We start from the raw sequence: 57,671 nt of genomic DNA, 5'->3' as shown, positions 1-57,671 counted from the left end.
GGCTGCTGGTCGTCGCCGGGCTTTCGGTGAACATGGCGGTCGGAATCGGTCTCGTGGCGCTTTTGGCGCTCGACTGGTATTTCGATTTCTCCGCGGTGATGGCGCTGATGGCTCCCGTGATCCTGATCGGCGGCATGACGCTCGGATGGTTCACGCCGACCGAAGCCGCGGTCGCCGCGGTGATCTGGTCGCTGTTCCTCGGCCTCGTGCGTTACCGCTCGATGACGCTGCAGACCGTTGCCAAGGCGACCTTCGACACCATCGAGACCACGGCATCGGTGCTGTTCATCGTGACCGCGGCCTCGATCTTTGCATGGCTCTTGACGGTGTCGCAGGCAGCGCAGACGCTGACGGATGCGATGCTCGGGATCACCCAGAACAAATGGGTGTTCCTGCTGCTGGCGAATATCCTGATCTTGTTCGTCGGCTGCTTCATCGACACCATCGCTGCGATCACTATCCTGGTGCCCATCCTGCTGCCGATCGTGCTCAAGCTCGGCATTGACCCGATCCATTTCGGCCTGATCATGACACTGAACCTGATGATCGGTCTCCTGCATCCGCCGCTCGGCATGGTGCTTTTCGTGCTGGCGCGGGTAGCAAAGCTGTCCGTCGAGCGCACGACCATGGCGATCCTGCCCTGGCTGGTGCCGCTTCTGTTGGCGCTCGTCGCCATCACCTACATCCCGGAGCTAACGCTCTGGCTGCCTAAATACATGGGACTCTCAAAATGACATCGATGGCTCTGGCTGCAACGCTGTTTGGCCCGGAAGATCTGCGCATGGTCGAGCGGCCGCTCGATCCGCTGGTCTCAGGCATGGTGCGCATTCGCTTCGGCGCCGGCGGCATTTGCGGATCCGACATGCATTATTATCGCCATGCCCGCACCGGCGATTTCGTCGTGACCTCGCCGCTGGTGCTCGGCCATGAGATTGCGGGTGAGGTGGTCGAGATCGCAGGTTCCGCGCCCGGCGTAAAAGTCGGCGATCGCGTCGCCGTCAATCCGTCGCGCTGGTGCGGCCACTGCAAGCCGTGCCGCGAGAACCGGCTCAATCTCTGCGAGAACATCTTCTTCATGGGTTCCGCCTCGAAGACACCGCATATGCAGGGCGGATTTGCGTCTTACTTCGACGCCATCCCGGCGCAATGCGTGAAGATTCCGGACCACGTGACCTATCAGGCGGCGGCGTTGGCCGAGCCGCTCGCAGTCTGCCTGCACGCGGTCGCCCGCGCGGGGGACGTCACCGGCAAGCGCGCGGTGCTGTTCGGTGCCGGCCCGATTGGTCTATTGACCATGCTGGCGGCGCAGCGCGCAGGAATCGCGGAGACGACCGTCGTCGATATCGCAGCGGCGCCGCTGGCGTTTGCCACGAGGCTCGGCGCCAACCATGTCGTCGATATCTCCGGCGGCGAACAGGCGCTGAAGGCCGAGGCTGCAGCGCGTCCGTTCGACGTTGCGTTCGAAGTATCTGGAACGGCCGCTGGCCTTGCCAGCGCCATCGGCGTCGTCAGGCGCGGCGGTATCGTAGTTCAGGTCGGCAACCTGCCGGGCGGGCAGATCCCGGTGCCGGCGAATGCGGTGATGGCCAAGGAGATTGACCTCCGTGGCTCGTTCCGCTTCGGGGCGGAATTCTTCACCGCGGTCGAACTGATCGCCGATGGCAGTGTCGACGTGCTGTCGCTGGTGACGGCGCAACGGCCGCTCGCGGTCGCGCCCGACGCGGTGCGGCTGGCGCTTGACCGTTCGCAGAGCGTCAAGGTCGTGCTGACGGCTTGATTGCCGTGCTCATTTGAGGAGGTCTCGCATGATGCTGCAGGGATGGCGGTGGTACGGGCCGAATGATCCCGTATCGCTCGACGATATCCGTCAGGCTGGCGCGACCGACGTGGTGACGGCGCTGCATCAGGTGCCGATCGGCGAAGCCTGGACCCGTGCGGCTGTCGAAGAGCGCAAGAACCTGATCGAGAACAGCCAGCCCGGCCGCTCGCCGCTGACCTGGTCGGTGGTGGAATCGATTCCGATCCCCGACGACGTCAAGCGGCTCGGGGGTGGCGCGACGCGCTCGATCGAAGCGTGGATCGCGAGCCTCGAGGCGGTGGCTGCCGCCGGCATCAAGATCATCTGCTACAATTTCATGCCGGTTGTGGACTGGTGCCGCACCAATCTGGAATGGGAGCTGCCGAACGGCGCGAAGGCGATGCGCTTCGACCAGGAACGGTTCGCGGCATTTGATCTGCATGTCCTGCAGCGGCCGGAAGCGCCGGCTGAATATTCCGAGGCCGCGCAGCGCCGCGCCAAAGAGGTCTATTCGAGAATGACGCAGGCCGATATCGATGTCCTCGTCACCAATATTGCCAGCGCGCTGCCGGGCTCCACGACTGATCCGCTGACGATCCCGCAGTTCCGCGACCGCTTGCAGCAATATCGCGGCATCGATTCCGCGGTGCTGCGCCAGCACCTCAGCGAATTCCTCGCGCGAGTGACACCGGTCGCCGAGCAACTCGGCGTGACGCTGACGCTGCACCCGGACGACCCGCCGCGCCCGCTGTTCGGCCTGCCGCGCATCGCCTCATCGGCGGAGGATTATCAGGCGCTGTTCGATGCGGTTCCATCGAAGGCCAACGGCATCTGTTTCTGCACGGGATCGCTCGGCGTGCGCGCGGAGAACGATCTGCCGGCGATGGCAAAACGCTTCGCGCCGCGGATCGGTTTTGCGCACTTACGCGCCACCAAGCGCGAAGCCGACGGCCTGTCGTTCTTCGAATCCGATCATCTCGACGGCGACGTCGACATGATCGCAGTGCTCAAGGCGTTGCTTGCCGAGAACCGCAAGCGTTCGTCGAGCGACAGAATCGTGTTCCGGCCCGATCATGGCCATCGCATGCTCGATGATCTCGCGGAAACCAAGCGCACCAATCCCGGCTACACCGCGATCGGCCGGCTGCGCGGGCTCGCCGAACTGCGCGGCGCCATCCGCGCCATCGAACACATCGGGTAGGGCGGGAAGTGCTGCGCGCAGGGCCCCATTCTACTTTGCATGGGGTTGTTTTCGCAATTTTGTGCCTGGGCCTTCCCAACCCGCTCCGGCTCAGCCCGGCACTCGCGCCTGCTTGGCGGCCTCAAAGGCCGCCAGCCGCTCCGCGAATTTGCCGTTGGCGAGGCCGGCCCGCGCGATGATGGTGGGGATGGGCAGCGATTCAAAAAAATGACAGGCCACGCGGTGGCCGGGTGCAGCCTCGCGCAGCGCCGGCTCCTCGGCCGAGCAGCGTGGCTGCGCATGTGGGCAGCGGGTGTGGAAGCGGCAGCCGGTCGGTGGCCTGAACGGGCTCGGCACGTCGCCCTGCAGCATGACGCGTTTGGTGCGCAAGGCAGGATCAGGTTTTGGGATCGCCGCCAGCAGCGCCTGGGTATACGGGTGCAACGGCCGGTCGTAGAGCGTTTTCTTGTCCGCGATCTCGACCAGCTTGCCCAAATACATCACCGCGACGCGATCGCTGATGTGCTTCACCACGGCAAGATCATGGGCAATGAACAAATAGGAGAGGCCGAAGCGCTGCTGTAGATTCTGCAAGAGGTTGACGATTTGCGCCTGGATCGAGACGTCCAGCGCCGACACCGGCTCGTCGCAGACGATCAGGTCGGGATTGGCGGCGAGCGCACGCGCAATGCCGATGCGCTGCCGTTGCCCGCCCGAGAACTGGTGCGGATAGCGCCTCGCATGTTCGGGCAGTAGGCCGACGATTTCCAGGAGCTCGCGGCCGCGCGCCTCGCGCGATGCGTCGTCGCCGATCTCGTGGACCCGCAGCGGCTCGGCCAGGATCTCGCCGACCGTCATGCGCGGATTGAGGGAGGCGTAGGGATCCTGGAAGATGATCTGCATGTGCCGGCGCATCCGGCGCAGCGAATTCTTGTCGAGATTCGCGATCTCCTGGCCCTTGAAACGCACCGAGCCAGACGTCGGGTCCATCAAACGCAATATCAGACGTCCGGTGGTCGACTTGCCGCAGCCTGATTCACCCACCAGCGCCAGCGTCTCGCCGCGGGCGATCTCGAAAGTCACATCTTCGACGGCGCGCACGAGCCCGATCACCTTGCGGCGGATGAGCCCGCGCGTGACCGCGAAATGCTTGACCAGGCGGTCGACCTGAAGAACCGGGGCATCGCTCATGACGTCACCTCGACCGGCGCCTTCCAGCACGCCACCTGGTGGCCCGGCGCAATATCGCGCAACGGCGGCGGATCAAGCCTGCAGCGCTGGTCCGCGAACGGACAGCGCGGCGCGAAGCGACAGCCCGCCGGCTGGTTGTTCGGACTGGGCACCGTGCCTTCGATGGTGGCGAGACGCTTGCGGTCGACGTCGATGCGCGGGATCGAACCGAGCAGGCCGATCGTATAGGGATGCTGCGGGTCGGCGAACAGGTCCTTGACGTCGGCGCTCTCGACGATGCGGCCGGCATACATCACCAGCACCTGGTCGGCGACCTCGGCGATGACGCCAAGATCATGGGTGATGATCAGGATGGCCATGCCGAGCCGCTGCTGCAGGTCGCTCAGGAGGTCGAGGATCTGGGCCTGAATGGTGACGTCGAGCGCCGTCGTCGGTTCGTCGGCGATCAACAGCGCCGGCTCGCAACTCAGCGCCATCGCAATCATGACGCGCTGGCGCATGCCGCCCGACATGTTGTGCGGATAATCATCGATGCGCTGCGCTGGCGAGGGGATCCGCACCAGCTCGAGCATTTCGATCGCGCGCGCCTTGGCGGCGCGCGGCGACATCGTGGTGTGGGCCAGGATCGCCTCGATGATCTGCTGGCCCACGGTGTGGACCGGGTTGAGCGAGGTCATCGGCTCCTGGAAGATCATCGACATCTTGCCGCCGCGCAGCCTGCGGCGCTCATCGGCCGAAAGCCGCAGCACGTCGCGGTTGCCGAACAGCACCGCCTCGGCCTCGACCTTGCCCGGCGGGCTCGGCACCAGGCCCATCACCGACAGCGACGTCACGCTCTTGCCACAGCCGGACTCGCCGACCAGGCCGATCGTGCGTCCCCGGGGAACGCTGAAGCTGATGCCGTCAACGGCGCGGAACAGTCCGCGATCCGTCGCGAAGTGGGTCTTCAGGCCGCGAACCTCGAGAAGATTGTCCATTAGAACGAGTAATCCAAGCCCTTGTAGAAGGTGTTTTGATAGAGCATATGCGGCCGCACATCCTTCAGCTTCTTCGAACTCGTCGTGTACATGGCGACGTTCATCACCGGCATCCACAGATGCTCGTTCATCACCTTCTCCTGCACGCGGGCGTAGTTGAGCGCACGCTCGGCATCCGTCAACGCGGCGCGGCCGGCGCGCAGCCATTCATCGGTCTCGTCGTCCTTCCAGTTCATGCGGTTGGGGGTGGGAACGTTCTTCGAGTTGAAATAGATGTTCATCAACTCGCCTGCCGACAGGTAAGGCACCGTCACGGTCCACAACTCGTAGTCCTGCTTGCCCATCTCGGCAGGCGCAATCGTGGAGTCGAAGCCCACGATCTTCCAGTCGACGCCGATCTTGCGCATGTAGCCTTGAATGGCCTCAGAAACGCGCGGGAAGTAGGTGACCTGCGTGAACAGGACACGCGGTGCCAGCTTGACGCCGTCCTTCTCACGGATGCCGTCGGCCCCGACCTTCCAGCCGGCTTCGTCCAAGAGCTTTTTGGCGCGTTCGACGTCTTCCTTGATGACGCCCTTGGTTTTCTCGGCGAAGTCGAGCGCCTTGGGATCGACGAAGGTGAGCGCCGGCTCGGCGTTGCCCAGCATGACGCCCTTCACGATGTCAGCGCGGTTGATGGCGATGTTCATCGCCTCGCGCACGCGCTTGTCTGATACCATCGGACGCGTGATCTTGTAGCCGTAATACATGAGCTGGAAGTTCGGCTTGGCTTCCTGGACGGTCAGGTTGGGCGCAGCTTTGACCTGCTGGATGAACTGCAGCGGAACCTGGTGGGTGAGGTCGAACTGACCGCCCATGATGGCGGCGACGCGGCTGGCGTCCTCCGGCACGATCTTGATGCTGAGCTTCTCGAATTTCACCGGGCCCTTGTTCTTGTACATCGAGGGGCCCCATTTGTAGGCGTCGTGGCGCTTCAGCACGATTTCCGTGCGCGGCTGCCAGCTCTCGAAGCACCATGGCCCGGTGCCGTCGATTCCCTTGATGCCGTAATCCTTGCCCAGCGTCTCCACGCTCTCCTTGTTGTGGATCGCGTTGGTATACATGGTGAGCTGCAGCAGCAGTTCGGAGTAGGGCTCGTTGAGCTCGTACTCGACGGTATACGGATCGGGCGCACGCAGCTCCTTGATGTCGCCGGCGCGCCAGGCATAGGGCGCCTTGGTTTCGGGATCCTTCAGCCGCTTGAAGCTGTAGATGACGTCGGCGGCGGTGAACTTCTTGCCGCTGCAGAACGTGACGTCGTCGCGCAGCTTGAAGGTATAGGTTCTGCCGTCCTCGCTGATCGTCCACGACTTGGCGAGGTAGGGGATCGCCGTCTTGCCGTCCCAGTCGAGCGCCACCAGCGTATCCTGGAACATGTTGACGATGTCAGACGTCGGCGACCAGGTCGTGCGCTGGCCGTCGTAATGCGGCGCGTCCAGCGACTTCATCACCCGTAAGGTCTGCGCCTCGGCGGCCGTCCCTATTCCGACCGCTCCGAGCAGCGCTGCAATGCCCGTCAAAATGCTGCGCATTATGTTCCTCCTTTTGTTATTTCTGGCGCGACACGTCCAGGCCTTTGTAGAAGGTGTTCTGGTAGATCATGTGCGGCCTGGCATCGGTGATCTTCTTGTTGGCCACCTGGTTCATGTTGATGTTGAGCACGGGCATCCAGAGGTGTTCGCGCATCACCTTTTGCTGCACCATCGCGTAATATTTGGCGCGCTCGGCCTCGGTCAGCGCCGAGCGGCCTTGCTTGAGCCACTCGTCGGTCTCGGCGTCCTTCCAGTTCATCCGGTTGGGGGTCGGGATGTTGCGCGAGTCGAAGTAAATGTTCATGAGGTCGCCGGCCGACAGATATGGCACCGTCACCGACCAGATTTCGTAGTCCTGCTCGGCCATCTTCGCTGAGGCAATCGTGGAGTCCCAGGGCTGGAGCTGCCACTGCACGCCGATGCGGCGCAGATAACCCTGGATCGCTTCGGCGACGCGTGGCGTGTTGCCGGCCTGGGTGTAGTAGACCTTGGGCTGCAGCTTGATGCCGTCCTTCTCACGGACGCCGTCGCTGCCCATCTTCCAGCCGGCTTCATCGAGCAGCGACTTGGCACGTTCGATGTCCTCCTTCACGATTCCCTTGGTGTTGGCGTCGAAATCGAGCGCGTCGGAATCGACGATGGTGAAAGCCGGATCGGCATTGCCGAGCAGGACGCCCTTGGCGATCTCCGCGCGGTTGATGGCGATGCTCATCGCCTCGCGCACGCGCCGGTCCGCCACCATCGGCCGCGTCGTCTTGAAGCCGAAATAGAGCAACTGAAAATTCGGCTTCGCTTCGGTGACATGCAGCATCGGCGCAGTCTTGGCCTGGGCGATGAACTGCGGCGGGAACTGATGGGTGATATCGAACTGCCCGGCCATCATCGCCGCGACGCGGCTGGACTCTTCGGGCATGATCTTGACGCTGAGCTTTTCGAATTTTACCGGGCCCTTGTTCTTGTACATCGAGGGGCCCCATCGGTAGGCGTCGTGGCGCTTGAGCACGATTTCGGTGCGCGGCTGCCAGCTCTCGAAACACCAGGGTCCGGTGCCGTCGGCGCCCTTGATGCCGTAATCCTTGCCAAGCGCTTCGACGCTCTCCTTGTTGTGGATGACGTTGGTGAACATGGTGAGCTGCAGCAGCAGTTCGGAGTAGGGCTCGTCGAGCTCATATTCGACGGTGTAGGGATCAGTCGCGCGCAGCTCCTTGATGTTGCCGGCGCGCCAGGCATAGGGCGCCTTGATCGCGGGATCCTTGAGCCGCTTGAAGCTGTAGACGACGTCATCGGCGGTGAATTTCTTGCCGCTGCAGAACGACACGTCGTCGCGCAGCTTGAACGTATAGGTCCTGCCGTCCTCGCTGATCGTCCATGACTTGGCGAGATAGGGAACCGGCGTGCGGCCGTCCCAGTCGAGCGCCACCAGCGTGTCCTGGAACATGTTGACGATATCGGAGGTCGGCCCCCAGGTCGTGCGTTGCGCATCGTAATGCGGCGCGTCGATTCCCTTCATCAGGTTGAGCGTCTGGGCCGATGCCGGACCCGCGATGCCCAATGCCAATGACACTCCCAATGCGATCCTGATCATGTCTGTAACCTCGGATCGAGGACGTCGCGGAATGCGTCGCCCAGAAGGTTGGCGGCCAGCACGATTACGAAGATGGCACAGCTCGGGATCGTCGCGATGTGCGGCGCCATGAACAGGAAGTCGCGCCCCTGTGCCGCCATCATGCCGAGCTCGGCAGTAGGCGGCTGCGCGCCCATGCCGAGGAAGCCGAGCGCGGCGCCGATCAGGATGATCTGGCCGAAGCGCAGCGTCAGGAACACGAAGATCGTCGAAATGCAGTTGAGCGTCAGGTAGCGCCAGATCAGTTCGCCGTCGGATACGCCGACAGCGCGGCCGGCCTCCATGAACTCCTGGCCCATCACGCCGATCGCTGCGCCCCGCGCGACCCGCGCGACGTCGGGCACGGTGGCGACGACGAGCGCAATCACCACGGCCGTCAGCCCGGCGCCGAAGATCGCAGCGACCGCCAGCCCGATCAGGATCGCGGGAAAGGCGAGCATCACGTCGACCAGCCGCATGATCCAGCCGTCCAGCCGCCGGTAGTAGGCAGCGAGGATGCCGAGAACGCCGCCGATGAAACCGCCGACGATCACGCCGACCAGCCCGAGCATGAGCGTGTTGCGCGTGCCGTAGATAACGCGGGTTAAGATGTCGCGGCCTGTGTTGTCGGTGCCGAACCAGTGCTCGGCGTCGGGTGGCTGCATCACCTTGGTAAGGTCGGTGAAGTAGGGATCGTACGGCGTGATCCACGGCGCAAACAGCGCTGCGAACACGATCACCGTGAGCACCAGCCCGGCCGTGGCCGCCACGCGGTCGCGCGCCAGGCGGCGCAGCACCCCGGCGCGGGCAAACGCGGCGATTTCGCGCTCCTGTGCAAATCCTTGCTCGAGAGCCTCGACGGTCATCTGCGCTGCACCCTCGGATCGAGATAGACGTAGAGCACATCGACCAGCAGGTTGATCGACAGAAAGGCGACGGCGAGGATCATGATGGCGCCCTGCGCGGTCGGAAAATCGCTGGAGACGATGGCGCCGACCGCGAGCCGGCCGACGCCGGGCCACGAGAACATGGTTTCAGTGACCACAGCGCCGCCAAGCAGGAACGCCGCCTGCAGCCCGATCAGGGTGACGACGGGGATCATGGCGTTACGCAGCGCGTGGTGGATGATCACGACCGACTCACGCAATCCCTTGGCGCGCGCCGTGCGCACGAAATCGGCGCCGAGCACCTCAAGAACGGCGGTGCGCGTCAACCGCGCGATCGGGCCGATCAGTACTGCGCCCAAGGTCAGTGCCGGCAGGATCAGGCTTGGTAATCCGCCGTCCCATACCGGGCCGGTGCGGCCGGTGAACGGCAGCAGCGCCCACTTGAACCCGACATACTGGATCAGGATCAGGCCGATGAAGAACACCGGCATTGATACGCCCGCGACCGAGCAGGCCATGATGACGCGATCGGCGAGGCGACCGCGATTGACTGCCGCCAGCGTGCCCAGCGCGAGCCCGCTCGGCACTGCGATCAGCATCGCGCCCAGCATCAACTCGATCGTAGGCCCGATGGTCATCGCCAGTTCCTCGCTCACCATCCGATTGGAAATGATGGAGCGGCCGAGATCACCACGCAGCACGCGCAGGATGTATTCGAAGAACTGGATCGGAATGGATCTGTCGAGGCCGAGTTCCTGGCGGATCGCGGCGATGGTCTCGGCCTTGGCATCAGGTCCCGCGATGATCATCGCCGGATCAGCGGGCACGACCTGCAACAGACAAAAGCAGAGGAAGAGAACCCCGAGCAAGGCGGGGAACGAAATCAGCAGACGATGGACGATCTGTTGTCCCATGCGACGCCAACGGACGGGTTGGCCAAAAGGAACTCACGCGCCGATGTTGACGCTTTTATTTCCCCCTCGGCAGCCGCGCTTCGTCCGACGTGCGCGGCTTTTGACTATGCTTGGATACTGACACCTGCGAGAGGCGGCGTCACGTCCAATCTGCCAGTTCGCTTCGACTGCGTCCCTTTGCGCGATGACATTTCGCAATGCGAGAATTTCGTCTCACGAAAACAAGCGCTCGTGGCTTTGCGCTGATGGCGCGTGCGAAGGATGCCGATCATCGCTGGCTGCAGATCACCGCCAACGCAACAAGCCGCTGTCGGCCTATCGCCGTCGGGCGCGTTGCTGGATGACGCGATAGAGATTCATCACAACCTCAGGTACGCTTGAGCCTGCCGATGCCCCGCTATTTTACGGGGTGCACGCTTCCGCGCCATCGCGGCCTATGGAGGGTTTTTCTGGTCCCGCGTTTGGCCCTTGGCTATAATCTGCGAATCCTTGATTGGTTAACCCGCAATGCCTGACGGCTCCGCCACCGCTCATCATTACCGCCCAAAGCTCGTTACCGTCCTGACCGAGGGCTACGGCCTCGCCAGCTTTCGAAAGGATATGCTGGCGGCCCTGACGGTTGCGATTGTCGCTCTCCCGCTCTCGATGGCGATCGCCGTCGCCTCGGGCGTATCGCCCGAGCGGGGATTATACGCCGCCGTCATCGGCGGCTTTTTAGTGTCGGCGCTCGGCGGCAGCCGCTATCAGATCGGCGGTCCCGCCGGCGCGTTCATCGTTCTCGTATCGGCGACGGTGGCGAGGTTTGGCCTCGAAGGGCTGTTGCTGACGGTTTTCATCTCCGGCTTCATGCTGACGCTGATCGGCCTTTTGAGGCTCGGCACGTTGATCCGTTACATTCCCCATGCGGTGACCATAGGCTTCACTTGCGGCATCGCGGTCACGATCTTTGCCAGCCAGCTCAGGGATCTCGGCGGCCTGAAGCTCGCCGCTGCCGAACCGGGACGGTTGCTGCCAAAGCTCGCCGCACTCGGCCATGCATTGCCGACGCTCAATCCTGATGCGCTCGGCGTTGGCGTCGGCTCGGCCGCCTTGATCTTTCTGCTGCGACGTCTGGCGCCGAACTGGCCGGGAATGCTGATCGCGGTCATCCTGGCCTCGGTCGCCGCGTGGCTGTTCCATCTGCCGGTGGAGACGATCGGTAGCCGTTTTGGCCAACTTCCGGACGGCCTGCCGGGGCCGCGTCTGCCTGATATCTCTTACGCAACCATTCTCGAAGTGTTGCCGGCGGCGCTTTCTTTTACGCTCCTCGGTGCGGTCGAAAGCCTGCTGTCCGCCAAGGTCGCCGACGGTATGACCGGGCGCAAGCATCGCTACAATATGGAGGTGGTGGCGCAAGGCATTGCCAACGTCGCGTCTGCCATCTTCGGCGGCATCAGCATAACCGGTACGATCGCGCGTACGGCAACCAATATTCGCGCGGGCGCATGCAGCCCGGTCTCCGGCATGGCGCACGCGTTGTTCGTGCTGGTGTTCATGGTGGTCGCCGCCCCGCTGGCAAGCTTTGTTCCGCTGCCGGCGCTGGCCGGCGTGCTCGTTGTGGTGTGCTGGAACATGGCCGAGAAGGAAGAATTTTCTCGCCTGCTTCATGACTGGCGCCCGGCTTGCGTGCTGATCGCGACCTTCGGCCTGACGCTGATCGAAGACCTGACAGTCGGTATCATCGCCGGATGCGCGCTCGCGGCGGCGTTTGCGATCTACGATCGCGTTCGCTCTCGCACCTAATCCTTTGCGACCGGCTTGGTCGCGAACTGCGGAAACATCGCAGCCACGACAGGCCCGTCGGTGCGCCAGGAATGGCAGCCGCCGATGAAGAACGGGCGCTTGCCGGAGTTCTGCTGGTTCTCCAGCGTGTCGCGGCCTTCCGGATTCTTGCCATAGGACATAGTCTGATACAGCGTGGTCACGGCGGGGCCGAGCAGTTCCGCCAGATGCGTGCAGGTTTCCAGCCGGCTGATCTTGCGCCGCACCGTTTCGCGCCAGCCGGGGCCGATGCGCTCGCCGATCAGGCGCTGCAAGATCGGCTCCACCTCGACACAGGTCGGATAGGGCGTGGCGCGCATCATCGCTTCCGCCTCACGGATGGTCATGTCCTCGTCGATCGCGAGCCGCAGGCCGATATCGTGCACGGGATCGCCCGGCTTCAGTTCGCCGCGGAAACGATCGGCGCGCTGGACGAAGGGCTTTGTGTCGCGCAGCCAGGCCTCGACTTCCCAGAGCCCGTCGTCGCGTAGAAAGCCTTCGCATGTAACCGACCGCGTATGCATCAGGCGGCGGCGTGTCGCGTTACCGTCATTTGCTGAAGGCATCAGTTTGTCCTGTTTCGACGCCGAGGCTGCCAACACCGCCTGAGTTCAATTGAATTTAACGATCATCTTGCCGAGCGCCGACCTGGACTGCATGGTCTTGAACGCCTCGCGGAAATTCTCGAACGGCACGATCTTGCCGACCACCGGCCGCAATTTGCCTGATGCGAGCCAATCGAACAATTGCGCGATCAGGCGGGCGTGGGTTTCCGGCTCGCGCTTCTGGATCTGGGCGAGATCGACGCCGAGCAGTGCGCCGCCCTTGAGCAGCGGCAGGTTGAACGCAAGCGCTGGAATAGTGCCCGAGGCGAATCCGACCACGAGGTGCCGCCCGCGCCATGCGATCGAGCGAAACGCCTGCAGGGCGACGTCGCCGCCGACAGGATCGAAGATCACGTCCGGCCCATGCCCGCCAGTCAATTCCCTAAGCGTGTCCCGCCAGTCCGCCTTGGTGTAGTCGATGGTCTGATCGGCGCCGAACCGCACCGCGAAGTCGCGCTTTTCTGCCGTCGATGCTGCGGCGATCACCCGCGCGCCCATCAGCTTGCCGATCTGAATGGCGGCGATACCGACGCCGCCTGCCGCGCCCAGCACCAGCAATATTTCGCCGGCCTGAAGTGAGGCGCGGGCATCGAGTGCGTAAAGCCCGGTGAGATAGTTGGCCTGAAACGATGCGCCGGCCTCGAAGGGAACCTGCGGCGGCAGGTGCTTGAGTGCCGCAGATGGCACCGAGATATATTCGGCCAGCGCGCCGGAACGGGCCATTCCAATCACTGAAATACCCGGCTTGAACGCGGTGACGTCGTCGGCAACGGCATCGACGATGCCGGCAAACTCCGTTCCCGGCACGAACGGCAGGGGATCCTTGGTCTGATAGAGCCCTTGCACTTTCAATCCGTCGACGAAGCCGACCGCCGCGGCGCCGACCTTGACGCGGACGTCGCCTTTGGAAATGCCGGGCGTTTCGATCTCCTTGATCGAGATGCCGTCGATTGAATCGTAGTTGTCGACAACAACGGCCTTCATGCAAATTCTCTCATGCGTTTTCTCATCCTGCGCCAAAGGCTTGCGCCGGCGTCTTGAGGTGCTTGCAAATTCTATTCGGCCGCTTCGGCCTGCCGGTCGATCGCAAGCGCGCCTTGCTTGATGAGCGGAATCAAGTCGCGGCCGATCGCCATGGTGTCATGCGGATTTTCGAAACCGCGCAGCAGGAAGGAATGAATGCCGAGCCGGTAATATTCCAGCACCGCCGCCGCGATCTGCTCGGGCGTTCCGACCAGGCATGACGTATTGCCGGGTGCGCCGGTGGCGCGCGCGATGCCCATCCACAGCCGCTCGTCGTGAACGTCGCCGCGTGCGGCGTATCCGAGCAGCCGTTCGGCGGAATGGTTGGTCGGCTGCGGCGCGGCGCCGGTCTTGCGCTCGACATCCGCCAGCAGGGCGTTCGCTTTGTCCCATGCCGCGCCTTCGCTGTCCGCCATGATAGGCCGCAGCGACATGTTGAAGCCGATATTGCGCCCGAAGGCCGCCGCGCGCCGGCGGAAATCCTGGACCCGCTCCCGTGTCTCCTTGAGCGGCTCGCCGAAGATCGCAAACACGTCGCAATGCTTCGCGCCCATCTCCAGCGCACCCTCGGATGAGCCGCCGAAGAAGAGGGAGGGGTAAGGCTGCTGATACGGCTTGATGTCGGAGAAACCACCCTCAACCCGGTAGAACTCGCCCCTGTGATCGATCGGGCTGTCGCTGGTCCAGAGCTTCCGCATCACCTCCAGATATTCGCCGGCGCGGCGATAGCGGTCATTCTTGGGCAGGAAATCGCCTTCGCTGGCCTGATCCTGGTCGCTGGTACCGGCGATGATATGCAGCGACATCCGCCCCTGCGTGAGCTGGTCGAAGGTCGCGACCTGCCGCGCCGCCAGCGCCGGCGCCACCGAGCCCGGCCGGTGCGCGATCAGGAACTTGATCAGCTCGGTATGGTTGGCGGCATAGAGCGCGATCGCAAAACCTTCGGCGGCGGACGCGTAATATCCCACGAGAACAGAATCATAGTTCCACTGCTCGTGCAGGCGGGTGAAGTCGATCACCCATTCACGGGATATCTGTCCCTTGATGAGATGAACCGCGACGCCTTCCTGCTGGGTGCCGATCATTCCAATGATTCTTGCGGGCATGGGTGTTTCCCCGGTCGTGGACGCTTGACCGGAATGAAACGCACAACATCAAGGGAAAGCAAGCGTTTAGGGCCGTCCCGTTACGCGTCGTGCTCACGGCTGGCATCCGCTGCCGCCATCGCTTCGCCATGCCGGCGTGACAGCGCCGAGGTGATATTGCGCTCGGTCAGGTCCATCAGGCGATGCATCGCGCGCCGCGCGCCATCGGGATTGCGCGCCCAGATCTCGTCGAGGATGGCACGGTGATAGGGCAGGCTCTTGCGCGGCGCACCCGGGTTCAGCGTCGAGAGATCGAACGACATCCGCAGCGCCGCTTCGACGGTGGCGCCGAAGGCGACCAGAAAATCATTGCCGGTCGCCGTCAGGATGCCGCGGTGGAAGCGCAGATCAGGCTCGGAATAAGCGCGGCTGTCCATGCCGGCGGCGTCCATCTCGCGATAGGCCCGTTCGATGCGGGCGAGGTCGGCATCGGAGCCGCGCTCGGCGCAGATCGCGCAGGCCTCCGGCTCGACGATGCGCCGCACCTGCGTGAGCTGCCGGGCGAACTCTTCCGTGGGACGTTCCGCCCATGTCCACTCCAGAAGCTCAGCATCCAGCATGTTCCAGTTGATCCGCTCGCGCACATGCGTGCCGGCCTTCTGCCGCGCCGCGATCAGGCCTTTCGCCTTGAGGACGGACAGCGATTCCCGGATCGAGGTGCGGCTGACTCCAAATTGCGAGGCCAGTTCGATCTCCCGCGGCAGCGTCCGACCTTCGTGCCATACGCCGGAGACGATGAGTTTTGCGATTTCGCGCGCAACGTGGGTGTTGGGTTGGCGGAGTTCGACGTCCCTGGGCAAATCGCGACCCTCAAGCCTTGAAATAATATTGTCTGCTTTATTGCGATGCGATGTCAATTGGTACCATAAAAATAGCCGATCTGAGAGAAGCCTCCTTTTGACAGTCTATTTTATGTCGGTCATATTGTCGAAAAGCTCGTCAGGGAGGGCGCCATGATCAAGAAGAATTCGAGCGATAAATCTGCAGCCGTCAGCCGCCGGAAGCTGCTTCAGGCAGGCGCCGCCACGCTCGGCGCGGCGGCCTTCCCGATGCCGGTCATCGCACAGACCAAACCCTTTGCCGGCGTCACGTTGCGCGGCGCGTCCTTCCAGCACCGCTTCTTCACCCTGCTGCAGAACTACATTCCGGAGTTCGAGGCGCAGACCGGCATGAAGGTCGATCTGCAGCTCTCGGCGTTTCCGGTCTACAACCAGCAGGCCAATCTCGAACTGTCGTCGGGCGGCTCGGCCTTCGACTTCGTCAACGTCACCTTCATTCTCGCCGCGCGCTGGGTCGCGGCCGGACTGCTCGCCAACCTCGATGAATTCACCGGCGATCCCAGCCTGACGCCGGCGCAATGGAATCCGAAGGATTTCGTCGAAGGCGCGCAAGTGCCTTACCGCGACGCCAAGGGCGCCACCTACGGCTATTCATGGGAAGGCGGCGCCATGGTGATGGGCCTGTCCCGCATGGATCTGATGGAGAAAAAAGGCCTCAAGATTCCGAAGACTTTTGCCGAACTGCAACAGGTCTGCGCCGAGATCAACGGCGTCGAGAACGTCACCGGCATCGTGAGCTTCCAGCTCCATCACTGGTGCCTGCCGCCTTACATCCAGGGTTTTGGCGGCAACATCTTCCGCAATCCGCCCACCGACATCATGCCGGCGCTGAATTCGCCGGAAGCGATCCAGGCGATCGAATTCTACGCGAACCTGTTGAAGAATTACGCGCCGAAGGGCGTGGTGACCTATACCGAGGATCAGGCGCGCCAGGCGCTGCTGACCGGCCGCTCCAACATCTTCATCCATTCCAGCGCGTGGATCACGCCGATCCTGATGTCCGGCGATAGCAAGGTGAAAAACACCTCGCGCGTCGTGCGGATGCCAGCCGGCCCGGTGCGTGATTTCCCGGCCGCCAACAGCCAGGGGCTCGGCATTCCCAAGAACGCCAAGAACAAGAAGGCGGCGTGGGAGTTTATCAAATGGGCGCTCAGCCCGGAAATCTCGATGCGGCTGGTCAAGGAGCACGGCCATTCCTCGGTCTGCCGCAAATCCGTTATCGAGAGCGAGGAATATCGCAAGCTCAACACGGTGAATGGCCAGGACCTCGGCGCGCTCTATCTCGAAGTGCTGGGGCTGCCGGCCAAGGGCGAGAACTACATGGCCTATCGCACCGTGAAGGAATTCCCGATCGTCGGCGATGTCCTCAACAAGGCGTTCGAACAGGTGGCGACCGGGCAACTCGCCGCGCCGGCGGCGATGAACGCCGCGCAGGAGCAGGCGATTGCCAATATGCGCCGGGCCGGGACTGCGCTTTGAGCGGAAAAGGACTGGTTGACGCCGAGCGCCGCCGCTTCAACGCTTTCGCGCTGGCGCCGAGCCTGATCGTGCTGTTCATGATCGCGGGTCTGCCCGCGATCTATCTGGTCATGACCAGCCTGACGCCGTTTCAGTTGGTCAATCCCGGCTCGTCGACCGATTTCAGCTCGCCCTTGCGCAACTATCGCCTGCTGCCGGGCGACCCGCGCTTTGTCAATTCGCTGTGGGTGCAGGCCAAGCTGTCGTTCTGGGGCGTGTTGTTTCAGGTTCTGCTCGGCATGCTGCTGGCGCTCCTGCTGCACACGCAGTCGCGCGTTGTCGAATTCGCCCGCACCTTTTTCCTGATCCCGATGGTGCTGCCGCCGATCGTCGTGGCGATCATCTGGAAGCTGATCTATACGCCCGACATCAGCCCGCTCTATTACGCCGCGGGCCTGCTCAACATCGCGATGCCGTCGTTGACCTCCAGCGTCGATTTTGCCCTGACTGCGATCATCATCGCCGACACCTGGGAATGGCTTCCCTTCACCTTCCTGATGGTGCTGGCCGCGCTGCAGACCATTCCGGACGAGTTTTCCGAAGCGGCGCTGGTCGACGGCGCCAACCGACTGCAGATCTTCTTCTACATCACGCTGCCTTTCATAACGCCGATCCTGGTGATCTCGGGCATGTTTCGCCTGATCGACAGCGTCAAGGCGTTTCCGCTGGTATTCCTCTTGACCGGCGGCGGGCCGGGCAGCGTCACCGAGGTGACGAACTATTATGCTTATTTGCTGGCCTTCGATTTCAACGAGATCGGCTATTCCAGTTCGGTCACCATCGTGATGCTGTTGCTCGTCGTCGCCGTCAGTCTCGGCGTGGTGTGGATGGGCCGCCGCCGGGAGGCCATGGCATGAGTGGCGGCATGAGCGGACCTATCCGCCGTTCGGCCAGCGTTCGCCGGCTTGTGGCGATCGGCGTGACGCTGATCGTGCTGCTGTCGCCGTTCCTCTGGCTCTTGCAGATGAGCTTCAAATCCAACGACCTGATCCTGCAGTTTCCGCCGCCTTTGATCTTCACGCCGACGCTGCAAAATTACGCCTCGCTCTGGCAGGGCGCGTTCCCGGCCTCCTTCGTCAACAGCCTGATGAGCGCCTCGTTCTCCACCGCGCTGGCGCTCATTCTAGGCGTACCCGCGGCCTACGCGCTGTCGCGATGGGCAGGCCGGGGCAAGCACGCGCTGAGCTTTGCGATCCTGGTGACGCGGATGGCGCCGCCGATCGCATTCACGATTCCATTCTTCCTGTTCTATCGCTGGATCGGACTGCTCGACACCGTCACCGGGCTGGTGCTGGTCTATACCAGCTTCAACCTGCCGCTCGTGATCTGGATGATGCAGCCGTTCTTCGAGACGGTGCCGCCATCGCTGGAAGAGGCGGCGCTGGTCGACGGCGCGTCGACACGGGTCGTCTTCCTCCAGATCGTGCTGCCGATGGTCACGCCCGGCGTCGCCGCCACCGCGATCCTGTGCTTCCTCTACGCCTGGAACGACTTTTTCTTTGCGCTGATCCTGACGCGGACCAATGCGCGCACCGCGCCGGTCGCCGTGGTCAACTTCATGAACTACGAGGGGTGGGAGTGGGGCAAGATCGCCGCGGGCGGCTCGCTGGTGATGGCGCCGGTCCTGATTTTCTCGCTCGCCGTGCGCCGCTATCTGGTGAGCGGGCTGACGGCGGGCGCCGTGAAGGGGTGAGGGTGATGCGGCTTCCGACCGGTGCTTCACGATTTGTATTCATCTTTGCCCATCCGGCCGGCCATGTCGGCGCGCCGCGCCACTATACGCCCTATTTCCAGGGCAACGGACTGGACTGGCACATGGTGCCGCTCGATATCGCGCCGGAGCATCTGGCAGAGACAATCCGCACGCTGGCGAAATCGCCGAGTGTCGCCGGCTTCAACCTCACCATGCCGCACAAGCCGGCGGCGTTCGAATTGTGCGACGCGGTCGGCCCTGCCGCTGAATTCGAAGGCGTGGTCAACACAATCCGGATTGAGGCCGGCGGACGGCTGGTCGGCGAGTCCTTCGATGGCGGCGGTTTTCTGAATGCAGCACGCGAGGAAAAGGTTTTCGATCCGGACCGTCGCTGCGTCGTGATCGGGGCGGGCGGAGCGGGCCGGGCGATCTGTCATGCGCTCGCTGCCTCTGGCCTAAAGCGGCTGCGGATCCTGAATGAAGCGGCCGGCCCGGTCGAAATCCTGGCCGCAAAACTCCGCAGCCGTTTCGCCGATCTCGAAATCAGCCTGGACGAAAGATTCGACGATGCCGGCCTCCTGGTCAACGCCACCTCGCTCGGGCTTCGCGAGACGGACGCCCTGCCGATGAATCCCGCGCGGTTGCCAGATGATTGCGCCGTGTTCGACATCATCGCCGCTCGCCGGACCGAGTTCATGCAAGCCTGCGCCGCGCGCGGCCTGAAGGTCGTGGATGGCGTCGCGATGATCAAACACCAGCTTCCCTTGCAGACTGCGTTCTGGCGTGGTGAAGCGTGAGTTGGGTCGAGCGGGAACCGAGTTCCTAATCAATCCGGGATGCATTCGGTGAATTGCTGCGCTGCATGAAATGAGGGACCCATGCGCTGAAGCCCCGCGTTAGCGGCGGATCGTGCGCTGCGCAGCGGGGATTTACATGGACGATCTTCAGTCGAGGTTGGAACAGATATTTGGCTGGGTGCCGCAATGGCTGGTGGGCCTTGGCCTTGTCGTCGGCGCCATTATCGTTGCGCTATTCATGCACGGTATTGCCGCACGGATCATCAAACGCGGGCTCGGCGCACGCTGGCCCGCTGTGCCCTTGCTCCTGCAAAGGATCGCCGGTCCAGCGCGGCTGGCGCTTTGTCTCGTGGCGGTGGCGCTGGTGCTGCCGCTGGCACCGCTGAACGATGTGCTTCGTGAACAGCTCCGGCACTTTTTCGTCGTGGCCGTCATCGCGCTGATCGGGTGGATCACGGTCCGCGCCGTGGACATGGGCGCCGTGCGCTACCTACAGCGCTTCCGCCTCGATACCGATGAGAATTTTCTTGCCCGCAAGCACGTCACCCAGGTTCGTGTCTTCAAGCGCGTGACCGATACCTTGATCGTCATCATTGCGGTTGCCACCGCCTTGATGACCTTTGAATCCGTCAAGCAATACGGTGTCAGCCTGTTCGCGTCGGCCGGCGCCGCCGGTCTGATCGTCGGCCTCGCCGCAAGGCCGTTGCTCAGCAACCTCATCGCCGGCGTTCAGATCGCGATCACCCAGCCGATCCGGATCGAGGATGCCGTCATCGTCGAGAACGAGTGGGGCTGGGTCGAGGACATCGCCTCGACCTATGTCGTGATCCGTCTCTGGGACTGGCGGCGGATGGTGGTTCCACTGTCCTACTTCATCGAGCGTCCGTTTCAGAACTGGACCCGTGATACCCAGTCGCTGATCGGCGCCATCGCCTTCCATGTCGATTACTGCACCGATGTCTCGCGGATCAGGCAGCGGCTTGAGGAGGCCGTGCGCGAGTCCAAATTGTGGGACGGCGCGGTGGTCAATCTCCAGGTGATCGAGGCCAGCCCGCGGGCGATCGAGCTTCGTGCGCTGGTCAGCGCGAGGTCCGCGCCGCAATCCTGGGACCTCCGCTGCGAGATCAGGGAGAAGCTGCTGGCTTTCATTCGCGAGGAGATGCCCGAAGCGTTCCCGCGCGAACGCGCCCTGATATCGCCGCCGCTCGGCGCGTTCGAGCATGGCAAAGCGCCGTCACAACAGATTCCTGCGAGAGCTCACAATTAAGGTAGGCGCAGGAGGTGGACCAACCCCCGCTGAAACCTCTCGCAAGGCCGGAATCGGCCTTGCTTCCGCTTGTTCCGGCTGTAATGGATACGGCTGAACCACGTCCTTGCCTACATCCAGAAGAAGAGATCGATGAGCCAACTGATTGTCCGTGCCGGTGAATTCACCTTCCAGGCCCGTTTCGAGGAGCAACTGGCGCCCAAAACGGTAGCAGCGTTTCGCAAGGCGATGCCGTTCGAGAGCCAGGCGATCCATGTCCGCTGGAGCGGCGAGGGTGTCTGGATGCCGCTCGGCGATCTCGATTTCGGCGTCTCCTACGAGAACCACACCAGTTATCCCGCGCCCGGCCAGATTATTCTCTATCCCGGCGGCATCAGCGAAACCGAAATCCTGCTCGCCTATGGCGGCGTGCATTTCGCGAGTAAGATGGGCCAGCTTGCCGGTAATCATTTCATCACCCTGACCTCGGGGCTGGAGAACCTGACTGCATTCGGCAAGGCCGTGCTGTGGAAGGGCGCGCAGAAGATCCGCTTCGAGGAAGTGTGAGCATGGCGGCGCCGGTCTACCCGCGCGACTTTCGTGGCTACGGGCGCAACCCGCCCGATCCCAAGTGGCCCGGCGACGCACGTGTTGCCGTCCAGTTCGTGGTGAATTTCGAGGAAGGCGGCGAGAACAATATTCTCGACGGCGACCGTGCCTCGGAAGCTTTTTTGTCCGACGTGCTGGGCGCGCAGCCCTGGCCCGGACAGCGCCACGCCAATATCGAGTCAATGTTCGAATATGGGTCGCGCGCCGGCTTCTGGCGGCTGTGGAGGGTCTTCACCGAACGCAATCTGCCGGCCACCGTGTTTGGCGTCGCGAAGGCGTTGAAGCGAAATCCCGATGTGGTCGCCGCCATGAAGGAGGCCGGCTGGGACATCGCCAGCCACAGCCTCCGATGGATCGAGCACAAGGATATGTCGGAGAACGAGGAGCGGACCGAGATCGCAGCGGCGATCCGCGTCCACACCGAGGCGACGGGGCAGCGTCCGCTCGGCTGGTACACCGGACGCTCCTCGATCAATACGTTGCGGCTGCTGATGGAAGCCGGCGGATTGCTTTATCTCTGCGACTCCTATGCCGACGACCTGCCGTACTGGATCAAGTCGCGCGGCTCAAAGCCGCATCTGGTCATTCCCTATACGCTCGATGCCAACGACATGCGTTTTGTCAACGCGCAGGGCTTTGGCGGCGGGGATGAATTCTTCACCTACCTCAAGGACAGCTTTGACGTCCTTTACAAGGAAGGCGAGACCGCGCCGAAGATGATGTCGGTCGGGCTGCATTGCCGGGTCGTGGGCCGGCCCGGTCGGGCGGCGGCGCTGATCCGCTTCCTCGACTATATCGGACAGCACGAGCGCGTCTGGGTGCCGACACGGCTGCAGATCGCGCAGCACTGGCACGCCAATCTGGCGCATCTCGCCGAAAACGCCTTCGATATCGGGTGAGGCGCGAAAGCGATGTTGAAGCTTTCCGACTTAAACGTTTGCAGCAAGGATGATTTCGTCGCCGCGCTGGCAAATGTGTTCGAGTATTCACCCTGGGTTGCCGGGCAAGCGGCCGCATTGCGACCGTTTGCGGGGGCCGGGCAGCTATTGGCGGCGATGACGGCGGCGGTCGAGCGCGCTCCCGACGAATTGCGGCTGGCGTTGATCAGGGCGCATCCCGATCTCGCCAGCAAGACCCAGCGCGCTGCAAGTCTCACCGCGGAATCTGGCGCCGAGCAAAACAGCGCCGGCCTCGATCGGCTGTCGGACGCCGAATACGAAGCGTTCGAGCGCGCCAACAGCGCCTACCGTTCCAAGTTCGGCTTTCCCTATATTGTCTGCGTTCGCCGCCACACCCGCGATTCCGTTCTGCGTGATTTCGAACGCCGTTTGCCGAACGATGCCAAGACCGAGGCGCAGGCGTCGATTGTAGAGATCTGCCGGATTGCTGCGTTGCGGCTCGATCAGCTCGTCGCCTCCGACGACAAGCTGCCCGTGCATGGCCGTCTGTCGACCCATGTACTCGACACCCATAGCGGCCGACCCGCCGCGGGAATATCGGTTGAACTAACCGAACTGTCCGATCTCGGCGAGCCCCGCGTGGTGGCGCGCGCGACGACGAACCAGGACGGCCGCACCGATCAGCCGCTGATCGGCGGCCGGCCGGTGCCGATCGGCCGCTACGAGCTGACGTTTAACGTCGGCGCCTATTTTGCCGATCGCGGCGTGCCGATGTCCGATCCGCCGTTTCTCGATCGAATTCCCCTGCGCTTTTCGGTAAGCGATCCCGAAGGCCATCTACATGTGCCGCTATTGGTCACGCCCTGGGGCTACGCGACCTACCGCGGGAGTTGATCGCCAAGCCGAGCCCGCCAAGGCTAGTGCGTCGCCGATGCCGCGGCCGTCGCTGCGCCGGCTTCGGCGGCGGCCTTGCTGCCGACACCGTTGAAGAAGGCGTTCAGCGCGACGGCAACGAGCGCGCTGAGCAGGATACCGGACTCGAGCAACGGGTGCAGGTCATGCGGCAGGTTCTTGAAGAAGTTCGGAGATACCAGCGGGATCATGCCGAAGCCGACGGATATCGCGACGATGAACAGATTGTAGCGGTTGTTCTTGAAGTCCACCGCGGTAAGGATCCGCGCGCCGGTGGCTGCCACCATGCCGAACATCACGAGGCCGGCGCCGCCGAGCACCACCAGCGGCACGGCCTCGACCAGTGCCGCCATCTTGGGCATGAGCCCGAGCAGCAACAGGATGCCGCCGCCGGCGATTGTGACCCAGCGTGATCGCACGCCGGTGACACCGACGAGGCCGACATTCTGCGAGAACGACGTATAGGGAAAGGTGTTGAACAGGCCGCCCAGAAACGTGCCGACACCGTCGGCCCGCAAGCCGCGGGTCAGCGCGTCGCGGCTGACGGTCTTGCCGGTGATCTCGCCCAGCGCGAGGAACATGCCAAGCGATTCGATCATCACCACGATCATCACGATGCACATGGTGAGGATCGGGATGAGTTGAAATTTCGGCAGCCCGAAATGCAGCGGCAGCACGATCGCAGCCCACGGCGCTGCGGCGACCTTCTCGAAATGCATGACACCAAGCGCGGCGGCCAGGACGGCGCCTGCGACGATGCCGAGCAGCACGGCGACATTGGCGACGAAGCCGGAGCCCCATTTGATCAGGCCAAGGATCACCAGCAGCACGAACAGCGCAAGCCCAAGGCCCTGCAACTGGCCGTAGCCGGGATTGGGAAAGGCGCCCGGTACGCCGTCGACGATCTTGGTCAAGGTCGGCAGGCCCCCGCCGGCCCAGTTGATGCCGACCCGCATCAAGGAAATGCCGATCACCAGGATAATGGTCCCAGTCACGACGGGAGGAAACAGCGGCAGTAATCGGCTCACGAAAGGTGCAGCCAGGATCGCAAATAAGCCCGCCGATATCACCGAGCCGTAGATGCCGAGCAGGCCGATGTCGGGCACTGCTGCCATCGACAGCATCGGGCCGACGGAGGCAAAGGTGACCCCCATCATCACCGGCAGCCTGATACCGACCCCGGGGAAACCGATACACTGCACCAGTGTGGCGATCCCGCACGCGAACAAATCCGCGCTGATCAGGAAGGCGACGTCCTCGGGCGGCAGCTTCAGCGCCCGGCCGATGATCAGGGGCACGGCAACCGCGCCGGCGTACATCACCAGCACATGCTGCAGACCGAGCGCCAGCAACCGCGGCGTCGGCAAAATCTGGTCGACCGGATGGATTTCGCTGCTCATATTCGGATTCCCCCTGCTGCAGGCCCCAAGCCTGTTTGAGCCGATACCTGTTTTGAACCGATACAAGGCTCGTGCCAGATGCTCATCCCCGCAAGCCTTGCCCTGTGGCACGAAGGTTGCTCAATATTGAACCATAGCGGGCGGTCGTAATCCCCGCAAATTGCAGGTTGAACGGGAGGCCTCGGATGCCGCTGATCAGGAACAGATATGGTAAGGGTCGCGTCCGGGTCATGCGGATTCACCGGGACGGCGAGCAACACGAAGTCAGCCAGCTCAGCGTCAAGGCGATGATCGAGGGCGACTTTGCCCGCGCCTATACCCATGCCGACAATTCCACCTCGGTGGCGACGGATACGATCAAGAACATCGTCAATGTCGTCGCCCGCGAAAACACCGCGCTGTGCGCCGAGGAATTCTGCCAGGTGCTGGCGAATAGATATCTCGACACCTATCCGCAAATCGCCTCGGTTGCGATATCAGCGCATGAGACCAAATGGCGCCGCCTGAATTTTGGCGGCAAGCCGCATCCCCATAGCTTCGTGCTCGACAGCAACGGCGAGCCGTTCGTCGACGTTGCCGCCACCCGCGGGGGACCGCCGGCATTGACGTCGGGCATCGATGGTTTTGCTTTCATGAAGTCGACGCAGTCCGGATGGGAGAATTATCCGAGGGATCGCTACACGACGCTGCCGCCGACCGCCGACCGGATGTGCGCAACCAGCATGGTGGCGTCCTGGAAATGGTCGGCGAAGCCGTCGAGCTATCCCGCGGCCAATGCGAGGATTCTCGACACCCTGCTCGAAGTGTTCGGTACGACCTACAGCAAGAGCGTGCAGGACAGCCTGTACCGGATGGGCGAGGCGGCCCTGGCGTCAGTGCCGGAGATTGCGGAAATCAGCATGGCCTGCCCAAACATGCACTTCATTCCGATTAATCTTTCGGCGTTCGGGCTGGATAACAATAATGACGTTTTCCTGCCGACCGACGAGCCCCACGGCCAGATTGAGTGCACCGTGGGAAGGGGCTAAAAGGCACCCCCACACGTCGAAGCGCCGATCGAAGTGCGCTTACTGGAACGGCATGAGCAGGACGGAGGCGGCCATCGGCGCGACGACACGATCACGGCTTGGCGACGAAATCGTAAGCCGGATCAATCAGCTCGGGGCGATTTCCGAGACTGGCGAGCATCTGGCTCGGATCTTCCTTTCACCCGAACATCGCATTGCCGCGGATCTCATTCTGTCGTGGATGCGCGACGCTGGCATGGCCGCGCATCTCGACGCCATCGGCAATGTCAGCGGCCGCTATGAGGGCGACCGTCCGGGGCTGCCGTGCCTGATGCTCGGCTCGCATTACGACACCGTGCGCGACGCCGGCAAATGGGACGGGCCGCTCGGTGTGATCACGGCGATTGCCTGCGTCGCCGATCTGAACCGGCGCGGCATGCGGCCGCCGTTTGCGATCGAAGTGATAGGCTTTGCCGACGAAGAGGGCGTGCGTTTTGCCTCCACGCTGCTCGGCAGCCGGGCCATCGCCGGAACTTTTGATGAAAGCGTGCTCAACGTACGCGATGCGAGCGGCCTCACCATGCGCGAGGCGATGGTGCAGTTCGGGCTCGATCCCGAACAAATCGGCGCAGCGGCGCGGGCGCGGCGCGAGCTGCATGCCTATGTCGAACTGCACATCGAGCAGGGGCCGGTGCTCGAGCAACAGAACCTTCCGGTCGGCGTGGTGACGGCAATATCAGGCGCCACGCGGCTGGCCGCAAACCTCTCCGGCATGGCCGGCCATGCGGGCACGGTGCCGATGGCGCTGCGCCGTGACGCGCTGGCGGGCGCTGCCGAATGCATCGTGGCGGTCGAGCAGTTCTGCAAGGCGGATAGCGCAGGCCTGGTCGGCACCGTCGGCGTCATCACGGCGATGCCCGGCGCGACCAATGTCATTCCGGGACGGGTATCGTTTACGCTCGACATTCGCGCGCCGGACGATCCGCACCGCAAACACGCCGTCGCGGAAATCGTGCAGCGGATCGAGGCGATCGCGAAACGGCGTGAGCTGTCGCTGCAGATCGACGTCACCCACGAGAACCGCACCGTGCCCTGCGCGCCATGGCTGAAAGCGCAGGTGGCGGAAGCTGTTGCGGCCGAAGGCTATGGCGTGTTCGAACTGCCGAGCGGGGCCGGGCATGACGGCATGGCGATGATCGACATTGCCGATGTCGCCATGCTGTTTGTGCGCTGCCGCGGCGGCGTCAGCCATAATCCAGCCGAGCATGTCGAAGCCGCCGACGCCGATGCCGGCGCGCGCGTGATGCTGCGGTTCATCGAGAATTTCCGGCCAAGGAGTTAAACAACGGAAGCGGGCGGGGCAGTGTAGCTGCTGGCTTGCAGCGGATCATGCTCAATGCCAAGATCGAACAAAATGACAATTCGATGACAGGTCACCGTGCTTTGGCGGAGAGACGAATCAATCGCGTTTCGCTACCAACGCGTGACCTCGAAGCCCTCGGACATCGATCATCCAAGCCTATGAATAGTGATATTTCATTTCCGTCACCTCGCGAATATCGATTTTATCAGGGACAGTTTGCGAGCCTCGTCGCTAACGGCATTCAGGCTGTCAATTTTCTCAGCGACCGGTTCCTGAGAAGAGCGCATCGCCTGTCGCTGGGAATCGATGAGCTGTACCGGCACGCGGTCGACAGCGCATTTTCGCCGCAGGAAGCCTTTCTCGTCACGGGGGCGCCGCACGCAACCGCCTATTATCCGCGGGACTTCGCCTGGTTTTATCCCGATGTTCTCGATCCCGAGACCATCATGGATTCCGACGATGCAATCCGCAGGGTTCGCTTGCTGGAAAAAAGCGTCCGGCTGATGTTGGAGGCCGTTCGTTCCAATGTCGTCACGACCACGATTATTCCGGCCGGCCGCGACCGCTACATCGGCATCAACTACTTTTCGCTGCCTTCGGATACGCTGTTGGGCATCCTCGCAGGCCTGGAGCAAATCATCCGGGCGGACCAAAGGTCATCTCCGTATCTGGCGATGTCGCAAGGCGCGCATGCCGGCCGTTTGCTGCTTGCCGAGTATCGCGAGGAACTGAAGAAGGCGATATGTCAACTTGCGGAAGCGTTGGAGCCGTTCGAAGACGGCGGCGTCGGCGCTTTGCTGTGTGACGTCACCGCACCGCGTTCCGCAGCAACCGATACCCGCGCCGAACGCCAGCGGTTTGTCACCAATGCATGCGTCTACGCAACTTTCATGCGCGGGATAGAACTCGGGGTGATCGACCGGATCGAATTGGAAGCCGTGCTCGGACGCGAACTCTCGAAATACAAGAAGGAGCTGCTCCGGTTGTTCGGAAAACCGGGCTACATCAGGCATGCTTTGCATTCCAGCAGCGAGCCGCCGGCGTCCTCCATTGCGCTCGATTTCGTCAACGTGCACCGGGGATTTTGGGATTTGAGCGACGCGGGTGAACGCGCGTTGTTCGCGGCAACGACGGATTTGATACTCGCAGAACCGCGGTTTCGAATACCGGGTACGTCTCACTTCCTGGTGTCCGCGGATAACCCGCTGAACAAGATGATCCACAAGATTGCAGCGCCCGCCTACCAGGGCCGTTCGTCCTGGCCGACGTTTAACGTCGAATTCGCCGATCGCATGCTGGAGTACGATGAACACTCAGGCGCCGACAGATACAGATCCTGCGCGCAGGACATTTTGCGTGACATTCGTACCGCGACCGAAACGCACGGCGGGTACCAGGAACTGCTGTCGGAAAAAGGTCTCAAATATCGCACGTGGGCCTATCAGGGCGCCGTCGCTCACTCCTGGTTTCCGCGTTTTCTGTCGGTATGGCGGCGGGCATTCGGGACTGCGCTGCTCAACGGGAATTAGACCGCCTTATCTCTTGCCGAGATTTGCGCCGCGGGCCAGCGCGGCTGCGGTCTCAAGCCCGACGTGGCGCACGAGCGGGTCGGCATGGCGGTGAACCAGCCACCACTGTCCGCCCTGCCTGCGATAGACTTGCGTCACACGAAGTGACCAATCCTGGTTCGGCAAACCGCCGACTTCGCCGTGTTGACGTTCAATCACCGCAAGAACGACCAGATCGTCCGACGCATAGCATTGGACGAGTTCGAGCTTGGCGTCGCCATTCCGAAAGTAGCTGGCGAGCCGCGCCAGCCGCTCGGCACTCATGTCGAAGCCCCGGCTGGCTTCACCGCCAAACGGCTGCATCAGCGTAAAGTCTTCTGCGATCCGCACCAGACCGGACCATCTGTCCATATCGCCACGCATGAAAGCTGAAGCCTGGGCCTCAGTCTTTCTGACGAGATCGGCAAGTTCCTGCTCCGAACGTGCCGTCGTTGGCTCTTGTGCGGCGCTGGCCGACAGCGGCATGGCGAGTGCCGCCTTCAGCGCCAAACGTCTCCAGATGTTCGGTTTGAACATTTTGCTGCCTTCCATTCGGGTTGGGCCGGCACTGGCCGGCGGCGCTACCCAAATCCCATTTCAGTCGTGCTGAATCCAGTGATATGATTTCAGCACTATGCTGAATCAAATTGACCTTTCCCGGATTGATCTCAACCTGCTCGTGCTGTTCGAGATCGTCTTTCAGGAGCGGCACGTCGGCCGGTCGGCGGAGCGGCTGCACCTTTCGCCGTCCGCCATCAGCCATGGACTTGGCCGCCTGCGCGCGCTGCTTGGCGACCCGTTGTTTCTGAAAACCCCGAAAGGCGTCGTTCCGACGGAGCGCGCCCTTCAGCTCGCGACATCAGTGGCTGAAATTCTCGTGCGTATCCGCGGGGTCGTTTCGACCGCTACTCCGTTTGATCCGCGAGATTCGAAGCGCCGTTTCGTCATTGGCGCGCCGGATGGCGTGTCGTCAGTCATCCTGCCTTCGCTGCTGGAGACGTTGCGTGGGGCGGCGCCGGGCGTCGATCTGGGCATCCGGCAGCTCTTGCCGGTGCAAGGCTTCACTGATCCTCATTTGGCGTGGAAGGATGCATTGAAGGAGCTCGAAGACCGGACGACGGACATCGCGATCATTCCCCTCGACGATGTTCCGGTCCGTTTCCATAAGCAGAAGCTTTACGAGGAAGCGTTCGTCATCGCGGTTAGAAAGGGGCATTCGTTCCAGCGTAACCCGACTCTGAAGCGCTACTGCGAGATGGAGCATCTCGTCGTTTCGCACACCGGTGATGTCCTGGGATTCGTGGATGTTGAACTCGCCAAGAAAAGCTTGACGCGGCGGGTAGCCCTGACCGTGCCAAACTTCATTTTTGCACTTTCTGTGCTGGCCGAAACCGAGATGGTCTCCGCGCTGCCGAGACGGTTCGTGGAGATCCATGGCGCCCGCTTCAATGTCGTTGCCGTCAAGGCGCCGCTGCCACTGCCACGCTTCTCGATCAATGTCGTCCTTCCGAAGGTGGCGATGATGGATGCCGGACTCGCCTGGCTCGTCCGGTTGTTGGGGCAGTTGCGGATCGGAAATGACAGAGCGTTCGATCTTCGATCGGGAAAGCGCAATCGCAGCATGCACAGCTAATGAGCAATTGCTCGCTTGTGATGCGCTCGATAAAGGCCCGCCGAGATCAGCATCGGCAAGTAACGGACTGACAATACGATTGATTTTCTCCAGGCCGACCGCCTGACACCATTGTACACAATGGCACGCGCCTTGCTTGACTTCGCCTTAAGAGTTCTCTCGTTCGGGGCGTACGTCATGGCGAACTCAGCAAAGCTCGCAGCGGAGCCGGGGCCGATCGAGCTCGACTGGGCGGCGACTGCGCTTCTCATCATCGACATGCAGCGCGATTTCATGGAGCCGGGCGGTTTTGGCGAGACGCTCGGCAATGACGTCAGCCAGCTTGCGCGGGCGGTGAAGCCGATATCAGCGGTGCTGGATGCGGCGCGTGCGGCCGGCATGCTGGTCATTCATACCCGCGAGGGTCATCTGCCCGATCTTTCCGACGCGCCGCCGGCCAAGGTCGAGCGCGGCGCGCCGTCCTTGCGCATCGGCGATCCCGGGCCGATGGGGCGCATCCTCATTCGCGGCGAGGCCGGCCACGACATCATTTCCGAACTCTATCCGCTCGACAGCGAGATCGTGATCGACAAGCCCGGCAAAGGCGCGTTCTACGCCACCGAGCTCGGCGACGTCTTGCAGCGCTACGGCATCGACAATTTGCTGGTCTGCGGCGTCACCACCGAGGTCTGCGTCAACACCACGGTGCGCGAGGCCAATGACCGCGGCTATCGCTGCGTGGTGCTGGCTGATGGCTGCGCATCCTATTTTCCAGAGTTTCACGAGATGGGCCTGAAGATGATCAAGGCTCAGGGCGGCATTTTCGGCTGGGTCTCCGACTCGGCCGCGGTGCTGGACGCACTTTTACCGGAGATTCCAACAACGGCAGTAGCGGGGGCATCACGATGAGCACGGGCGCGACGGGGACATCGGGCACTTCGGGATTCAAGCCGGTATTGTGGACGCCGGGCGACTGGAACGCCCTGTTCGGTTTCGGCACCAACATTCTCGTCAACATGCTGGTGCTGACCGGCCTGTTGCGCTTCGTGCTGGAGATGCCTGATTCGATCGTGTTCGGCCGCATCCTGCCCGCGCTCGGCCTGATGATGTGCCTCTCCACCTTGTACTACGCATACCTCGCCTACAGGCTGGCGCAGAAAACCGGCCGCAACGATGTCTGCGCGCTGCCGTCGGGCGTCAGCGTGCCGCACATGTTCATCGTCACCTTCGTGATCATGCTGCCGATCACGCTCAAGACCGGCGACCCCATCAAAGGCTGGTCGGCTGGCCTCGTCTGGGTGTTCTTTCAGAGCTTTATCCTGATGATCGGCGGCTTCATCGCGCCTTACATCCGGAAGATCACTCCTCGCGCCGCGCTGCTCGGCACGCTCGCCGGCGTCTCCGTCACCTTCATCTCGATGCGCCCAGCGCTGGAGATGTACATGACGCCGCAGATCGGGCTCATCTGCTTTGCCATCATCCTGGTGAGTTGGTTCGGCGGTGTGAAATATCCGAGAGGGATTCCCGCAGGCCTCGTCGCCATTGCGGCCGGCATGATCATCGCCTGGGGATCGAACCTGTTCGGTCTCGGGCTCGGCGGGTTGAGCCTGAAGGGCGTTGGCGATGCCTTTGCCAATTTCGGCTTCTCGGTGCCGTTACCTGCCATCGGTCATGTGTTCTCCGGCTTCGAATTCCTCGGCATCATCCTGGTGACCGCGATCCCGTTTGGCATCTACGATCTGGTCGAAGCCATGGATAATGTCGAGAGCGCGGAAGCCGCCGGCGACGAATTTCCGACCACGCGCGTGCTGACGGCAGACGGCGTCGTCAGCCTGATCGGCTGCCTGATGGGCAATCCCTTCATCAACGCGGTCTATATCGGCCATCCCGGCTGGAAGGCGATGGGCGGCCGGATCGGCTATTCGGCGGCAACCGGCATCATGGTGGTGCTGTTGTCGTGGTTCGGCATCATCTCGGTCTTGCTGGCGCTGGTGCCCGTGGTCGCGATCTCGCCGATCCTGCTCTATATCGGCATGCTGATCGGCGCGCAGGCGTTCCAGACCACGCCGGTCAAGCACGCGCCGGCCATCGTGCTGGCGTTGACACCGCATCTCGCGGCGTGGGCCAAGCTTCAGGTGGACACCATGCTGGGTGCGACGGTGACCGCCGCTCAGACCGTCGGCGGTCTCGCTGCCGACAAGGTCGACGCCGTCAAGACCGCGGCCATCGCCGCGCTGCCGCAGCAGGGCGTGCTCTATCGCGGACTGGAAGTGATGGGCGGCGGCTCGATCCTCGCCGGCCTCGTGCTCGGCGCCATCGGCGTGTTCGTGATCGAACGTGATTTCCTCAAGGCATCAGCCTTCGCATTGGCCGGCGCCGTCATGACCTATTTCGGCTTCATGCACGGTGAAGCCGTCGGCATCGGCGGCGGCCTCGGTGTCACGCCCGGCGTGGCGCTGGCCTATGCCGTTATGGCGGCCGGCCTGTTCGCGCTGGCGAAGACCAGTTCGGGCGTGGATTATAGTGCGCATGCGGAGGTGCCGGCGGCGGCACCAGCGGAGTGATCATGCCCCTCATGGTGAGGAGGCGCGCAGCGCCGTCTCGAACCATGAGGCCCCGCTAGTGGCCTCATCCTTCGAGACGCGCGTTCCGCGCTCCTCAGGATGAGGAGCAGGAGGGCTCCTACCCCTTCACAAACGCCAGCATCGTGCCGTTGCCTTCAGCCGGCGGCACGACAATGCCGCCCGCGCTTTTCACGCTGACAGAACCCAGCACCTTCTCTGCCGCCGTGACATCGGCCACGATCACGAGTCCCGCGCCGCCGCGCTCGGGTAGGCCGGCCAACGATACGCCCGGATAGCGCTTGCCGAGTTGGTCCTTGGTCAGGAACAGAAAATCGGCGCGATCCCCACCCGAGGGCACGGCGACCGCACCGTCCGCCTCATTGCGTACCTCGCGGTCGATCAGCTTGGACATATGCGCGGCTTCCTTCGCCGGTTCCGGCGCGACGATTATCACCTGCTTCAGGCGCTTCGCGCCATTGGCATGCTTCATCAGTTCGGGAATCCAGACCGTCTCGCGCGTCTTGTGCTGGCAGGCAAAGATGCGCACGCCGCCTGGCGCTTCCACCGTCGGCCATTGAAAGGTCCGGAACCTGGCAGAGGATTCCGTACCATCCGGCAGCATCACCGGCCGCTCGAAATCCGTCGGGCCAACAGGCGTATAACCGCGCGCGAGAATTTCTTCCGCGCCCTGCGCCGAATCCACGGCGGTGAAGGCGATACGCTCGATGCCTTCACCGCTCTTTTCGAGAAACGCCCGCGCTGGCTCATTATGTTCCGTCGGCCTGAGCACGCCGAGCAATTCCATATAATCAGGATCGAACATGATGGTGTAGTTGCCCGATCCCATATGCGCGCTGTGGGTGCCGCGCGGCGACACCGTGAAGCCAAGCCGCTTGTAGTTTTCGGCTGATTTGTCGAGGTCCTTCACCATGACCACGGCGTGATCGATTCCGATGACGTTTTTGAGTGCCACTTCTTGTTTCCTTGGGCTTCGCTAGCGGGCTAAACTAAGCAGAACGACTGGGCGCCCGCAAGGATAAGGCGTCCGCAAGAAAGGATACCGATGAATACGAGTAACGTCCGCTGGCCTAATTCGCTGTGGGCGGCCGTGACGCCATCAGGGCCTGGTTTGCCCGAACTGACCGGCACGCAGCAGGCTGACGTGATCGTGATCGGCGGCGGCTTCACCGGCCTTTCCACTGCGCTGCATCTGCGCGAGACCGGCGTCGATGTCGCGATCGTCGAGGCAGCAGAGCCGGGCTGGGGCGCGTCGGGGCGCAACAACGGCCAGGTGATCCCGACGCTGTCGCGGCCCGATCCGGAGGACATTGTTGCGAAACACGGTGAGGCGGGGGAACGTTTTGTCGGCATGCTGCGCGACAGTGCCGCTGATCTCTTCGACGTCGTCAGGCGCTACAATATCGAAGCCGAGGCGGAACAGGCCGGTTGGGTTCAGCCCGTGCATTCTCCGGGCCGTATCAAGATCGCCGAACGGCGGGTGCGGCAGTGGTCGAAATTCGGCGCGCCGGTCGAATTGCTGTCGCGCGACCAGACGCGCGACATGCTGGGCTCCGATGCGTGGTTCGGCGGCTTCTGGAACAAGACCGGCGGCCACATCAATCCGCTGGCGCTGGCGCGCGGCCTCGCGCGCACCGTGCTTGGGCTGGGCGCACGCATTTACGCGCGCTCGCCGGCGGAAAGCTTTGAGCGCCGCAACGATCGCTGGGTGGTGAAGACGGCAAAGGGCGAGATTTCCAGCCGCGCGCTTGTTGTGGCGACCAATGCCTATAGCGGCGAATTTTCAAAGTCGCTGGTGCCTGACATCGCGCGCGAGGTGATGCCGGTTCTGTCCTGGCAGATGGCGACGCAGCCTTTGTCCGACAATGTCCGCAAGACCATCATCCCCGGCCGTCAGGCGATGTCGGATACCCATGGCGAACTCTATTTCGCGCGCTATGACGCGCGAAATCGCCTCGTCACCGGTGGCGCGGTGATCGGCACCGGCAACAAGGTGGAGCGGATCAAGGCGCGCGTCACCGAGCGCCTGCAGCGGCTGTGGCCGCAGATTGGCGAGGTCTCGTTCGACTATGTCTGGAACGGCTATGTCGGCATGACCACGGACTTTTTGCCGCGCATCCACAAGCTCGGTCCCGATGCTTATGGATGGACCGGCTGCAACGGCCGCGCGGTAGCGCTGACGATCCCGCTCGGCAATGAGCTGGCGAAGGCCGTCCGAGGTGTGCCGGAAAACGAGCTGGCGCTGCCGTTCACGGAGCCCGTGCCGATCGTGGCCCACGGCATCCTGCGCAAGCTGGCCCCGCTGATGCTGCTCGTCTACCGCCGCCGCGACGCGAGAGAGATGGTGTGATGTGAGCGGCGCGCGGCGCACTTCTCCCTCGCCCCGCTCTTGCGGGGAGAGGGTCGGGGTGAGGGGCTCTCTCCGCGAATCCGAATGAGAGTTGGAGTGCGTTGAGGCAGCCCCTCACCCCAACCCTCTCCCCGCGAAGGGCGGGGAGAGGGAGCTGCACCGCCGCCGCGGGAGCTACACCATCTCCGTATCATGCTCTCTCGCAAATTCCCCGCCGGGGATGGAATCGAGCAGCGCCTGCGTGTACGGATGCTGCGGGTTGCCGAACACCTCGCCCGCCAGCCCGTGCTCCACTACCGCGCCATCCTTCATCACGGCGACGAGATCGCAGATCTGCGCGGCAACGCGCAGGTCATGCGTGATGAACACGATGGAGAGTCCCAGTCGCGCGCGCAGTTCGGCCAGCAGCTTCAGCACCTGCGCCTGCACGGAGACGTCGAGCGCCGACACCGGCTCGTCCGCCACCAGCACGTCCGGCTTCAGCGCCAGCGCCCGCGCCAGCCCGATGCGCTGGCGCTGGCCGCCGGAGAACTCATGCGGATAGCGGTCGGCGGAGGAAGGATCGAGCCCGACCAGCGAAAACAGCTCCTTCGCATCCGCAATCGCCTCCGCCCGCCGCGTACCATGCACGATCGGGCCTTGCGCCACCAGCTCGGCCGCCTTGCGGCGCGGATTGAGCGAGGCAAACGGGTCCTGAAACACCATCTGGATATGGCGCGTCTCGCGGCGGACTTTTTCGCGCGGCATCTTCGCCCAGTCGCTGCCGTCGAGCACGATCGATCCGGCATCCGGATCGATCAGCCGCACGATGCAGCGCGCCAGCGTCGACTTGCCGGAGCCGGATTCGCCGACGATGCCGAGCGTGGCGCCGCGCGGCAGGTTGAGCGAGACGTTCTTGACGGCCGGCGTCACCCGCGCGCCGCGTCCAAGAAAGCCGCCGGTGCGGTAGGTCTTCGAGACATCCGTGATCGTCAGGATGTTGTCGGCCGCGAGCGCGCGGGGTGGCGGTGCCTTCAGCGGCGGGACGGCGGCGATGAGCTGTTTGGTATAGGCATGTTGCGGATGGTGCAGCACGTCAGAAGCCGTTCCCTGTTCGACGATGACGCCGTGCTGCATCACCACCACGCGGTCGGCGATCTCGGCGACCACGCCGAAATCATGGGTGATGAACATGACGGCGGTCTTGCGGCGCTGCTGCAGGTCGCGGATCAGTTTTAATATCTGCGCCTGCGTTGTGACGTCGAGCGCCGTCGTCGGCTCGTCGGCGATCAGCAGCTTTGGATCGAGCGCCAGCGCCATCGCGATCATGGCGCGCTGGCGCTGGCCGCCGGAGAGCTCATGCGGATAGGCCTTCGCCGCAACCTTGGGATCTGGAATGCGTACGTCCGCCAGCAGCGCCAGCACCCGCGTATTGATCTCGGCTTTCGACAATCCGGTGTGGATCGAAAACATCTCGGCGATCTGGTCGCCGATGGTGCGGAGCGGGTTGAGCGCCGTCATCGGCTCCTGGAAGATCATCGCAATGCCGGCTCCGCGCACTTCGCGCATTTCAGCAACAGGTGCCGCGCAGAGGTCGCGGCCCTCGAACATCACCCGCCCGCTGTCGATCGTCACTTCATTGGGCAACAGCCGCATGACGGCATTCGCCATCATCGACTTGCCGGAACCGGATTCGCCGACCACGCAGAGGATTTCGTTGGAAGCGATTTCCAGCGACACATCCCTGAGCGCATGCGTCCGGTCGGCGCCGCGGGGCAGGCGGACACTCAGGCGATCGAGCGAGAGGATGGTTTCTTTCCCGCTCATCGGCCCTTGAGCCTCGGGTTGAGCGCGTCGTTGAGACCCTGGCCGACCAGTGACACCGCGAGCACGGTGACGAGGATGGCGATGCCAGGGATCGCCGAGACGTACCACTGCACCCGCAGCACGTCGCGGCCGAGGCCGATCAGGTTGCCCCATGACGCCACGTTGGGATCGGAGAGCCGCAGGAAGGCGAGAGCGCTTTCGAGCAGGATCGCGACCGCCATCACGACGCTGGCATAGACGATGACCGGCGGCAGCGCATTGGGCAGGATCTCGCCAAAGATGAGCTGGATGTTTTTCATGCCGAGCGTCCGCCCGGCCTGCACGAATTCGCGGTTGCGCAAGGACAGGAACTCGGCGCGCGTCAGCCGCGCCGGCGCCGGCCACGACACCACGCCGACGGCGATGGTGACGGTCGTCAGCGTCGAGCCGAACACCGCGACCAGTACCAGCAGCAGCACGAAGTTCGGCAGGGTCTGAAACGCCTCGGTGATCCGCATCAGCACATTGTCGACCCAGCCGCCGTAATAGCCGGCGAAGGCGCCGACCAGGATGCCGATCAGAATCGCGATCGCGGTGGCGACGCCGCCGATCAAAAGCGATATCCGCGCGCCATAAAAGATCTGCGCGGCGATGTCGCGGCCGGAATTGTCGGTGCCGAGCAGGAAGCGCGGGTTGGAGAACGGCCAGACCAGCGGCCGGCCGGCAAGCGCCAGGGGATCGCGCGGATAGAACCAGCCGGCCGAGACCGCCATTGCGATCACGATCAACAGCAGAATCAGGCCGGCGACGGCGGCGGGGCTTCGGAAATAGCGCTTGACCGCATCCATGGCGTCAGCCTCCCGCCGTGATGCGCGGATCGAGCCGCGCATAGATGAGATCGACGACGAAGTTCACTGATATCACGAGCAGCGCCGAGACGAATACGATTCCGAGCAGCGTATTCAGGTCGCGCTGCACCACCGATTCATAGGCGAGCCGTCCGAGGCCCGGCAGCGAGAACACGCTTTCGACCACCACCGATCCGCCGAGCATGGTGCCGGCCTGCAGCCCGATCAGCGTCACCATCGGCAGCAGAGCGTTGCGCAGCACGTGCCGCGTCACCACGCGGGTCTCGTCCAGTCCCTTGGCGCGCGCGGTGCGGACGTAGTCAAGATTGAGCACCTCCAACATCGAGGCGCGCATGATGCGTAAGTAAATGGCGAGGAAGATCAGCCCGAGGGTGAGCGTCGGCAGGACCAGATGGCTTGCGATATCGAGGACGCGCCAGATGCCGGTCCGCACCGTGCCGATATCCTCGAAGCCGCCCGGCGGCAGCCACTGCAGGTAAACCGAGAACACCACGATGGCCATCAGCCCGAACCAGAACGAGGGCGTCGCGTAGAAGATCAGGCCCAGGGTGGAGATCAGCGTGTCCGGCCAGCGGTTGACGCCGCGGGCGGCGATCACGCCGAACACGAGGCCGAAGAAGAACGCAAAGGACAGCGACGCGGTCATCAACAGGATGGTCGGCGGCAGCCGCTCAAGAATAACTGACGCCACCGGCTTGCCGTAGATCGAGGAGAAGCCGAGATCGAGCCGCACCAGGCGCCAGAGGTAGTTGCCGAGCTGGACCGGGATCGAGAGGTCGAGCTCGTAGAATTTGCGCAGCTCCTTGGCGGTTGCGGCGTCGCCGCCGCCCATCTGCGCCATCATGGCGTCGACGGTGTCGCCCGGCGCGAACTGCAGCAGCAGAAACACGCCGATCAGGATCAGGATAAGGGTCGGGATCGAGGCGGCGAGCCGCCGCCCCGCAAGGCCGAGGATGCGCATAGATCTATCTTGGCGGATATCGATTTAGAGCGCGATGACTTTCGTCATCCCGCTCTGGTTTTTGTCTGAGCATGATCTCTTCGGAAAACCGGTGCCCCCTTTTTCGGATCATGCTCTAAGCCGAAAGCCAAAGATCGTGCCAGCTCGCCGAGCCCCAGCGCGGCGTATTGGAATGGTTGCGCGCCTTTGCCGTAATGGTGGTGACGAAAATCTGCTCGATCGGCATCCAGACCGGCAGCTCCGTGTTCACTTCCTTGACGAACTGGGCATAGAGCGCCTTGCGCTTGGCCGGATCGACTTCGGTCGCGGCATCATCGATGGTCTTGTCGACGTTCTTGTCTTCCCAGCCCCATTGATTGGTCCAGGGCGCGCCCTTGGGCTGGCCGGAGCGGTACCAGACCGTGGTCGAGACGGCGGGATCGTTGCGGTACTGGTGCCAGCCGGTGGCGATATCGAAAGCGTGCTCGTCATAGACCTGCTTGAGGAAGCCGCCGCCATCGTTGCGCACGATCTCGACGGGAATGCCGATCTCGCCGAGCGATTGCTGGATGAAGGTCGACCACAGCGAGATGTCCTCGCCCCAGGGGGCGGGCAATAGCTTCAGCGAGAAGCGCGTGCCGCCGCGGCCTGCCTTGAAGCCGGCTTCGTCGAGCAGCGCGGCCGCCTTGGCCTTGTCGTAAGGATATTGCGGCGTGTTCGCACCCGGGTAGAAATCGGCCGAGGTCGAGGGGATCGGCCCGGTGCCGAGTTTTGCGAAATCGCCGAGGAAATTGTCGATGAAGAACGGCACGTTGATCGCATGCGCGATCGCCCGGCGAACCTTGATGTCGGACAATTCCTTGCGACGAAAGTTGAACTCCAGCGTGTTGGTGCGGGCGTTGCCTTCATTGCCCTTGGTGGAAACGATGAACCGCTTGTCCTTGCCGAGCCGCGCGAGGTCCGAGATCGTCAGGCTTGAGAATGGAGCGTAATGAAGTTCGCCGGCTTCCATTTGCGCCGCCGCTGATGCGCGATCGGTGATCACGCGCCAGACGATGCGATCGAGATAGGGCGCATTGGGACGCCAGTAATCTGGATTGCGGTCGGCGATGATGTATTGCCCGCGCTCATATTTGACGAACTTGAAGGGGCCGGTGCCGACCGGCGAAAGATTTGTCGGGTTCTGGCGGATGTCGCCGCTCTCATAGAGGTGCTTGGCCGAGACATAGCCGAGATCGGGCAGGGCGCGGAGCAGGAGGTTCAGCGGCATCGGCCGCTCATACTTGAAGATCGCGGTCTGCGCGTCCGGCGTCTCGACCTCGGTCAGGAAGAGCTGCAACGTCGATCCGTAATTGAGGATCTTCTTCCACATGTTCATGGCGGTGAATTCGACGTCGGCCGAGGTGAACGGCTTGCCATCGTGCCACGTGACGCCCTGGCGCAGCTTGAAGGTTACGGTCTTGCCGTCAGGCGAGGCTTCCCAGCTTTCGGCGAGCACGCCGACCGGTTGGCCGTTGGCGTCGAGATCGACGAGGTTCTCCTGGATCTTGCCGCCGATGATGTAGACGCCGGTGGAAGCCTGAATGCTTGGGTTGAGCTGGCGCTGCTCGGCGGCGTAGTGGACATTGAACACGCCGCCCTTGCGCGGCGTTTCCTGCGCAAAGGCCCGCATTGGATTGATCACGTTGGCCGCGATGGCCGCCGACGTCAGCAGCGCGGTGCGACGATTGATCTCAAGGCGCGTCAAATCCATGCGAAGTCTCCGAACACAATATTGATGGCGGACCATTCAGACGTCCGCCTTGAGACCGATGTTACGCTGGAAGGCGAACGCGAGTCATTTTCTAATCGCGGGGCGAAGCGGAAAATCCTTTCTGAAAACAACGTGCTCACCGCCTGTTCAGCCTGCTCATTTTGGTGCACCGGCGCAAAGATCAGAGCTCGCCAGAATAGAGGCGGAGGCAGGGGCGCAGTCTGAGATTGCGGGGAAAGCGCCCGGATAAGGCGTCTCAAAGCCCTTAAAAACAGGGTCCGGCGGCTCCGGAAGCCAAAAAACCAGCCAAAATTGGACGAATCAGTGCAACTCGACTAGCGAGATAGCTGTGCAGAATGTCGGAAACCCTGTTTTTTAGGCGGTTTCCGCCATATCGTCGCCTGTGCCAGAATCAATGGAGCAACCATGGCTACCCAAATGTCTAAGTCGCAGCTCATCGAGAAGATCGCGACCACCACCGAAGTTTCGAAGAAGGAAGTCAAGAACGTGATGGACACGCTCGTTGACGTTGGCCACAAGGAGCTCAAGAAGAACGGGGTATTCCTCGTCCCCGGCTTCGCGAAGTTCGTCGTGGTCAAGAAGCCCGCGACCAAGGCTCGGAAGGGCACCAACCCCTTCACGGGCGAGGAAATGATGTTCAAGGCCAAGCCGGCCCGCAAGATCGTCCGGGCCCGCCCGGTCAAGGCCGCCAAGGACGCGGTTTAAGAAAAGCGAAAAGGCCCCCGGCGACGGGGGCCTTTTTGTTTGGCCTAACCTCTCCCCGCAAGCGTGGGGCGAGGGAGAAGCGGCAGTTGCTGCGCGTCGCGCCTTCAGCGCAATGCTCCCTACACCACCGGCGAACGGCCGCCGTCGACATTGATGGCGGTGCCGGTGATGAACGAGCCCTGATCGGAAGCGAGGAAGCAGGCCAGGTTGGCGAATTCCTCCGCCGTGCCGATGCGCCCCAGCGGGGTGCCCTTGGCGAGGTTGTTGGCAAACACCTCGAAATCCATGTCCGGCGCCTGCGCGGCGTGCCGCTTCACCCATTGATCGCTCATGATCAGGCCGACCAGCATGGCATTGACCAGGATGTTGTGCTCGCCGCCTTCACCCGCCAGCACCTTGGTCAGCGCCATGCCCGCCGCCCGCGATACCGAGGTCGGGGCCGAGGACGCTGCCGGCGCCTTGGCGTAGGTATTGAGCACGTTGATGATGCGCCCCCATTTGCGCGCCTTCATGCCCGGCCAGACCAGCCGGCTGAAGCGGATCGCCGCAAACAGTTTGAGGTCGAGATCTTCCTGCCAGGCCTCGTCGGAGATGTTCTCGAACGCCATCGTCCGTGCCGTGCCGGCGTTGTTGATGAGGATGTCGACCGGGCCGAGATCGCTGACGATCTTCTCGTGCGCCTTCGCAATGTCCGATGCCTTCGAGACGTCACAGACATAGTCGCTGACATCAAGGCCCTCCTTGCCGAGTTGTTCCCGTGCGGCTTTGAGATCCTGCGCGCCGCGCGCGAGGATCGCGACCTTGGCGCCGGAGGCCGCAAATCGCCGCGCGACCGCGAGGCCGATTCCCTTGCTGCCGCCGGTGACGACGGCCACTCTGTCCTTCATCGTGACTTGCATGTTGTTCTCCCGATCGCGGTCGATGACGACCCCGTGAATGCCGGAAATACTATCCGGTTCGGAAGGCGCTTTAGACAAGGATTTTTCCTGTTTGGCCCCAGTCCGAATGGCATCGTTGCTATTTTCGGAGAGCGTCTTGTGGAGCCCTGCGGCCGGGCCAAAATCAAACAGAACAAACAATGGAGTCCAGGAGACCACCATGGGCCTGCAGCAAGCAAAACTCGAATCGCTCCCCTTCGTCACGGCCGAGGTGAACTATCTCGCGCCGACGGCGGGAAAGCCACGAACCTACGCCTTCGATCCGCCGCCGGGCGAACCCAAATCGACCGCGCTGCCGGAGCCGCGCAACGTCCCGATCTTCGATGCGCGCCTGATCGCCGGCAACCTTTCTCTGGACCGCGAAGGTTTTGCGCTGGTCCGCCACCCCACCATCGTCAGGAATTTCTATGACGATAAGGAAGTGAAGAACGTCTACTATCCCGCCGTGGAAGCGTTCCTGAAGGCGACCCTGAAAGCGGATCGCGTGTTCATCTTCGACCATACCGTGCGCAAGCGGGTGGAGGGGGCCGCCGATATCAGGGGCGCCGGACCGCGCCAGCCGGCGACGCGCGTCCATATCGACCAGACGGATAAATCAGGCGCCAACCGCGTTCGCGAACATCTTCCCGATGAGGCCGACGAACTCCTGAAGGGGCGCGTGCAGGTCATCAATGTGTGGCGGCCGATCCGGGGACCGCTGCGCGATGCACCGCTTGCGATGTGTGACGGCCAGACCGTCGAGGCGAGCGATCTCGTCGCGTCCGACCTGATCTATCCGAACCGCAGCGGCGAGACCTATTCCGTGAAATACAATCCGAACCATCGCTGGTACTATATCCCGGAGATGCGGACCGACGAGGCGCTGCTGCTGAAGTGCTATGATTCTGCAACCGACGGCCGCACGCGGTTCGGGCCGCATACTGCCTTCACCGACCCGACCACGCCCGTCGATGCGGCCCCGCGCGAAAGCATCGAGCTCCGGACACTGGTGTTCCACCGGAACTGAACGACGCGATAGGCGGATTCGCGTTCCCACTCTATTGGTGATACCTCGCCCCAAACAGTTTTTTGGGGCGAGACGGCTCATGGACGGCAAGGCCGGTGACGCTGATATCAACATCCGCGTCTTGATTTTTGCGCTTCTGGCGCTGGCCTGCGGCCACATGCTGTCGACGCTGCTGCGGACCATTCCGGCCATCAGCCTTGACGTGATGGCGGCTGACTTCGCTACGGCCCCGCAGACACTGGCGAGCCTCACCTCGATCTATCATTTTGCCTTCGCCGCCTCGCAGATTCCGGTCGGCGCCGCGATGGATCGCTTCGGCGTGCGGCCGGTTTCACTGAGCCTCCTGGCCGGAACCATCGTCGGCGCGCTGGCGTCCGGGCTCGCCACCCGGCCGGAGGGGTTTCTGTTCGGGCAGTTCCTGCTCGGCGTCGCTACCTCGGGCATGCTGATGTGCCCGATGACGCTGGCCGCCAAGCAGATGTCGGCGTCGCGGTTCGGCCTGTGGTCCGGGATCATCCTGTCGATCGGCAATATCGGCATGCTGCTGTCGGCGAGCCCGCTTGCTTTCGTGGTCGAGCTCTGGGGATGGCGCGCGGGATTCTGGATCTCCGCCGGCTTCGGCGCTGTGGTTGCGATCGCTGTATTCGCGTTGGTTCCGAAACAACCGGCCACGCACGCCGATCAGTCTTCGCCATTGTCGCAGATGGCCGAAGTGCTGCGCATCGGGCTGTCGTATCAGCTTCGCGGCCTGATCGCGCTGGCGCTGGTGTCGCTCGCGGCCTCGCTGGTGCTGCGGGGATTGTGGGGCGGCCCGTGGTTGATGGAGATCAAGGCGCTCGGCCGCATCGAGGCGGGCAATACGCTTGGCCTGTTCACGCTCGCCTTGATCGCAGGACCGGTGCTGATGGGGATTCTCGATCGCACCATCGGCCATCGCCGCGAAGTGCTGGCCGCCACCCATTCCTTTGCCGCGTTGCTACTCGCCCTGATGGCGGCCGGCGCCCCGCATTATCCGCTGTCCGAACTGCTCGGCGTGAAAGCCGTGCCGGCACAGATCGACGGCGCGCTGTTCGTCCTGATCGGCATCGCGATATCGACGCAGCCGCTGCTCTTCGGCATGACGCGGCAACTCGCAGGCCCGCAGAATGCCGGCAAGGCGCTGTCGGCGATCAATCTCGCATTCTTCCTCGGCGCCGCACTGATGCAATCGACGACGGGCGTGGTGGCAACCATCTTTGGCCTGCCTGCAGTGCTGCTATTCATGGCCGCGACCTTGATCGTCGGGACGATTGTGTTTTTGATGCATACGTAGGATGGGTGGAGCGTAAGCGATACCCATCAATTGCCGGTCGAAGCGTGATGGGTTTCGCTACGCTCTACCCATCCTACGAAGAGGCAGCCGCATGTACCCGGATCCGGACTCGTCATCGCAGAAAATGTACGACCGCGCGCTGGCGAGCCTGCCCGGCGGCAATACGCGCACCACCGTATTCATGAAGCCCTATCCGATCTACGCCGCGCGCGGCGAGGGCTGCCGGGTCTGGGATCTCGACGGCAACGTCTATATCGACTGCATCAACAATTTCACCTCGCAGATTCACGGCCACGCGCATCCCGCATTGATCAAGGCAGCGACAGCGCAGCTCGCGCTGGGTTCGGCGTTCGGCCTGCCGACGGAATCCGAGGTTGACCTCGCCGAGCTCCTGGTTTCGCGGCTGCCGTCCGTCGATCAGATACGTTTCGCCAATTCCGGCACCGAAGCGGTGATGATGGCGCTGAAGGCGGCGCGCGCGCATACCGGCCGTCCCAAGATCGCGAAATGCGAGGGCGCCTATCACGGCTCCTATGACTACGCCGAGGTGAGCCTCGATCCCACGCCGGAAGCATGGGGCCGCAACGCGCCGGTGTCGGTGGCCTACGCCAGGGGCACACCGGACAATGTGCTGGCTGACGTCGTCACCATTCCCTTCAACGATACGGAAGCGGCCGTCAGCCTGATCCGCGAGCATGGCGAGGGGCTCGCCTGCGTGCTGGTTGATCCCATGCCTAACCGCGCCGGGCTCGCACCGGCGGATCACGCTTATCTGGAGACACTTCGAAAGGTCACGCGCGAGGTCGGCTCACTCCTGATCTTCGACGAGGTCATCACCTTTCGCCTCGGCTATCGCGGCGCGCAGGGTATCTGGAACATCGATCCGGACCTGACCACGTTGGGAAAAATCATCGGCGGCGGCTTTCCAGTCGGCGCGATCGGCGGCCGCCGGGACGTCATGGCGGTGTTCGATCCGCGCCCGGGCAAGCCGGCGCTGCCGCATGGCGGCACGTTCTCCGCCAATCCAGTGACGATGCGTGCAGGAATCGCCGCGATGGAGCTGCTCGACGACGCGGCCTTTGCGCGCCTCGATGCGATGGGGCGGGCCGTTCGCGCCGGCATCGACGATGCGTTTCGCCGCCACGGCGTGCCCGGCGGCACGGTGGGCTTGGGTTCGCTGCTCAAGATTCATTTCGCCGATCGCCCGATCCGCGACTATCGCTCGGCCTATCTGAGCGAGGAAGAGGCACGGCGCCAGGCGGCTTTCTCGCGCGCGCTGCTCAATCGCGGCGTGCTGGCGGCGGGCAATGGCTTGATGGCATTGTCGACCCCGATGACGGATGCCGATATACATGCGATCATTGACGCGGCGTCGGGCGCGCTTGAGGAGGTTGCACGTACGCTCTGACTAGCGCAGCTTCGTAGGATGGGTGGAGCGAAGCGATACCCATCATTTCGTTCATCCGTACCAATCGATGGGTTTCGCTTCGCTCTACCCATCCTACGAAACCAACAACAACGGCACCGAATGTTCGCCAAGATCGATCCCATCACGCGTTCCGTCGTCCAGCACCGGCTCAGTTCGATCGTGAAAGAGATGGGCGAGGCGATGCTTCGCACCTCCTATTCGCAGATCCTTAACTCCAGCCGCGATTTCTCGCTGGCGATCTGCGACACCGGTGGCCGCCTGATCGCGCAGGCCGATCATCTGCCGGTTCATGTCGGCGCGCTGCCATGGGCGACGCTCGCGGTCGAGGAACGGTTCAAGGACGTGCAACGGGGCGACGTCATCCTGCTCAACGATCCCTATCATGGCGGCAGTCATCTGCCCGATCTGACCGCCTTCGTCCCGGTCTTCGCCGGCGACAAGCGCCTGCTCTGGACCATCGTGCGCGCGCATCAGAGCGACATCGGCGGCGCCACCCATGGCGCCTATAATCCAGCCGCGACCGAGATTTATCAGGAAGGCCTGCGCGTCCCGCCGATCAAGCTTTATGAGGCCGGCAGGCTGCGCGACGATCTGCTCGATCTATTGGCGTTGAACATTCGCAACCCCCGCGAGTTCCGCGGCGACCTCGCGGCAATGCTCGGCGCGGCGCATCTCGGCGAGCGGCGGCTGTCGCGGCTATTTGCCGAATTCGGCGCGCCGGTGGTGGAAGCCGCCATGGAAGCGATCCTCGATGCGACCGAGCAACAGACCCGCGCTGTCGTCTCGACCTGGAAAGACGGCGTGTTCCATGGCGAGGCGTTTCTCGACGACGACGGCCATGGCCGCACCGATATCCGCATCGCCGCGAAGGTGACCAAGAAGGGCAGCGATGTCGAAGTCGATCTTTCCGATTCCGATCCACAGTCGACCAGTTTTGTGAACTCCTCGCACGCCAACATGCAGGCGGCGGTGGCGATGGCCTTTGCCTATTTGATCGATGCGGAGATCCCAAAAAATACTGGCGCGCTACGGCCGCTGAAGGTGATTGCAAAACAGGGCACGGTGGTGTGGGCCGATCCGGGCCGGCCGGTGACGCTGTGCACCAGCCATCCCTCGAATGAAATCGTAGAAGCCATTGTGAAGGCGCTGTCGGCGTCGTGCCCGGAACGCGCGATGGCCGGCTGGAGCCGCCGCTTCCGGATCGCGATCCAAGGCGAGGACCCGCGCACGGGAAAGAATTTCATCTGGCACCTGTTCCAGGCGCGGCCGGGCGGCGGCGCGTCGGCCGGCGGCGACGGCTGGTCCTCAATCGGGGAGTGGCATTCGGTCGGCGGACTGAAGTTCGGCAGCCTCGAAGTCGCCGAAGTGCGTTTCCCGCTGCATTTCCGCATGCATGAATTCCGCCCCGGCTCCGGCGGCGACGGCCAGCATCGCGGAGGCCTTGGCGTGTCGCTCGATCTGGTGCTGGAAACCGAGAAGATCGCAAAGGGTAACACGGCGGGCGATGGCGCGCGCCATGGTCCTTGCGGGATGCTCGGCGGCGAGGACGGCAAGCCGCATCATTATCGTCTGCTCTCCGAAGGCCGCGAGCCGCTCGTGCTGCGAACCAAGGAAGTTGGCATCGAGCTGCGCCCCGGCGATTGCCTTGAGATCCGTTCCTCCGGCGGCGGCGGCTGGGGACCGCCTGACAAGCGATCGGCGGAAGCGCGCCGGCGCGACCGCGAGCAGGGCCTGACGGACGTCGCGGCGGAGCAGGCGTCCTCATGATGTTCAGGATCGGCGTTGACGTCGGCGGGACCTACACCGATCTCGTGGCGACGGACGAGAGTGGGCGGACGATATTTGCAAAATCGCCATCGACTCCGGCGGATCAATCGCTCGGCGTGATGGCGGGCCTGGAAGAACTGGCGCGGCGGCTGAACATCACGCGCGCGGAAATGCTGGCCTCGACCGACCGGTTGGTTCACGGCACCACGGTTGCCACCAATGCGCTGCTGGAGCGCAAAGGCGCAAAGGTCGCGCTCTTGACCACCGAAGGCCATCGCGACGTCATCGAGATGCGCGAGGGTCTCAAGCCGGATCGCTACGATTTGCGTTCGCCGCCGCCGGAGCCGCTGGTGCCGCGCGAACGGCGCTTCGGCGTCAAGGAGCGGCTCAGGGCCAATGGCGAGGTGCTTATTCCGCTCGATCCAAAATCGCTCGATGGCGCGATTGCCGGTATCAAGAAATCGGGCGCGACCTCGGTCGCGGTGTGCTTCCTGCATTCCTATCTCAATCCGGTTCACGAGCTCGCCGCGGTCGAACGGCTGAAGCAGGCGCTACCTGACATCAGCATCTCGCGCTCCAGCGACGTGCTGCCGCAGATCAAGGAGTATGAGCGCGCCTCGACCACGATCGTGAACGCTTATGTCGAGCCGATCGTGCGGCGCTATCTGACCAACCTCGAAGCGCGCCTTAGCGAGGCCGGTTTCAAGGGCAGCCTCTTTGTCGTGCTGTCACATGGCGGCATGGCCCCGGTCGAGGAAGCCTCGCGGCTTGCCGCAGGCACGGTGCTGTCGGGACCCGCGGGCGGCATGTCCGGCGGCCGGCGCTGTTCTGATCTGGTCGGCATTCCCGACCTCGTGCCGTTCGACATGGGCGGCACCTCGACCGACATTTCGCTGATCTCGGGCGGGCAGGCGTCGCTCTCCGCCGACGGCATGCTCGCGGGCCAGCGCATCGCGCTGCGCAGCCTCGACATTGCGAGCATCGCCGCAGGCGGCGGCTCGATCGCCAGCGTCGATGCCAGCCGCACGCTGCGGGTGGGGCCGGAGAGCGCAGGCTCGGTGCCGGGCCCGGCCTGTTACGGCAATGGCGGCTTGGCTGCGACCGTCACCGACGCCAATGTTGTGCTCGGCTACCTCGATGCCACCGCCTTCATGGGTGGCAAGCGACCGCTCGACCGCGCGGCGTCGGAAGCCGCGGTCGACCGCATCGCCAAGACGATGGAGCTGTCGCGCGTCGAGGCCGCCGCTGGCATCTACCGCATGATCAATCTGAACATGGCCGACGGCATTCGCCTGATGACGCTGCGCCGCGGCGTCGATCCCCGCAAGTTTGCGCTGCTCAGTTTCGGTGGCGCGGCAGGCCTGCACGCGGCGGAAGTGGCGCGCGAACTCGAGATCAAGCGCATCATCGTGCCGACGGTGGCCTCGGTGCTGTCGGCCTGGGGCATGCTGACCAGCGATCTCCGCTACGAGGTCAGCCGCACGCATTACGGCGCGGCCGCGCGTATCACCGCCGATGAAGTGCGCGAGCTGTTCGCCAGGCTGGAGCAACAGGCCGCCGGCCGGCTGCGCTCATGGTTCAGCGGCCCCGTTTCAATCGAGCGCTCCGCCGAGATGCGCTACGGCGAACAGATCTTTGAGATCGACGTATCGCTCGACGGCCTCGACTGGAACGCTGCTGACCTTGTCGACCAGATCGAGGACCGCTTTCACGTCAGGCACGAGGAATTGTATACCTACGCCTCGCGCGGCCAGGAGGTCGTCTTCGTCAATGCCCGCGTCGCCGCCGTCGGCGAAGTTCAGCGGCAGGGCGAGGACGCGCGGGAAGCCGCGGCATCCAGCACCTGCTCGCCACGCAACCGGCGGCAGGCCTTCTTCGGCGGGTGGCGCGAAGTCCCGGTCTATGCGCTCGATGATCTGCGGCCCGGCCACACTTTGGCCGGACCCGCCATCATCGAGGCCGAGACCACGACCGTGCTCGTCGACACCGGCGACCGCCTCACGGTCAATGCGTTGGGCTGGCTGGATATTTCGCTGCGCTGATATGTAGGATGGGCGGAGCGAAGCGATACCCATCAACTTTGTGCGTTGTCATTGATGGGTATCGCTGCGCTCCACCCATCCTACGGGCTACGTTGCTGCTCAATCGGTGCTTTACCGATTTCGACCCCTACACGGCCAATCTCGACCATGCACACGGCCAAGACCCAATTCGTTCGCCAGCCACAACGGAACCGTTGCCTCTTGAGGCCCTTCGCGTATCACCGGCACTACGGGCCCGCCGCATGGATCGACCCGGTCGTCCTCAGGGCGATAACGATATCGTGGAACGATATTGTAATCCCAGTAGGGAGTTGGCCTTACGACGGGCACCCTGATGAGGGGCCTTTCCCGTGGTTCACGAACGGCTTGGGCCGTCTGCGCATGCGCTGCGGTACCAAACGTGCCCAGGTTACACAGGACCAGGGCCGTTCCCAAAGCTACGATCGTTATCCTCATGCCTCGACCTCCTTGCCACACACTGCTTAGATGCAAATCGGATATCCAGCGATGTTCGAATTCGTGCCGCTGCTGAGGGTATATCGGACATCAAACACGCCTGAACCGCAACGTCTCATTTTATGAAGACTGCCGACCCATTTGGCGTGGCAATGCCGCGCCGCCAACATTTCATTTTAACAACCTGAACTCCCGCGCTATCATCGTCATCGCTGGGTGGCGTCACGAGCTCTGAACAGCTCGGGTTCGAGGGCCGCGTTGATGAAAACAAGAATAAAATGGCTGTCACCAGCCTTCTTCACCGCATTGTTGCTGGCATCGATTTGGCTCGCCCCGCCAACCCGCGCTGCCGGTGTGACGGATACCGAAATCCGCATCGGCAACATCATGCCCTATACGGGGCCATTGGCCGCGTTCGCTTCGATCGGCAGGGCTGAAGCCGCCTATTTCGACATGGTCAACGAGCGCGGCGGCATCAACGGGCGCAAGATCAAATTCATCTCGCGCGACGACAGCTCCAATCCGAGAACGGCGGTCGAGCACACCCATGAACTGGTCGAGCAGGAGCGCGTTCACCTGATGTTCGGATCGTTCGGCACGCCGAGCAATCTAGCGACGCGAACCTATCTCAATGAGAGGAGCATCCCGCAGCTCTTTGTCGCCTCCGGCGACGAGGAGTGGGCGCATCCGAAGCGATTTCCCTGGACGATGGGCTGGCAGCCGACGTTCCGGTCCGAAGGACGGATCTATGCCAATTACATCCAGGCCGCCTATCCGAGCAGGAAGATCGCCGTGCTCTGGCAGAACGACCAGTTTGGTCGCGATCTGTTCCGGGGATTGCAGGAGGGACTCGGCCTCACCGCGAATATGATCGTTGCGGACATCGCCATTGATGCGGACATGTCAATCGATACCCAGGTCGACATCCTCAAGAACTCCGGCGCTGAAGTGCTCGTGCTCAATTGCGCGCCGCCGATCTCGGCGCGTGCGATCCGCAGAGCGGCCGAACTGGGTTGGCATCCACAGTTGTTGCTGGTCAATGCGGCAGCTTCGATCGCGAATGCGTTAAGACCGGCGGGACTTCAGAATTCCGTCGGCGTGATCTCGACCTCGTTCCTGAAGGATGCCAGCGACACCACTTGGAAGGAAGATCCCGCCATCAAGGACTGGCTGGCGTTCATGGACAAATATTACCCTGATGGTGACAAGGAAGATGGCAACGCCATCTTCGGCTATGCGGCGGCGGCCACCATGGTTCAGGTGTTGACCCAGTGCGGCGATGATCTGTCGCGCGAGAACATCATGCGGCAGGCGGCGTCCCTTAGGAATTACCAGAGCCCGATAGCGCTTCCGGGAATTGCGATGACCACCGGGCCTGCCGACTTCCATCCGATCGAGCAGATGCGGCTGGTGCAGTTCGACGGCAATTCCTGGCAACCGATCGGCGACGTAATCGAGAGCGCGTTTGCGAGTGGACCGGATGATAATTGAGCGGAGCCTTGCGAACTCCACCAACAACCAGCACTGTCATCGCCCGCGAAGGCGGGCGATCCAGTACGCCGAGACGTTGGTGATAAGACGGATAAGCCGCGGCGTACTGGATACCCCGCCTTCGCGGGGTATGACAGCATAATCCCGCTACTTCTTCTGCCCGTAATTCAACAGCCCGCCCTTGCTCTTCGGCGGATGGGCGCGCAGGCCTTGCTCACTGGGTTCGGTGCCCCAGCCCGGACGATCCGGAATCACCAGGTGGCCGTCGACGATCTCGGGCACGTGCGTGAACAGTTCGTGGTCCCATGCGAGACGATCGATGTCGGTCTCCATGATGCGCAGGTTCGGCACCGCGGCCGCGAAATGCGCGTTCTGCATGGTGCAGAGATGGCCGTAGAAATTATGCGGGGCGACGTTGACCTCAAAGTGCTCCGCGGCGGCGGCGATCTTCATCGATTGCCACACCCCGTTCCAGGGCGTGTCAATGATCGCGATATCCATTGCCTGTTCGTTGAAGTAAGGCAGGAACTCGCGCAGGCCCAGCAGCGTCTCGCAGGAGGAGACCGGGTGCGGGCTCTGGCGGCGGATGTAACCCAGCGCCTGCGGGTTGAAGGTGTCGATCTCGACCCAGAACAAATCCATGTCCTTGATGGCGCGGAGTATCTTCAAATACCCTTCCGTCTTGGCGTTGAAATTGAGATCGAGCAGCAGGTCGACGTCAGGCCCGGCGCCGTCGCGGATCGCTTCCAGATGCATGCAGAGGTTACGCAACACCTTGCGGTCGACGTTGATCTCGGGCTCGAACGGCGAGCCGAAGCCGGGCCGCCAGCCCTGCGGCTTGCCGTCGGTATAGACGAAGATGTTGGTCTTCATCGCCGTAAAGCCCTTCTCGCGCACCTCGTTGCCGATCGACTTGACGCCGTCGAGGTCGGTAATGGCCGGCTTGAACCAGTCGGGATGATTGATGCGCCAGGTCGCGCAGTGCGACCAGTAGACCCGGATGCTGTCGCGCATCTTGCCGCCGAGCAGTTCGTAACAGGGCACGCCCAGCGCCTTGGCTTTGACGTCGAGCAGCGCGTTTTCGATGGCGCCTAATGCCAGCGCCACCACGCCGCCGGCGGCGGGCCGCGTCGCGGCAAACAACTCCGCATAGATCCGCTCGTGCTGGAAGGCGTTCTTGCCGACCACGCGCGCCCCGAGACGCTCGATGGCCGCGGTGACGCCGGGCGCGCCAAAGCCTTCGTCATACTCGCTCCAGCCGACGATGCCGTCCTCGGTCATGATCTTGATGAAGTGGTAGTTCCGCCAGCCGGCGTCGCAGGCGAGCGTTTCGACGCTTCTGATCTGGGTTGCCTTGGCCATGATTTTCCGCCCCGCGTGTTGTTGTTGTGGTTGGCCGATAACAACAACGGATTGAAAGGCGCGTCAATCGCAGGGCACGCATGAGGCAGAGCACGGCCTGCATGGTTCGCCCGGCGATGCGAAGCATCGTCCGGAGACGCGCGGCGTTGCCGCGCTCCTCACCATGAGGTGTTAGACTTCATCCGGAGGAGCGGCGCTTGCGCCGCGTCTCGAAGGATGAAGCCACCGGCCGGAATGTCGCTAAGCTTGCGGAGGAAACAGCGTCGGCCGGCGTCGCTCGAACACCTGACGGCCATTCTTGAAACCCATCAGTATGTCGGGCAGTTCGGCAATCGCGTTCTGGCCGCTGTCCGTATCGAGGATGATAAGGTCGGCCGGATTGCCCGGCGCGATGCCGTAATCCCGCAGATTCATCAGGCGCGCCGGAAGGTCCGTGACGAGGTCGAGGCAGGCATCGAATTCGCTGATGCCGGCGTGGGCCACATTGGCGTAGAAGTTTGCCATCCGCAGCAGCGAGGCGTCGCCGAACGGTGTGAACGGATTGAGCACATTGTTGGTGGCGACCGAACACACGACGCCGTTTTCGACCAGCTTGTGCGCCACCGTCAGCCCGCGCGGTGAATTATGCGTGACGTCGCGGCCCATCAAATAGAGATCGGTCGCGGGCAGCACGGTCACGGCGACGCCGGATTTTGCGAGGTGTTCGGTCGCGGCTTTCAACCGCTCCGGCGGCAGCGCCGACAATTTCGTCGCATGGCCGATCGCGACGCGGCCCTGGTAATTGCGCCGCTCGGTCTGCCGGCAGACCTCTTCGAGATGCCACCAGGACGGATCGAGATCGAAGTCGAGATGCAGGTCGATATCGACATCGAATTCCTGCGCGAGATCGAAAACTCTTTCGAGATGCGCATTCGGGTCGGCGTCCATGTAGGGGCAGCCGCCGATCGCTTCGCCACCGTCGCGCAGGGCCGCGATCAGCAGTTCCTCGGCGCCGGGATCGTTGGTCAGGCCTTCCTGCGGAAATACGCAGATCGAGAGGTCGATCGCCCAGGCATAGTCGCGCTTCAGCGCCTTGACCGCCTCGAAGCCGCGCAAGCCGATGCGCGGATCGATCTCCACATGGGTGCGCATACGCGTGGTGCCGTGCACGATCGCCCGCTCGATCACCCGCGCCCCGCGCGCATAGATATCTTCCACCGTGAAATCGCGCTTCATCGCTGCGACCGCGGCGATGGCCTCGCCGACGCTGCCATGGTCGTGCCCGCAACGGCCGAGCAGGCAGGCCTTGTCGAGGTGGATATGCGTGTCGACAAAACCGGGCAGCACGAGTTTGCCGCCGACATCGATCTCGACCGCCTCGCAGGCGAGGCGGTGTTCGATGGCAATGATACGTCCTCCGGCGACGCCGATATCGATCGCCGCCGAGGACCGCGTCCTTGCATTCCGGAAGATGAGATCGAAGGCGGTCTTGGCTTTCATGGCACCGGCAGGCTGGAGGAGACCAGAATCTAGCGGAAGCGCGCACGCCAGGCAGCCCCAGATTGTGTGCAGTTCGCCGGCTAAATTGTTCAAAATATGTGCATGCAATTAGGCGGCCGGATTGTAGTATTCTCCGGTCAGGAGAAATCGCCATGTCCGTTGCCGCCAAAGCCGAGCCGAAGGGAATGTCCGATGCCGAGGTGGTCGAGGCCTACCTTACGGCATCGATGATCCCGGACCCCGAGGCGGCCGCCGCCTACATGGAGCCCGGCACCATCATCACCTTCACCGGCGGCCGGGAGTTCGATCATCCGCGCGGCCCGACCGGCTTCAACGCGCGGCGCTATCGCTGGGTCAAGAAGAAGATGGACCGCTTCGACGTCTGCCCGGCTGCGGAGGAGACCGTCGTCTATAGCATCGGCACGCTCTACGGCGAATGGCTCGACGGCACGCCGTTCGAAGGCAACCGCTACGTCGACCGCTTCGTGGTCAGGGGCGGACAGATCGTGAAGATGGACGTCTGGAATGACAGCGCCGAGCGGATACTGGTGCAGTGTGGGATTGAGGCGTAGGGTTTTCTCGTCATTGCTTCGCTGCGCTCGCAATGACGTGGAAACCACTACCTCGCCCGCACGACCTTCGGCAGTTTCACCACGCGACCACCGTCGCCTTCCTCGGCATAGGGCGCCAGAATATCCAGCAGATCCCGGCCGCGCCGCGGGGCAGGGGCCACCAGCGCACGGCTGGCAACCGAATCCAGATGGCTGTGCATCAGGCTCATCACCTTGGCTTCGTCGCCCTTGACCAGCGCGGCGATAATCGCGCGGTGCTCGTTGATGGCGCATTCCGACGAATGCGGGCGACTGTACAGCGATAGCGTCAGGCAGCAGCGATAGGCGACTTCGCTGACGTAACGCACCAGGATTGGGCTATTCGTCATGTTGGCGAGCAGGATATGGAATTCCGTCGCGAGCCTGATCGACACCGCATCCGAGCCGTCGCGGGCGCGGTCCTCGGCGTCGACATGGGCGTTCAGTTCGGCGACCTGGCTCTTGGTCAGCTTGCCGGCGAGCTGGCGCACCACCAGGCGTTCGAGCTCGATCCGGATATCGAAGGCGTCGCGCGCTTCCTGCCAGCTCGGCGTCGCCACGACGGCAATCCGGTTGCGCCGAAGTTCGACGAGACCTTCCGCTGCCAGTTGTCCCAGCGCATGCCGCGCGATGGTGCGGCTGACGCCGAACCTCTCGCCAAGCGAATCCTCCGGCAGTTTCGCGCCGGGCTCCAGCGCCTGTTCGATGATGGCGCGGCGCAGCGCGCGGCAGATCACGCCGACCTTGTCGGACGGTACGGCTGACTTGCTGGCGGAGCGAGGCGCCATCGGCGAATCCTGGGGGAAGTGCTTCGGATAGCGTCTCTTATCACAATTGTGCAGCGATTGAGCGCCTCAATTGCATGCAGTTTGACGGGTAACTGCACAAAATGAATCCGGCGGATCTGGTGGGCTCTGCGCGATCCCATTGATTTAACAGCCGGGTTTTGCTGGCATCCGGCTTGCATGCACTTCCAACCATGATGCGCATGCAACCACATTCCGAATTTCAGGGATCGCCGGTTCCGGCTTCCGCCGCACCCATTGCCATCGAGCTCTCGGAGGCCTCGGTCACCTTCGGCCGCGGCCCCCGCGCGGTGCCGGCCCTTTCCACGACGACGCTGCGGATCGCCGACGGCGAGTTCGTCGCTCTTGTCGGGCCTTCCGGATGCGGCAAGTCCACCATCCTGCGGCTGGTGAGCGGGCTGGTGCAGCCGACATCGGGCGTGGTCATCGTCGGCGGACGGGAAGTCGCGGCGCGTGCATTGCGCGTCGGCATGGCGTTCCAGAATCCGACCATGCTGCCCTGGATGACGATCGAGCGGAACATCATGCTGCCGCTCAAGATCGTCGAGCCGTTCCGCTCGCAATTCCGCAAGCTGCGCAAGAGCGAATTCCGCGACAAGGCCAACGCGCTTCTGGAGCAGGTCGGCCTCAAGGGCTTCGGCAACCGCTATCCCTGGCAGCTCTCCGGCGGCATGCTTCAGCGCGCCAATCTGTGCCGTGCGCTGATCCATGAGCCGCGCATGCTCTTGCTCGACGAGCCCTTCGGCGCGCTCGACCAGTTCACGCGGGAAGAGCTGTGGTCGATCCTGCAGGACCTCTGGATCGCCCACAAGCCGACCGTGCTGCTGGTGACGCACGACCTGCGCGAGGCGGCGTTTCTTGGCAGCCGCATCTGCGTGATGAGCGCACGGCCCGGCCGCATCCTCGACGACAGCCGCGTCACCTTCGAGAGGCCGCGCACGGTCGCGATGACCTTCGAGCCTGACTTCGTGGCGCTCAATCAAAAACTGCGCGCGTTCATCGAGGATGCCCGAACAGCATCCAAAGACGCCTCGGCAGCACAGGGAGCGGCCTGACATGCCCGAGTTTGATTATCGCCAAAAAGCCTGGTCGGCGGGATTGATCGTGCTGTTCTTCGTCGCCTGGGAATTGTTCTGCCTGATGACCGGGATGTCCGACCTCGTGTTGCCGCGCCCATCGCAGGTGTTCGTCACGCTGTTTGAGAAATTCCCGATCCTGTGGCCGCACATCCTGCAGACGCTGGCGACCACGATGATCGGCTTCGTGCTCGGCGTCGGCCTCGGCGTCGTGCTGGGCGCTGTCATAGGCGTCTCGAAGACCGCTTACGATACCGCCTATCCGCTACTGGTCGGCTTCTCCTCGATTCCGAAAGTCGCCGTGGTGCCGATCTTCGTGCTGTGGTTCGGCTCCGGCACCGTGCCGGCGGTGCTGACTGCGCTGTCGATCTGCTTCTTCCCGATCGTGGTCAACATTGCGACGGGGCTGGCGACCACCGAACCCGAACTGGAAGACGTGCTGAAGGCACTCGGAGCCAGCAAGCTCGACATCCTCTGGAATGTCGGTTTGCCCAGGACCATGCCGTTCTTCTTTGCGTCGCTAAAGGTCGCGATCTCCTACGCCTTTGTCGGCGCGGTGCTTTCAGAGACCGTCGCATCGAACCGCGGCATCGGCAACGTCATGATGACGGCGTCCTCCAATTTCAACGTGCCCTTGGTGTTTGCCGGCCTGTTCGTGCTCGCCGGCCTCGGCGTCGCGCTCTACGTGATCTTCTCAGCGATCGAGGGGCGCGTCACCGGCTGGGCCACCCGTAAGAACGACATGATCGCCACCTGAGCAAGATCCGCCAACCGTC

At 63.1% G+C, this 57,671-nt stretch carries 49 protein-coding genes and 1 pseudogene (1 of these 50 running past the window's edge); 29 read left to right on the top strand and 21 right to left on the bottom strand.

Annotated elements, in window-relative coordinates; genetic code table 11:
- The 3 genes in view from CP49_RS19050 to uxuA are tightly spaced (at most 31 nt apart) and all read left to right on the top strand, a layout consistent with a single transcriptional unit that may run on beyond the window.
- On the top strand, positions 1–734 hold the 3' portion of the coding sequence (locus tag CP49_RS19050; RefSeq protein WP_057851730.1) for a TRAP transporter large permease. 673 nt of this gene lie to the left of the window's left edge; the window shows 734 of its 1,407 coding nt (coding positions 674–1,407); the start codon falls outside the window, past its left edge; the stop codon is at positions 732–734.
- Entirely contained in the window at positions 731–1,777 is a 1,047-nt protein-coding gene (locus tag CP49_RS19045) for an L-idonate 5-dehydrogenase (protein WP_057851729.1), read from the top strand. Before CP49_RS19050 ends, CP49_RS19045 begins: the two co-directional genes overlap by 4 nt.
- Positions 1,778–1,808: 31 nt before the next feature.
- A complete protein-coding gene (uxuA, locus tag CP49_RS19040) occupies positions 1,809–2,999 on the top strand; it encodes a mannonate dehydratase (RefSeq protein WP_057851851.1) in 1,191 nt (396 codons plus the stop codon).
- 90 nt (positions 3,000–3,089) lie between these two features.
- On the opposite strand, the gene CP49_RS19035 is transcribed toward uxuA, so the two are convergent.
- Genes CP49_RS19035 through CP49_RS19010 form a run of 6 tightly spaced genes read right to left on the bottom strand, consistent with a single transcriptional unit; the run spans position 3,090 to position 10,121 of the window.
- Positions 3,090–4,169, bottom strand: coding sequence for an ABC transporter ATP-binding protein (locus CP49_RS19035; protein WP_057851728.1), 1,080 nt, complete (start codon positions 4,167–4,169; stop codon positions 3,090–3,092).
- On the bottom strand, positions 4,166–5,146 hold the full coding sequence (locus CP49_RS19030; protein WP_057851727.1) for an ABC transporter ATP-binding protein: 981 nt from the start codon (positions 5,144–5,146) through the stop codon (positions 4,166–4,168). Before CP49_RS19030 ends, CP49_RS19035 begins: the two co-directional genes overlap by 4 nt.
- Complete coding sequence (locus tag CP49_RS19025; protein ID WP_057851726.1) at positions 5,146–6,717, bottom strand: ABC transporter substrate-binding protein; 1,572 nt, start codon at positions 6,715–6,717, stop codon at positions 5,146–5,148. The genes CP49_RS19030 and CP49_RS19025 overlap by 1 nt, the downstream gene beginning before the upstream one ends.
- Positions 6,718–6,733: 16 nt before the next feature.
- Positions 6,734–8,281 (bottom strand): ABC transporter substrate-binding protein, encoded by a 1,548-nt coding sequence (locus tag CP49_RS19020; RefSeq protein ID WP_197423155.1) that lies wholly within the window; start codon positions 8,279–8,281, stop codon positions 6,734–6,736.
- Between the two features lie 17 nt (positions 8,282–8,298).
- The gene (locus CP49_RS19015; RefSeq protein WP_057851724.1) at positions 8,299–9,186 is read right to left on the bottom strand and encodes an ABC transporter permease; all 888 of its coding nucleotides are present in this window, start codon (positions 9,184–9,186) and stop codon (positions 8,299–8,301) included.
- Positions 9,183–10,121: an ABC transporter permease gene (locus CP49_RS19010; RefSeq protein WP_057851723.1), complete on the bottom strand. Its 939-nt coding sequence runs from the start codon at positions 10,119–10,121 to the stop codon at positions 9,183–9,185. Before CP49_RS19010 ends, CP49_RS19015 begins: the two co-directional genes overlap by 4 nt.
- Positions 10,122–10,628: 507 nt before the next feature.
- On the opposite strand from CP49_RS19010, the pseudogene CP49_RS19005 reads away from it, so the two are divergent.
- Positions 10,629–11,876, top strand: a pseudogene (locus tag CP49_RS19005) (SulP family inorganic anion transporter); the annotation flags it as partial.
- Positions 11,877–11,899: 23 nt separating this feature from the next.
- Here CP49_RS19005 and CP49_RS19000 read toward each other — a convergent pair.
- From CP49_RS19000 to CP49_RS18985, 4 genes are all read right to left on the bottom strand, one after another.
- Positions 11,900–12,487 (bottom strand): DUF2889 domain-containing protein, encoded by a 588-nt coding sequence (locus CP49_RS19000; RefSeq protein WP_063791722.1) that lies wholly within the window; start codon positions 12,485–12,487, stop codon positions 11,900–11,902.
- A 45-nt stretch (positions 12,488–12,532) separates the two neighbouring features.
- Positions 12,533–13,510 (bottom strand): NADPH:quinone oxidoreductase family protein, encoded by a 978-nt coding sequence (locus CP49_RS18995; protein WP_057851720.1) that lies wholly within the window; start codon positions 13,508–13,510, stop codon positions 12,533–12,535.
- Between the two features lie 71 nt (positions 13,511–13,581).
- Complete coding sequence (locus CP49_RS18990) at positions 13,582–14,655, bottom strand: LLM class flavin-dependent oxidoreductase (RefSeq protein WP_063791716.1); 1,074 nt, start codon at positions 14,653–14,655, stop codon at positions 13,582–13,584.
- A gap of 80 nt (positions 14,656–14,735) precedes the next feature.
- Positions 14,736–15,494: a FadR/GntR family transcriptional regulator gene (locus tag CP49_RS18985; RefSeq protein ID WP_057851718.1), complete on the bottom strand. Its 759-nt coding sequence runs from the start codon at positions 15,492–15,494 to the stop codon at positions 14,736–14,738.
- Between the two features lie 153 nt (positions 15,495–15,647).
- Here CP49_RS18985 and CP49_RS18980 point away from each other — a divergent pair, with 153 nt between their 5' ends.
- From CP49_RS18980 to uraD, 8 genes are all read left to right on the top strand, one after another.
- A complete protein-coding gene (locus CP49_RS18980; protein ID WP_057851717.1) occupies positions 15,648–17,012 on the top strand; it encodes an ABC transporter substrate-binding protein in 1,365 nt (454 codons plus the stop codon).
- Positions 17,009–17,908, top strand: coding sequence for a carbohydrate ABC transporter permease (locus CP49_RS18975; protein WP_057851716.1), 900 nt, complete (start codon positions 17,009–17,011; stop codon positions 17,906–17,908). Before CP49_RS18980 ends, CP49_RS18975 begins: the two co-directional genes overlap by 4 nt.
- 8 nt (positions 17,909–17,916) lie before the next feature.
- Positions 17,917–18,744: a carbohydrate ABC transporter permease gene (locus CP49_RS18970; RefSeq protein WP_156438522.1), complete on the top strand. Its 828-nt coding sequence runs from the start codon at positions 17,917–17,919 to the stop codon at positions 18,742–18,744.
- Positions 18,745–18,749: 5 nt separating this feature from the next.
- Entirely contained in the window at positions 18,750–19,541 is a 792-nt protein-coding gene (locus tag CP49_RS18965; RefSeq protein ID WP_057851714.1) for a shikimate dehydrogenase family protein, read from the top strand.
- A 136-nt stretch (positions 19,542–19,677) separates the two neighbouring features.
- Positions 19,678–20,808, top strand: coding sequence for a mechanosensitive ion channel family protein (locus tag CP49_RS18960; RefSeq protein ID WP_057851713.1), 1,131 nt, complete (start codon positions 19,678–19,680; stop codon positions 20,806–20,808).
- A gap of 132 nt (positions 20,809–20,940) precedes the next feature.
- Positions 20,941–21,354, top strand: coding sequence for a DUF3830 family protein (locus CP49_RS18955; protein ID WP_057851712.1), 414 nt, complete (start codon positions 20,941–20,943; stop codon positions 21,352–21,354).
- Positions 21,355–21,356: 2 nt separating this feature from the next.
- Entirely contained in the window at positions 21,357–22,295 is a 939-nt protein-coding gene (gene puuE, locus CP49_RS18950) for an allantoinase PuuE (protein WP_057851711.1), read from the top strand.
- Between the two features lie 12 nt (positions 22,296–22,307).
- Entirely contained in the window at positions 22,308–23,189 is an 882-nt protein-coding gene (gene uraD / locus CP49_RS18945) for a 2-oxo-4-hydroxy-4-carboxy-5-ureidoimidazoline decarboxylase (RefSeq protein ID WP_057851710.1), read from the top strand.
- Positions 23,190–23,212: 23 nt separating this feature from the next.
- Here uraD and CP49_RS18940 read toward each other — a convergent pair whose 3' ends face one another.
- A complete protein-coding gene (locus CP49_RS18940; RefSeq protein ID WP_057851709.1) occupies positions 23,213–24,607 on the bottom strand; it encodes a nucleobase:cation symporter-2 family protein in 1,395 nt (464 codons plus the stop codon).
- A gap of 185 nt (positions 24,608–24,792) precedes the next feature.
- Between CP49_RS18940 and pucL the strand changes: the two genes are divergently transcribed.
- The 3 genes from pucL to CP49_RS18925 all read left to right on the top strand — a co-directional run bounded on the left by pucL (position 24,793) and on the right by CP49_RS18925 (position 28,506).
- Positions 24,793–25,635 carry a factor-independent urate hydroxylase gene (gene pucL, locus CP49_RS18935; RefSeq protein WP_057851708.1) on the top strand — a complete coding sequence of 281 codons (843 nt, stop codon included), beginning with the start codon at positions 24,793–24,795 and terminating at the stop codon, positions 25,633–25,635.
- 52 nt (positions 25,636–25,687) lie between these two features.
- Positions 25,688–26,956: an allantoate amidohydrolase gene (locus CP49_RS18930; protein ID WP_057851707.1), complete on the top strand. Its 1,269-nt coding sequence runs from the start codon at positions 25,688–25,690 to the stop codon at positions 26,954–26,956.
- Between the two features lie 179 nt (positions 26,957–27,135).
- A complete protein-coding gene (locus CP49_RS18925) occupies positions 27,136–28,506 on the top strand; it encodes a hypothetical protein (protein WP_057851706.1) in 1,371 nt (456 codons plus the stop codon).
- 6 nt (positions 28,507–28,512) lie between these two features.
- Here CP49_RS18925 and CP49_RS18920 read toward each other — a convergent pair whose 3' ends face one another.
- Positions 28,513–29,061 (bottom strand): YybH family protein, encoded by a 549-nt coding sequence (locus CP49_RS18920; protein ID WP_082646101.1) that lies wholly within the window; start codon positions 29,059–29,061, stop codon positions 28,513–28,515.
- Positions 29,062–29,158: 97 nt separating this feature from the next.
- Here CP49_RS18920 and CP49_RS18915 point away from each other — a divergent pair, with 97 nt between their 5' ends.
- The 3 genes from CP49_RS18915 (at position 29,159) to CP49_RS18905 (ending at position 32,700) form a co-directional block, all read left to right on the top strand.
- Positions 29,159–30,157 (top strand): LysR family transcriptional regulator, encoded by a 999-nt coding sequence (locus CP49_RS18915; protein WP_057851704.1) that lies wholly within the window; start codon positions 29,159–29,161, stop codon positions 30,155–30,157.
- Positions 30,158–30,334: 177 nt separating this feature from the next.
- The gene (locus CP49_RS18910) at positions 30,335–31,045 is read left to right on the top strand and encodes a cysteine hydrolase family protein (protein WP_057851703.1); all 711 of its coding nucleotides are present in this window, start codon (positions 30,335–30,337) and stop codon (positions 31,043–31,045) included.
- Positions 31,042–32,700, top strand: a complete 1,659-nt coding sequence (locus tag CP49_RS18905; RefSeq protein ID WP_057851702.1) for a hypothetical protein — start codon at positions 31,042–31,044, stop codon at positions 32,698–32,700. Before CP49_RS18910 ends, CP49_RS18905 begins: the two co-directional genes overlap by 4 nt.
- A gap of 118 nt (positions 32,701–32,818) precedes the next feature.
- Here CP49_RS18905 and CP49_RS18900 read toward each other — a convergent pair whose 3' ends face one another.
- Positions 32,819–33,673, bottom strand: a complete 855-nt coding sequence (locus CP49_RS18900; RefSeq protein WP_057851701.1) for a VOC family protein — start codon at positions 33,671–33,673, stop codon at positions 32,819–32,821.
- A 90-nt stretch (positions 33,674–33,763) separates the two neighbouring features.
- On the opposite strand from CP49_RS18900, the gene CP49_RS18895 reads away from it, so the two are divergent.
- The gene (locus CP49_RS18895; RefSeq protein WP_057851700.1) at positions 33,764–35,068 is read left to right on the top strand and encodes an NAD(P)/FAD-dependent oxidoreductase; all 1,305 of its coding nucleotides are present in this window, start codon (positions 33,764–33,766) and stop codon (positions 35,066–35,068) included.
- 174 nt (positions 35,069–35,242) lie between these two features.
- Here the strand turns inward: CP49_RS18895 and CP49_RS18890 are convergent, their stop codons facing one another.
- The 4 genes from CP49_RS18890 to CP49_RS18875 all read right to left on the bottom strand — a co-directional run bounded on the left by CP49_RS18890 (position 35,243) and on the right by CP49_RS18875 (position 40,415).
- On the bottom strand, positions 35,243–36,874 hold the full coding sequence (locus tag CP49_RS18890) for an ABC transporter ATP-binding protein (RefSeq protein WP_057851699.1): 1,632 nt from the start codon (positions 36,872–36,874) through the stop codon (positions 35,243–35,245).
- Positions 36,871–37,701: an ABC transporter permease gene (locus CP49_RS18885; protein ID WP_057851850.1), complete on the bottom strand. Its 831-nt coding sequence runs from the start codon at positions 37,699–37,701 to the stop codon at positions 36,871–36,873. Before CP49_RS18885 ends, CP49_RS18890 begins: the two co-directional genes overlap by 4 nt.
- A gap of 4 nt (positions 37,702–37,705) precedes the next feature.
- Positions 37,706–38,683, bottom strand: coding sequence for an ABC transporter permease (locus tag CP49_RS18880; protein WP_057851698.1), 978 nt, complete (start codon positions 38,681–38,683; stop codon positions 37,706–37,708).
- Positions 38,684–38,798: 115 nt separating this feature from the next.
- Positions 38,799–40,415 (bottom strand): ABC transporter substrate-binding protein, encoded by a 1,617-nt coding sequence (locus CP49_RS18875; protein WP_057851697.1) that lies wholly within the window; start codon positions 40,413–40,415, stop codon positions 38,799–38,801.
- A 426-nt stretch (positions 40,416–40,841) separates the two neighbouring features.
- Between CP49_RS18875 and CP49_RS18870 the strand changes: the two genes are divergently transcribed.
- Positions 40,842–41,141 carry an HU family DNA-binding protein gene (locus CP49_RS18870; RefSeq protein ID WP_057851696.1) on the top strand — a complete coding sequence of 100 codons (300 nt, stop codon included), beginning with the start codon at positions 40,842–40,844 and terminating at the stop codon, positions 41,139–41,141.
- A gap of 119 nt (positions 41,142–41,260) precedes the next feature.
- On the opposite strand, the gene CP49_RS18865 is transcribed toward CP49_RS18870, so the two are convergent.
- On the bottom strand, positions 41,261–42,118 hold the full coding sequence (locus tag CP49_RS18865; protein ID WP_245310750.1) for an SDR family oxidoreductase: 858 nt from the start codon (positions 42,116–42,118) through the stop codon (positions 41,261–41,263).
- Between the two features lie 121 nt (positions 42,119–42,239).
- Between CP49_RS18865 and CP49_RS18860 the strand changes: the two genes are divergently transcribed.
- The 6 genes from CP49_RS18860 to CP49_RS18835 all read left to right on the top strand — a co-directional run bounded on the left by CP49_RS18860 (position 42,240) and on the right by CP49_RS18835 (position 51,582).
- Entirely contained in the window at positions 42,240–43,085 is an 846-nt protein-coding gene (locus CP49_RS18860; RefSeq protein WP_057851695.1) for a CmcJ/NvfI family oxidoreductase, read from the top strand.
- Positions 43,086–43,164: 79 nt separating this feature from the next.
- Positions 43,165–44,397 carry an MFS transporter gene (locus tag CP49_RS18855; RefSeq protein WP_057851694.1) on the top strand — a complete coding sequence of 411 codons (1,233 nt, stop codon included), beginning with the start codon at positions 43,165–43,167 and terminating at the stop codon, positions 44,395–44,397.
- Between the two features lie 91 nt (positions 44,398–44,488).
- Entirely contained in the window at positions 44,489–45,805 is a 1,317-nt protein-coding gene (locus tag CP49_RS18850; RefSeq protein WP_057851693.1) for an aspartate aminotransferase family protein, read from the top strand.
- Between the two features lie 120 nt (positions 45,806–45,925).
- Positions 45,926–47,593: a hydantoinase B/oxoprolinase family protein gene (locus CP49_RS18845; RefSeq protein WP_057851692.1), complete on the top strand. Its 1,668-nt coding sequence runs from the start codon at positions 45,926–45,928 to the stop codon at positions 47,591–47,593.
- Positions 47,590–49,635 carry a hydantoinase/oxoprolinase family protein gene (locus tag CP49_RS18840; RefSeq protein WP_245310749.1) on the top strand — a complete coding sequence of 682 codons (2,046 nt, stop codon included), beginning with the start codon at positions 47,590–47,592 and terminating at the stop codon, positions 49,633–49,635. Before CP49_RS18845 ends, CP49_RS18840 begins: the two co-directional genes overlap by 4 nt.
- Before the next feature lie 717 nt (positions 49,636–50,352).
- Positions 50,353–51,582: an ABC transporter substrate-binding protein gene (locus CP49_RS18835; RefSeq protein WP_057851691.1), complete on the top strand. Its 1,230-nt coding sequence runs from the start codon at positions 50,353–50,355 to the stop codon at positions 51,580–51,582.
- A 147-nt stretch (positions 51,583–51,729) separates the two neighbouring features.
- Here CP49_RS18835 and CP49_RS18830 read toward each other — a convergent pair whose 3' ends face one another.
- Together CP49_RS18830 and CP49_RS18825 are read right to left on the bottom strand one after the other, a co-directional pair.
- A complete protein-coding gene (locus tag CP49_RS18830) occupies positions 51,730–52,944 on the bottom strand; it encodes a mandelate racemase/muconate lactonizing enzyme family protein (RefSeq protein WP_057851690.1) in 1,215 nt (404 codons plus the stop codon).
- A gap of 240 nt (positions 52,945–53,184) precedes the next feature.
- Positions 53,185–54,423, bottom strand: a complete 1,239-nt coding sequence (locus CP49_RS18825; protein WP_057851689.1) for an amidohydrolase family protein — start codon at positions 54,421–54,423, stop codon at positions 53,185–53,187.
- A gap of 152 nt (positions 54,424–54,575) precedes the next feature.
- On the opposite strand from CP49_RS18825, the gene CP49_RS18820 reads away from it, so the two are divergent.
- A complete protein-coding gene (locus CP49_RS18820; RefSeq protein ID WP_057851688.1) occupies positions 54,576–54,995 on the top strand; it encodes a nuclear transport factor 2-like protein in 420 nt (139 codons plus the stop codon).
- Between the two features lie 47 nt (positions 54,996–55,042).
- Here CP49_RS18820 and CP49_RS18815 read toward each other — a convergent pair whose 3' ends face one another.
- On the bottom strand, positions 55,043–55,801 hold the full coding sequence (locus CP49_RS18815) for a GntR family transcriptional regulator (protein WP_057851687.1): 759 nt from the start codon (positions 55,799–55,801) through the stop codon (positions 55,043–55,045).
- A 194-nt stretch (positions 55,802–55,995) separates the two neighbouring features.
- Between CP49_RS18815 and CP49_RS18810 the strand changes: the two genes are divergently transcribed.
- On the top strand, positions 55,996–56,874 hold the full coding sequence (locus tag CP49_RS18810) for an ABC transporter ATP-binding protein (RefSeq protein ID WP_057851847.1): 879 nt from the start codon (positions 55,996–55,998) through the stop codon (positions 56,872–56,874).
- Position 56,875: 1 nt separating this feature from the next.
- Positions 56,876–57,652 carry an ABC transporter permease gene (locus CP49_RS18805; RefSeq protein WP_057851686.1) on the top strand — a complete coding sequence of 259 codons (777 nt, stop codon included), beginning with the start codon at positions 56,876–56,878 and terminating at the stop codon, positions 57,650–57,652.
- Positions 57,653–57,671 lie beyond the last annotated feature (19 nt).

This window comes from Bradyrhizobium valentinum (genome assembly GCF_001440405.1).
GTDB classification, from domain to species: Bacteria; Pseudomonadota; Alphaproteobacteria; order Rhizobiales; family Xanthobacteraceae; genus Bradyrhizobium; species Bradyrhizobium valentinum.
The sequence above is the reverse complement of the archived record's forward strand: the minus strand, read 5'-3'. Positions and strand labels throughout refer to the sequence as shown.

Excerpts from the sequence above, each read along its gene's own strand:
- CP49_RS19045 (WP_057851729.1), top strand. The coding sequence starts at position 731 with ATGACATCGATGGCTCTGGCTGCAACGCTGTTTGGCCCGGAAGATCTG.
- uxuA (WP_057851851.1), top strand. The coding sequence starts at position 1,809 with ATGCTGCAGGGATGGCGGTGGTACGGGCCGAATGATCCCGTATCGCTC.
- CP49_RS19035 (WP_057851728.1), bottom strand. The coding sequence starts at position 4,169 with ATGAGCGATGCCCCGGTTCTTCAGGTCGACCGCCTGGTCAAGCATTTC.
- CP49_RS19030 (WP_057851727.1), bottom strand. The coding sequence starts at position 5,146 with ATGGACAATCTTCTCGAGGTTCGCGGCCTGAAGACCCACTTCGCGACG.
- CP49_RS19025 (WP_057851726.1), bottom strand. The coding sequence starts at position 6,717 with ATGCGCAGCATTTTGACGGGCATTGCAGCGCTGCTCGGAGCGGTCGGA.
- CP49_RS19015 (WP_057851724.1), bottom strand. The coding sequence starts at position 9,186 with ATGACCGTCGAGGCTCTCGAGCAAGGATTTGCACAGGAGCGCGAAATC.
- CP49_RS19010 (WP_057851723.1), bottom strand. The coding sequence starts at position 10,121 with ATGGGACAACAGATCGTCCATCGTCTGCTGATTTCGTTCCCCGCCTTG.
- CP49_RS19000 (WP_063791722.1), bottom strand. The coding sequence starts at position 12,487 with ATGCCTTCAGCAAATGACGGTAACGCGACACGCCGCCGCCTGATGCAT.
- CP49_RS18995 (WP_057851720.1), bottom strand. The coding sequence starts at position 13,510 with ATGAAGGCCGTTGTTGTCGACAACTACGATTCAATCGACGGCATCTCG.
- CP49_RS18990 (WP_063791716.1), bottom strand. The coding sequence starts at position 14,655 with ATGCCCGCAAGAATCATTGGAATGATCGGCACCCAGCAGGAAGGCGTC.
- CP49_RS18980 (WP_057851717.1), top strand. The coding sequence starts at position 15,648 with ATGATCAAGAAGAATTCGAGCGATAAATCTGCAGCCGTCAGCCGCCGG.
- CP49_RS18970 (WP_156438522.1), top strand. The coding sequence starts at position 17,917 with ATGAGCGGACCTATCCGCCGTTCGGCCAGCGTTCGCCGGCTTGTGGCG.
- CP49_RS18965 (WP_057851714.1), top strand. The coding sequence starts at position 18,750 with ATGCGGCTTCCGACCGGTGCTTCACGATTTGTATTCATCTTTGCCCAT.
- CP49_RS18960 (WP_057851713.1), top strand. The coding sequence starts at position 19,678 with ATGGACGATCTTCAGTCGAGGTTGGAACAGATATTTGGCTGGGTGCCG.
- CP49_RS18955 (WP_057851712.1), top strand. The coding sequence starts at position 20,941 with ATGAGCCAACTGATTGTCCGTGCCGGTGAATTCACCTTCCAGGCCCGT.
- puuE (WP_057851711.1), top strand. The coding sequence starts at position 21,357 with ATGGCGGCGCCGGTCTACCCGCGCGACTTTCGTGGCTACGGGCGCAAC.
- uraD (WP_057851710.1), top strand. The coding sequence starts at position 22,308 with ATGTTGAAGCTTTCCGACTTAAACGTTTGCAGCAAGGATGATTTCGTC.
- CP49_RS18940 (WP_057851709.1), bottom strand. The coding sequence starts at position 24,607 with ATGAGCAGCGAAATCCATCCGGTCGACCAGATTTTGCCGACGCCGCGG.
- pucL (WP_057851708.1), top strand. The coding sequence starts at position 24,793 with ATGCCGCTGATCAGGAACAGATATGGTAAGGGTCGCGTCCGGGTCATG.
- CP49_RS18930 (WP_057851707.1), top strand. The coding sequence starts at position 25,688 with ATGAGCAGGACGGAGGCGGCCATCGGCGCGACGACACGATCACGGCTT.
- CP49_RS18925 (WP_057851706.1), top strand. The coding sequence starts at position 27,136 with ATGAATAGTGATATTTCATTTCCGTCACCTCGCGAATATCGATTTTAT.
- CP49_RS18920 (WP_082646101.1), bottom strand. The coding sequence starts at position 29,061 with ATGTTCAAACCGAACATCTGGAGACGTTTGGCGCTGAAGGCGGCACTC.
- CP49_RS18915 (WP_057851704.1), top strand. The coding sequence starts at position 29,159 with ATGCTGAATCAAATTGACCTTTCCCGGATTGATCTCAACCTGCTCGTG.
- CP49_RS18910 (WP_057851703.1), top strand. The coding sequence starts at position 30,335 with ATGGCGAACTCAGCAAAGCTCGCAGCGGAGCCGGGGCCGATCGAGCTC.
- CP49_RS18905 (WP_057851702.1), top strand. The coding sequence starts at position 31,042 with ATGAGCACGGGCGCGACGGGGACATCGGGCACTTCGGGATTCAAGCCG.
- CP49_RS18895 (WP_057851700.1), top strand. The coding sequence starts at position 33,764 with ATGAATACGAGTAACGTCCGCTGGCCTAATTCGCTGTGGGCGGCCGTG.
- CP49_RS18890 (WP_057851699.1), bottom strand. The coding sequence starts at position 36,874 with ATGAGCGGGAAAGAAACCATCCTCTCGCTCGATCGCCTGAGTGTCCGC.
- CP49_RS18885 (WP_057851850.1), bottom strand. The coding sequence starts at position 37,701 with ATGGATGCGGTCAAGCGCTATTTCCGAAGCCCCGCCGCCGTCGCCGGC.
- CP49_RS18880 (WP_057851698.1), bottom strand. The coding sequence starts at position 38,683 with ATGCGCATCCTCGGCCTTGCGGGGCGGCGGCTCGCCGCCTCGATCCCG.
- CP49_RS18875 (WP_057851697.1), bottom strand. The coding sequence starts at position 40,415 with ATGGATTTGACGCGCCTTGAGATCAATCGTCGCACCGCGCTGCTGACG.
- CP49_RS18870 (WP_057851696.1), top strand. The coding sequence starts at position 40,842 with ATGGCTACCCAAATGTCTAAGTCGCAGCTCATCGAGAAGATCGCGACC.
- CP49_RS18860 (WP_057851695.1), top strand. The coding sequence starts at position 42,240 with ATGGGCCTGCAGCAAGCAAAACTCGAATCGCTCCCCTTCGTCACGGCC.
- CP49_RS18855 (WP_057851694.1), top strand. The coding sequence starts at position 43,165 with ATGGACGGCAAGGCCGGTGACGCTGATATCAACATCCGCGTCTTGATT.
- CP49_RS18850 (WP_057851693.1), top strand. The coding sequence starts at position 44,489 with ATGTACCCGGATCCGGACTCGTCATCGCAGAAAATGTACGACCGCGCG.
- CP49_RS18845 (WP_057851692.1), top strand. The coding sequence starts at position 45,926 with ATGTTCGCCAAGATCGATCCCATCACGCGTTCCGTCGTCCAGCACCGG.
- CP49_RS18840 (WP_245310749.1), top strand. The coding sequence starts at position 47,590 with ATGATGTTCAGGATCGGCGTTGACGTCGGCGGGACCTACACCGATCTC.
- CP49_RS18835 (WP_057851691.1), top strand. The coding sequence starts at position 50,353 with ATGAAAACAAGAATAAAATGGCTGTCACCAGCCTTCTTCACCGCATTG.
- CP49_RS18830 (WP_057851690.1), bottom strand. The coding sequence starts at position 52,944 with ATGGCCAAGGCAACCCAGATCAGAAGCGTCGAAACGCTCGCCTGCGAC.
- CP49_RS18825 (WP_057851689.1), bottom strand. The coding sequence starts at position 54,423 with ATGAAAGCCAAGACCGCCTTCGATCTCATCTTCCGGAATGCAAGGACG.
- CP49_RS18820 (WP_057851688.1), top strand. The coding sequence starts at position 54,576 with ATGTCCGTTGCCGCCAAAGCCGAGCCGAAGGGAATGTCCGATGCCGAG.
- CP49_RS18815 (WP_057851687.1), bottom strand. The coding sequence starts at position 55,801 with ATGGCGCCTCGCTCCGCCAGCAAGTCAGCCGTACCGTCCGACAAGGTC.
- CP49_RS18810 (WP_057851847.1), top strand. The coding sequence starts at position 55,996 with ATGCGCATGCAACCACATTCCGAATTTCAGGGATCGCCGGTTCCGGCT.
- CP49_RS18805 (WP_057851686.1), top strand. The coding sequence starts at position 56,876 with ATGCCCGAGTTTGATTATCGCCAAAAAGCCTGGTCGGCGGGATTGATC.